Genomic DNA, 55,335 nt, shown 5'->3' on the forward strand with positions numbered 1-55,335 from the left:
GCGATCCGTTGCCCCGCCACGTGCTCGACGAAGCGCAGGGCGTGGATGCTCGCCTGCCCGATGATCCCGCCATCCACATCCTCGTCCTGCGGCCGGCCGTCGTGGTACGGATAGGACTTCTGGGCGAAGACCTGGACGACGGTGCCGATGGTCCCCGCGGCCACAAGTTGGCGCATGGCCAGATACGGCTGCTCAAAAGCCGTGCCGGCCATCTCGTGGAACCGTTGGCCCGTGGCCGATACGGCAGCGATGAGGGCGTCGAGGTCCTCCTCGGCCATCGCGCAGGGCTTCTCGGCGTAGACGTGCTTGCCCGCCTCCATGCAGCGGAGGGCATCCGCGGCCTGGTCGCGCCGCCGCGGCGAACAGAGCGAGATGAGTTCGACCTCCTCGTCCTCGATCAACTGGTCCAGGGACACATAGTGGCGGATCGCGAGGTCTTCTTTCTCTCCGAACGTGAGGACCTCGGGCGGAAATGCCGCCGTGGCGACGAGTCGCGCCCAGGGGTGGTTCGCCAACAGGCGGTGAATCTGGTGTCCGTTGGCGCCGTAGATGCCGACCCCGAGCTTCTCAGCCATCCCCGTGTCTCCGTGCTTGCCTGCTGGAAAAACGCGCCCGAGCGATTATACTGGCTGTCGTTGCCTTTCGCCATACGGAGCCGAGGAGAAGGCCCATGAAAGCGTTCGGTCGTCTGCCCGTGGCCGCTGCGATCGCGTTCGCCTCGATTCACGCCGCGCTCGGGGCCGCATGCACCGCAACGTTCCAGCCTGACATCAAGGCTGGCCTGTTGACAGTGGACATTTCGAGCGTACCCCGCGACGCGACCATCTTCCGCGCCGAGCTGGTGCTGAGGCTGGTCACCGGCTTCACACAACGCTCGCTGGCGCAAACCAATGTTCACATCGAAGGCGAGACGATTCGCGGGGCAGAAGCGCCCCGCCTACAGTTCGTCGCGCCCCGCTTCGCGGGGCTCGACGCGCTGGAAGCCGTCCAGGCCGCGCACAAGGCGGGCAAGCCGCTGACGCTCAAGATCGTCTCCACCGCGGCCGGCGTCTCGCACCTCGAAGTCTCCTACGTCGGTGGCAGGCCCAGGACTGAGGCGATCCCCGCCGCGACAGGCGTGCAGGCGGTCCACCGCAAGGGCCAGACGCTCATCACCTTCAGCGAGCCAAGGGTGGAGCCCATCCCCGAGTTCAAGACCGGCGCCGACGTGAAGGCGTTCACTGGCGACTTCGCCAAGAAGCACCCCGGCCTTGCGCTCCGCATCTGGCGGAGCGCCGAGAAGATCACGCCCGAGACCATTGCCAAGGCCAGACTGGTCGGCGAGTGCGGCTTCTTCTCGTGCTGGAACGCGACCTATCACCAGGATGAGACGGGGCGGAAGCCGCCAGTGCTCTACCGTGTGTCCGACCTCGGCGAGCCGCTGGCCTGGGGCACCGGCGTCTACGCGCATAACCCTGCCGAGGCGGGCAAAGCCTTCTACGCAGTGACAGTGGCCGTCAACGGCGAGGAGGACTTCTCGCAGCTTGCGGCCGCCGCCGAGCCGGTCGAGGAGGTCGTCGGCCAGGGCGAGCCAGTCCTCCAATGGATCGAAGAGCCCGACCCCAAGGACGGCTGGCAGTACCGCCGCGGCAAGATGGCCCGCCTCATCTACACCCGTTGGGAGGCCTGGCCGCACTCCTCGGTGCCGAACAACCCGATTGACTACCTGGTCGTCCTGCCCCTCCAGCCCAAGCCCGAGAGGCCTGGCGGCGAAGCCGAATATAACTCGTTCCGCGTTGACCCCGCGCCGGTCGGCCTCCACCTCCACTGCTGGGGCGGGAGCCTCAACGGCGGCTACGGCTGGTGGTACAACGCCCACAGAGGCGCAGTGCTCATCGCCTCCAACCAGATTCCCTACGACTGGTGGACCGGCTACCACGAATCGCGGGGGACCGCCAAGAGCTTCGGTGACGGCCACGTGCAGCCCTTCACGATGAACCGCATGTTCGCCTTCCTCGACTGGGCGGCCAAGCAACACGCCGAGGCGCCCGAGAAGGTGCGGGCTCTATGGCCGAGGCTCGACCTCACGCGCGTCTTCACCGCCGGCAACTCGATGGGCGCCTCGGGCGCGCCCATGTACGCCATCCGCCACGGCGACCGCATCGCCTGGGCCATCGGATGGGTGGGCATCCACGTGCCCGAGCTCAGCCCGGGCTTCAAGGGCTCTTATGAGAACAGCTATGGGAGGCGCGACCCCGCCATCACCATGCCCGACGGCAAGACCTCGCCGTGGGACTACTTCAGCGACGTGTGGTGGATGAAGCAGAATCCGAAGGCCGAAACCGGGCTGATCATCGCCTCGAACGGCAAGAACGACGGCGGCATCGGCTGGCCGCAAGCCGTCCAGTTCGCCCGCACCCTCCAGGAGACGCGGCGGCCACACATCTACAACTGGGGCCTCGGCGGACACGGCACCCGCACGATCATCGGCTCCAACTTCGACCAGGATGTCCGCACCGACCAGAGCCTCCCCGCCTTCACCAACTGCTCGCTCGACGACAACATCGGCACCGCCACGCCGAAACCCAAGGAACAGCTCGAGGCCGAGCAGAAGCAGCAGCAGGACGAGGTGGCCGCCAAGAAGCGTCGCGAGGTCATCGTTGACCCTTACGACGGCGACCCGCAGGGCGCCTACAACGCCTGGCTCCGCTGGCGGACGGACGACATCGTGGACACCGTCGACGCCTGGGAACTCACCGTCATCCTACTCGACAAAGCGCCCAAGGACGCCTGCACCGTTGACCTCACCCCCCGCCGCCTCCAGAAGTTCCGCACCCCCAGCAGCGCCAGGTTCGCCTACACCGTCACCGAAGTCAAGAGCGGCAAGGAGCTCGCCTCAGGCGCCGCCACTGCCGACGAGCACGACCTCCTCACCCTCAAACAAATCCCCCTTGCCAAAGGCGAGAACCGCGTCAAGGTCCTCCTTTCGCGCTAAGGACTCGCCACTACGGAGACTCGGCAAGCACCGAGACGAGACAGATGAACGACCTTGAGCGATTCCGGGCGTGCATGGAATACCAGGCGGTGGACAGGGCGCCGTTCTGGGACTGGGGGGCGTGGCCAGAGACGGTCGAGCGGTGGAAGACGGAGGGGTTCGATCCCAACCGCCATCCAGCGGCCATCTGCGACCAGAGGCACTGGGTCGGCCACTGGTTCTTCCCCAACCCGCCCTTCGAGCGAAAGGTGGTCTCCGAAGATGCCGGCCACGTGGTCTACGTGAACCACGAGGGCATTCTGATGATGGAGCGGCGCGACCAGCCCTACAGCTCAATGCCGCAGTTCCTCAAGTTCCCCGTCGAGACCCGCGACGATTTCCGCCGCTTCTGGCGCGACCGGATGCGGCCCGACCCCGTTGCACGCATCGGACCCGACTGGCGAGAGAAACTGGCCGCAATGCGCGCCCGCCCCGTGCCCCTCATCATCATCTCCGACCGCTGGGGCGGGTTCTTTGGGCCGCTGCGGAACCTCGTCGGCGTCGAGCGCCTCTGCACCCTCTTCTACGACGACCCGGCATTCGTCGAGGAGATGATGGATGCGAACGCCGACTTCGTCATCGCCCTGATGGGTCAGGTGCTCGACGTCGTCACGCCCGATGCCTTCGGCCTCTGGGAGGACATGGCCTACAACCACGCCCCGCTGGTCTCGCCCGCGATGGTGCGGCGGTTCATGCTGCCCCGCTACCGCCGCGTGTTCGACTTCGTGAGGTCGAAGGGCGTGAAGTATGTCGGACTGGACAGTGATGGACAGGTTGACGCCCTCATCCCTGTGTGGCTGGAGGCGGGGCTGAACTTCCTGTATCCGTTCGAGGTTCAGGCTGGTATGGACGTTGTGGCGGTGCGGCGGAAGTACGGCCGCGAGCTGCGGCTCTGGGGCGGGATTGACAAGCGGGCGCTGGCCAGCGGCCCTGCCGCGATTGACGCCGAGCTGCGCCGTGTGGCGCCCCCAATCGCCGACGGCGGCTATATTCCCCACACCGACCACTCCTGCCCGCCCGACATCGCCTTCGCCCACTATCGCTACTACCTGTGCAAGCTCCGCGAGGCGTGTGCGCGGGCGGCCGGCTCCCCGACTTGACGCAGCGCGGCGCGTGCGCTAGACTTCTGCGGGTGCGTTCTTCCCGAACACCTGTCCGCGCAAGCGTAGAAACATCTGATACATAGGGGGACAACGGTGAAGAGAGCCGCAGGCCTTGCACTGTGCGCCATCTGCTTGGGCATCGGCCTGTCCAACTGCGTCAAGCAGAGGCAATTCCCCGAGGCCCTCGACCCGGCCGTCGTAGAGGCCGAAATCGTGCGGGCCAAGGGCATCGATCTTGCCAAAGCCAACCCGCCAGCGGAGGCCGTAGCCCCCACGCCCGTGCCGCCCAAGGAACCCACCATCGCCATGGCCGAGCCGCCCAAGGAGCCCGTCGCGCCCAAGCCCGAGCCTCTGAAGGAACCCGTGGCGCCCAAGCCCGAACCGCCTAAAGAGCCGGTCGCGCCCAAGCCGGAGCCTCCGAAGGAACCCGTGGCGCCCACGCCCGAGCCACCCAAAGAGCCGGTCGCCCCCAAGCCCGAGCCTCCGAAGGAGCCCGTGGCGCCCACGCCCGAGCCACCCAAAGAGCCGGTCGCCCCCAAGCCCGAGCCTCCGAAGGAGCCCGTGGCGCCCACGCCCGAGCCTCCGAAGGAACCCGTGGCGCCCAAGCCCGAACCGCCCAAGGAGCCGGTCGCCCCCAAGCCCGAGCCTCCGAAGGAGCCCGTGGCGCCCAAGCCCGAGCCTCCGAAGGAGCCCGTGGCGCCCAAGCCCGAGCCGCCGAAGGAGCCCGTGGCGCCCAAGCCCGAGCCGCCGAAGGAGCCGGTCGCGCCCAAGCCCGAGCCTCCGAAGGAGCCCGTGGCGCCCACGCCCGAGCCGCCCAAGGGCGTGCTCAAGGGCGGACTGTTCCTGGTCTCGCCCTCACTACGCAAGACCTACGCCGCCGGCGAGCGGGCTGAGGTCACCCTCGTCGCCCTGGTCGAGGGCGATATTCCCATGGCGGCCGCGACTCTGACGATGATGGGCCCACAGGGCGAGTCCTGGACGGCGACCGATGCTCTCGGCCCGCTGTCGGCGGGCCGCCACTCGGTGACGTACGGCATTGACACCGCGTGTTTCGCGCCCGGCTCGTACAAAGTGCGCGCCAGCCTGGGCGAGGAGAAGTCGAACGCCCAGGACCTCGTCATCGCCCCGTCCGTTCCCGCCACTCACTTTACCCTGGCAGGCTGGTTGCCGAAGCCCCCGAACAGCGAGATGGATGCGTCGCGCTGGAGCAGGTTCCTCGGTCTCAACACCGTCTTGGTCGAGGACCGCTCCGGCTGGGGCTCGGACGGCACGCAGACGATGGACACCGCGTTCACGGCCACGAGTCGCGGCCTGCGCGCCTTGCCCGACGCCCGCCCGATGGAGCACGGCTGGGCCGCGCCGCCCTTCGTACGCACGGCCGATCTCCTCACCGCCGCCGGCCTGCGATGGGTGAACGCCTGCGCCGTGAGCGGCGGCCGCCAGGGCCACCTGATGCCCGAGCGCGAGTTGGCCGACCCCGAGGTGGTGAAGGGCGCCGTCCACCGCGTCCACCAGCGCCTCCTGGCCGAGCGCCGCTTCCGCAACTTCGCGGGCCTGCTCTTCACAGACGAGTCCCTGTTGCCCCGCGTCGGCGCCACCGAGGCGGCCACGCCGTTCGGCGTGCCGAGCCAGCTTGCCGCCTACAAGAAGTTCACCGGAGCCAAGGACGTCCCCTGGCAGCAAGGCTCGCAGAAGTGGGACGAGTGGTACCCCTTCCTGATGTTCCGCGCCGGCATCCTGGGCGAGGCGCTCGCCGCCTGGTCGTCCGCCGCGCGCGAGGCGGCCCCGCACGCCCTGGCCACCTCGTTCCTCCACTCGCCCACGGACCTCGCCGACGGCGCCTATCCGCCGCTCCAGGCCCGCGGCCTGCCCCTTATCACCACCACCGCTTCGCCCACGGGACCGGCCGGCATGATGATGCCGGCCATCGCGGTGGACCTCCAGCGGCTGGGCCACCCCGGCAAGCCCCTCTGGTACATGCCGCAACTCGCCGACGACGCGGACCTGGATGAACTGCGCACGGCTCTCTTCCTGGCCGTCGCCCGCAAGGTGGACGGTCTGGTGTATCCGAAGACCCTGGACTACCACCTCGACCGGCCCGCGCTCGGCGGCGCCGCGATGGACGTCCAGACCAACGTCAGCAGCGTAAACACGCTCCTGACCCGACTGGGCGACTTCCTGCTCGCCCTCGAGAAGCCGCGGGACGATGTGGCCATCCTCTACTCGGTCACCGAGCACATTGATCGCATCGGCCGCGACCCGGTGAAGAACCCCGTCGCGCCCGCGTATCCGTGGACTCTCATCTCCGCCTACGATGCGTGCCTGATGGCTCACTTCCCGGCCACGTTTCTCGCCGAGGAGGAGCTGCTGAGCGGCGGCAAGCTGGGCTGCAAGGTGATCCTGGTGGTCGGCCTCAACCGCCTGCGGCCCGAGGTCCAGGCGCGCCTCGAGCAGTTCATCGCCGCCGGCGGCTCCGTGCTCACCGACAGCACCACCACAGTGGCCATCCAGGGTGCGCGGCCCCTCGGCATCGAGTTCCCCGACCTCAACGCGTACGCCGCCGAGATCAGCACCACGGGCAGCGACGGCAAGACCGATCCCGCGCTGGCGCTCCGCGATCTCGCGGTCCACACCAAGCTGCTCTACCCTCTGCTCGGCCAGTTGCGCACCGAGCTCAAGCAGTGCATCGAGCGCGACTACACGTCGGCCGATCCCGACATCATCGTCTGCGATCAACGCTGCGGAGGGGGGCGCTACATCCTCCTCGTCAACAACACCCAGCGGCCCGACCTCTACCGCGGGCTGAAGTGGGAGCTGGCCGCGGCCCAAACAAAGGTCACCTTCCGCGAAGGCAACTACACGGTCTACGAGGCCACCGAGGGCCGCCGCCTCTTCCCCTTGCGCGAGAAGGGGCACCCCACCCTGGCTCTCATCCTGCCGCCGGGAGCCCTTCGCATCTACGCGCTCCTGCCCGAGGCCATCCAGGGGGTGCGGATCAGCCGCGCCAGCCTCGGCCGCGACGGTCTCAGCCTGGCGGCGGCCGTGCATGGCGAGGCGCGCTCGGTCTTCGGCGGAGCCAAGCCCCTCAATGCGGCCGTGCCGATCGAGATCACCATCGCCGACCCCGCTGGCATCGAGCGCCTGCGATTCTACCGCGCCCACACGCCGGCCGGATACCAGGAAACCCTGCCCTTCCCCCAGACCGGCGCGGCAGGCCGCTGGACGGTCACCGTGCGCGAACTCCTCAGCGGGCAGACCGCGAGCGCCACGTTCCGCACGGGCGCCGGCGCGCCGTCCTGGGCCACCCGACGCGGCCCCCTGGCCGTCTATGACGGGGAAGCGGTGAACGCCCTCCTGCGCTCGAGCGCGCCCCTGCTCCTCGTCGCCGGCACCGAAGAGGAACTTGCGAAGGCCGAGACCCTGGCCGCCGCGCTCCGCGCCCAGCAGCGGGTCGCCGAGGTGCAGCTCGCCGCCCCGCTGGCCAAGCCACGCGCCCTCACCAAGGAGCAGGCGGCAACTTATGTAAGCGCCGCGCCCGACAATGCCCCGACGCCAGACATCCGGCAGCCCGCCATTCTGCTCGGCGAGGCCGCCACCCATCCGCTCATCCAGTGGGTGCACAACTCGGGCGTCCTGCCCCGCACGGTGACCCCCGATTATCCCGGCCCCGGCGGCGCGCTCATCGCCAGCGCGCTCTCGGCCTTCGAGCCGGGGGTGCCCGTCGTCGTCGCCGCCGCCTCCGACGCCGCGGGCGTGGACCGCGCCATCGAGGCCCTGCTGGCGGCCTCGCGCGGCGGCGCACCGGCCACGGCATGGACGCCCCTCGCCCCCTCGCGCCCCGAGGCCGTTGCCGGGGCGGCTCCGCGTGCGCCCAGGGCCGAGCAGCTCGCCGTGAGCTGGCAGCACCGCGGCACCGACGTGCCCGTCTGCTCGGCCGTGCCCATCCAGGGCAACGACGCAACCGTCGGCTTCTACGACGGCATGGTCCTCTCCTTCAACTCGATGGGCAAGGAACTGTGGCGCCGGCGCTGCGTCACCCGCACCCGCGCCGTCGCGCGCAGCGTAGACGGCGTCTGGGCCGCCCTCGCCGGCTTCCCGGAGGTGCGTCTCGTGTCGGCCCAGGGCCGCCTCCAGTTCGAGGTGGGCATGGAGGAGACCTATTACAGGGCAGACTACACGGCCCTCGCCATCACGCCGGACGGCACCCTCACCGTGGCCGGCACCCGGCGCGGCGAGGTGCTCGGCTACGACCTCCAGGGCAACAAGGTCTTCGCAATCGGAGAGAAGGATGCCGACGAGCAGAAGGAGGGCTGGCAGTCGCGCCTCGGCTGCATCAATGCGCTGAACATCGCGCTCCGGACCGGCGTGATCGTGGCGGGCGGCGAACTGGGCACCGTGGCCCTTGACCCCAAGGGCCAGGAACTCTGGGCATCGGCCGATCTGAACCGCGTGACCTGCATCGCCAGCAGCCTGGGCGAGGAGCAAACCGTGGCCGTGGGCAGCCGGACCGGCGTCGTGGCCTGCGTGAGCGGCGGCACCGTGCTCTGGCGCAACCAGGCCGACAGCTATATCACAGCGGTCGCCTTCCGTGGCGACACCCAGGAGGTCTTGGCCGCCTGCCTCGACGGGACGGTGACCTGCTACGACAAGAACGGGAAGGCGCTGTGGACTCACCGCGCGTCGCAGGGCTTCCGCTTCGTGGCCTCGTCGGTGGACGGCTCGGTGGTCGCCGCCGCCGAGCTCACGGGCAAGGCGGTGCTCTTGAGCAAGGCGGGCGCCGTCATCGCCGAGACACCCAACCTGGGCTCGGCCATCACCGCCATGAGCCTGACGTCCGATGGCCAGTACCTCATCGTCGGAACGGCGGCCAACGACGTCCTGGCCTTCCGCCACCGCCGCGCCGTCGCGGAGCAGGACGAACTGTAACAGGAGCTTCCGAATGGAGATGATACGCGACGGCGGCAAGACCGTCGTCTGCCCCGAATGCTACGCCCACCTGCACCTGCCCGAGCCGGTCAAGGAGGGCCAGGAGATCGAGTGCCACCAGTGCCGCGTGCTCGTCGTGATCCAGAGGGTCAACGGCAAGCTCACCCCCGTGGCGCGCAAGCCCAAGGACGCCGACGAGGACAAGACCTGGTAGGCCCGGCCGGGGCCGCTCGCTCAGCCATCCGCTGCACGTACAGAGGGCCTGATTCCCGCCAGACGGTGGCCGCGCGTCCATGGCCGCCGACCACGCGCAACCGTACCAAGCCACCCCACGCAGCCATCTTCGGCGATTGACTTTGGAGCGCGCTTGCCTATAATGTGAGTTCCAAGCATTTCGTTTCGCGAGGGAAAGTCGGTGGAACGAGCCAAGGCCAAAGCGGCGGCGCTGATCGAGGCATTGCCCTATCTCCAGCAGTTCCGCGGCCGCACCATGGTCGTGAAGTTCGGCGGAGCCGCCATGAATCCCCAGGGCGACCTGGCCGATATCCTCTTCAGCCTGGTCTTCCTGAGCCACGTGGGCGTCCGCCCCGTGCTGGTGCATGGCGGCGGCCACTTCATCAGCCAGGCGATGAAGGAGCGCGGGCTTCAGCCCACCTTCGTGCGCGGCCGGCGGGTGACCGACGAGGCCGCCCTCGCCATCGTGGAGGAGGTGCTGATTAACAAGGTCAACGCCCAGCTCGTGGCGAAGATCGAGGAACTCGGCGGCAGCGCCGTGGGCCTCCACTCGCGCCACGGCCGGCCCCTCCTCGGCGAGAAGCTCCTCGAGACGGCCGAGGACGGCACGCCCGTGGACCTGGGCCTCGTGGGCCGCGTCTTCTCGGTGCGCACGGCCCTCATCAACGACGTGCTCGATGCCGGCTGCATCCCGGTCATCGCCCCGCTCGCCGTGTCGCTCGACGGCCAGGTGCTCAACTGCAACGCCGACACGGCGTCCTGGAAGGTCGCCGCCGACCTCAAGGCCGAGAAGCTCGTGCTGCTGAGCGACGTGGCCGGCATCCTGCGCGACCGCAAGGACGAGAGCACGCTGATCTCCACCCTCACCAAGGACCAGGCGGAGCGGCTCGAGCGCGAGGGCGTCATCGAGGGCGGCATGCTGCCCAAGGTGGATGCCTGCATCCGCGCCGTCGAGGCCGGAGTCCGCAAAGCCCACATGATCGACGGCCGCATCCCGCACGCCCTGCTGCTCGAGATCTTCACCGACAAGGGCGTGGGCACTGAGATCATCCGGTCGAGAGGCTGATGACCACACAACAAACCGTTGCACTCTTCGAGAAGCACGTTATCGCCAACTACGCCCGTTCGCCCATCGTCGCCGTGCGCGGCAAGGGGAGCTGGCTGTGGGACGCCGATGGCAAGCGTTACCTCGACCTCTTCCCCGGCTGGGGCGTGAACGGCATCGGGCACTGCCATCCGCGCGTGGTGGCCGCGGTCCGCGAGCAGGTTGGCAAGCTCATGCACGTTGCCAACGTGCCGTTCTATATCGAGGAGCAGGGCCGCCTGGCGGAACTCATCGGCACCTGCTCCTTCGGCGGCAAGACCTTCTTCTGCAACAGCGGCGCCGAGGCCAACGAGGCGGCCATCAAGCTGGCCCGCCGCTATGCCGCCGATCAGGCGGCCGCCGGCTCGCACCCCGTGCGCTACAAGGTCATCACCGCCTACAACTCCTTCCACGGCCGCACCCTCACCACGGTGGCCGCCACGGCGCAGCCCAAGTACCACGCCGGCTTCTACCCCCTGCCGCCGGGCTTCGTGCACGTGCCCTACAACGACGCCGACGTGGTGGCCAAGCTCATTGACGCAGAGACCTGCGCCGTCATGGTCGAGCCGATCCAGGGCGAAGGCGGCGTGAACGTGCCCTCGGACGGCTACCTGCCCGCCCTGCGCAGGCTGTGCGACGAGCGCGGCATCCTGCTGCTCTTCGACGAAGTGCAGACCGGCGTCGGCCGCACGGGCAAGTGGTTCGGCCACCAGAACTGGGGCGTCGAACCCGATATCATGAGTCTGGCCAAGGCCCTCGGCGGCGGGCTGGCCATCGGCGCCATGGTGGCCAAGCCGCACATTGCCAAGAGCCTCGTGCCCGGCACCCACGCCTCGACCTTCGGCGGCAACCCGATCGCCTGCGCCGCCGGCATCGCCACCTTCGAGGCCATCCGCGAGGAGGGGCTCCTCGAAAACGCTGTCCGCATCGGCGACCGCATCAAGAGCCGCATGAACGCCGCGGCGAAGAAGGTCGGTTTCATCCGCGACGTGCGTGGGCTCGGCTGCATGATCGGCGTCGAGCTGGCCAAGCCGGGCGCGGACATCGTCAAGCGCTGCATGGCCGACGGCCTGCTCCTGAACTGCACTCACGACACCGTGCTGCGGATGCTCCCCTCCATGGCCGCCACCGAGGCCGAGATTGACCTCGGGATGGACATCCTGGAGCGGGCGCTGCTGGCAACCGCTTGAGAGGCCACGTCTTGGCAACTAAGGGCACCGCGCGAGCCGACGGGCGCCGGCCTGACGAACTGAGGCCGGTGAGGATTCGCCGCCGTTACACCACCTCGCCCCACGGCTCGGTGCTCATCGAGATGGGGGCGACCCGGGTGCTCTGCACAGCCATGGTCGAACAGGGCGTGCCGAAGTTCCTCTTCAACAGCGACCAGGGCTGGCTCACGGCCGAGTACGGCATGCTGCCCGGCTCCACCCCCACGCGCAAACCGCGCGAGACGGGCACGAATGTGGACGGACGCAGTGTGGAGATCCGCCGCCTGATCGGCCGCGCCATGCGCGCCGCCGTCAACCTCAAGGCATTCGTCGGCCACACCATCTGGCTCGATTGCGACGTGCTCCAGGCCGACGGCGGCACCCGCACCGCGGCCATCACGGGCGCTTACGTCGCCCTCGCCGACGCCGTGGCCTGGATGCGGCGGCAGAACCTCACACGCGCCGAGCCCCTCACGGCCATGGTCGCAGCGATCAGCGTGGGCCTCGTCGGCGGACAGGCCGTGCTCGACCTGCCGTACGCAGAGGATGCCGCGGCCGACGTGGACATGAACATCGTGATGACCGACCGGGGCGACTTCATCGAGGTCCAGGGCACCGCCGAGCACGGGGCATTCGGCGAGGCGGCACTGGCCGGCATGCTGGACCTGGCGAAGGGTGGCATTCGACGGCTCTTTGAGTTGCAGACCCAGGCTCTCCGCTGGCGGAGCACGCCGTGGGCATGAGCAGCGCCCGACGCGTGATCGTGCTGGGCAGCAGCAATCCGGGCAAGCTGCGCGAAGCGCGCGCCGCGCTCGCCGGGCTGCCCATCGAGTTGCGCGGCCTGGCCGACTACCCCCAGGCTCGGCCGCCCGAGGAGACGGGCCGCACTTTCGCCGAGAACGCCCGCCTCAAGGCAACCGCGTTGGCGAGGCAGCTCGGCGCCTGGGTGCTGGCCGACGACTCGGGCCTGTGCGTGGACGCGCTGGGCGGGCGCCCCGGCGTTCGCTCTGCCCGGTACGCCGGCCCTGACGCCACCGATGCTGACAAGGTGGCCAAGCTCCTCGACGAGTTGAGGGGCGTCGAGGACGCACAGCGGACCGCCCGCTTCGTGTGCGCCCTGGCTCTGGCCTCACCCCATGGCCTGCTCCTCGAAGTCGAGGGCGCCTGCGAGGGCCGCATCCTCTCGGAGCCGCGCGGCTGCGACGGCTTTGGCTACGACCCTGTGTTCCTCTATCCCGAACTCGGGATGACGTTTGCGGAGATTCCGCTGGAGCGCAAGAACTCGGTGAGCCACCGCGGGCGCGCCATCGCCGCACTGGCTCGAAGACTCCCCGAGCTGCTGGAGAGGCAGGAGGCCGACATGAGCACGCATTTCGTGGGGATTGACCTGGGGGGGTTGAACATCAAGGGCGGCGTGGTGACCCGCGAGGGCAAGGTGCTGAGCTTCGACAGCATCCCCACCGAGGGCCAGAAGGGGCGCGACCACGTGCTGGACCGCATCGCCCTGCTCGTCGAGCGCGTGATCGAGCAGTCAGGCCTGCCGCGCACGCAGATTGCCGGCGTCGGCATCGGCTCGCCCGGGCCGCTGAGCATCGCCAGGGGCCTCATCTACGAGGCACCCAACCTGCCCGGCTGGGTGAACCTGCCCCTGGCCGCTGAGATCCAGAAGCGCACACACTTGCCCACCGTCATCGAGAACGACGCCAACGCCGCCGCGCTGGCCGAGGCCGTGGCCGGCGCGGGCAAGGGCCTCGACTGCATGATCATGCTCACGCTCGGCACCGGCATCGGCGGCGGCATCGTGCTCCATGGGCGCGTCTGGCACGGGGCCGACGACATCGCCGCCGAGCTGGGCCACGTGTCCATCTGCTATGCGGGGCGGCGCTGCAACTGCGGCACCCTCGGCTGCGTGGAGGCCTACGCCTCGGCGACCGCCGTCGTCAAGCGCACGCACGAGGCCCTCCGCCAGGGCGCCCGCAGCTCGCTCGCTAAGGGTGGCAAGCACGACCTGGCCGCCGTCGCCAAGGAGGATAAGTGCGGCCATATCTTCCAGGTGGCCAGGAAGGGCGACCGCCTCGCCAAGCAGATCGTCGCCGACACCATCGTCTACCTGGCCACGGCCATCGGTAGCTTGATCAACACGTTCAACCCCGACATGATCGTATTGTTCGGCGGCATGACCAAGGCTGGCAGCCAGCTCCTCGTGCCGCTGCGCAAGGAGGTGGCGAAGCGCTGTTTCAAGGTGGGCGCCCGCCGCTGCAAGATCGTCGTGAGCCGACTCGGGGGCCACGCCGGCACCATCGGTTCGGCACTCTCGGCTCTGCAACTGCTGGGGACCCAAGGGGCCTAAGGGACGCGAGCCCGCAACACCGCTATGGCTAAGCACGACGACAAGCCGAACGATCCACGCGCGTTGCGCCGCCAGGTGCGCGAGGTGGCCGACTCGCTCGCCATCGCCTTCATTCTGGCCATGGTCATCCGCCACTACGTGCTCGAGGTCTTCAAGATCCCTACCAAGTCCATGGAGCCCACCCTGCTCGGCGACCCGTGGAGCGGCGACAAGATTCTCGTCAACAAGTTCGCCTACGACTTCCGCGACCCACGCCGGTGGGAGATCGCTGTCTTCAAGTACCCCGTGGACACGACGAAAAACTACATCAAGCGCGTGGTCGGCCTGCCGGGCGAGAACGTGCGCGTGCGCTACGGCGACCTCTACATCAACGGCGCCATCGCGCGCAAGCCCTGGCGTGTGCAGAAGGACCTCTGGCGCCTATGCCCCCACTCCGGCGAGGCCAGGAGCTGGCGCGGCACAGACGGCTGGACGCTCGCCGACAACGACTTCACGGCGAACTGCGGGGGGAACTCCGCCGATGCCGAGCTGGTCTACGAGCGCGAGATCACCGCCTACGACGCCGAGAGCACCACCCTCCGCAGCGGCAGGTCGCTGCCCTACATCCCCACCAGCGACATCATGGTCGAGTTCCTCCTCGTCCCTCGCCGTGCCGCGGGGGCATTGAGCGTGGGTCTGGACATTCTGTCGCCCTCGACCTACAACGGCAGCCCGCGCAAGCTGATGGACCAGTGGGAAGTGACGTTCGCCCTCGACGCCGCGCCGTGCGTGCCGGAGGTGCGAAGGAGCGGCCGCCTCTTCGCCGTCGGCGCCCCGTGCCGCTTCACCTTGGAGCGACCAACCCTGGTGCAGGTGTGCAACGTGGACCGCTCGCTCCTCGTGCGCGTGGGCGACACCGAGGTGGTGCGCAAGGAGTACGAGCCAACGGCCGACGTCTTCGAGTGGGGCGCCTTCACCACCGAGGCCCGAATCCAACTCGCGTGCGCCGGGGCAGAGCTCACGCTCCGCAATCCCGCCGTCTACGTGGACGTCTACTACACCGACAACCCCCATTCCTTCGCCGTCCGCGCGCCGTACCAGTTGGGCGCCGACGAGTACTTCGTCCTGGGCGACAACAGCGTCAACTCGAACGACAGCCGCGCCTGGGAGAAGGTGCCGCGCAGCTATCTGGTGGGGGAAGCGTTCCTGGTGCTCTGGCCCCTGGGCCGCATGAAGCTCGTGCGCTGACCCACCCCAGTCGAGGATTCCCATGCCCCTCCTGCACTGCGAAGACCTGGTGAAGACTTACGGCGGACGCCGCGTGGTAGACAAGGCCAGCTTCGAGGTCGAGACCGGCGAGATCGTCGGCCTCCTCGGCCCCAACGGCGCCGGCAAGACCACCTCGTTCCGCATGACCATCGGCATGATCCACCCCAACGAGGGCAAAGTGGTCTTCCGCGGCCAGGAGATCACCCGCCTTCCCATGTACCGCCGCGCGCGCCTGGGCATGGGCTACCTCTCGCAGGAGCCCTCGCTCTTCCAACGCCTCACCGCCCGCAACAACCTGCTCGCCATCCTCGAGACACTGCCCCTCAGCCGCGCCGACCGCCTTCGCCGCCTCGACCAGCTTCTCCAGGATTTCGACCTCGTGAAGGTGGCGGGCAACATGGCCGGCAACCTCTCGGGCGGCGAGCGGCGCCGCCTCGAGATCGCCCGCGCCCTCATCACCAACCCCCAGGTGTTCCTTCTCGACGAGCCGTTCTCGGGCATTGACCCCAAGAAGATCACCGACATTCAGAACATCATCCGCCAGCTCCGATCCAAGGGGATGAGCATCCTGCTCACCGACCACAACGTGCGCGACACGCTCCGAGTGACCGACCGCGCCTACATCATTGACCAGGGCCGCATCCTCGCGCACGGCTCGCCCGAAGAGATCGTCGAACACCCCGACGTCAAGCAACGCTACCTGGGCCACGAGTTCACGTTGTGAGCTCCCGGGCTTGCCCTGGCGCCCGGCGCCGCCCCCTGGAGCCTGGAATGCAGGCGAAGCCTGCCATCGCCGTTACGATGGGCGACCCCGCGGGCATCGGCCCCGAAGTCGTTGTCAAGGCCCTCGCCGATGAACGCGTGCGCGCGGTCTGCCGCCCCATCGTCTTCGGCGACGAGGCCGCACTGCGCGAAGCCGCGCGCCGCCTCGGCCTCCGCGCGGACTGGCTGACAATTGAGAGCGACGTTCGTGGCGTGGCCCGCAGGCCGTATCTGGATGGGTTGCCCGCCAGTGCCTCGACAGCCGTCCTCGACCTCGGCGACTGCCCGCCTGGCCTGCTCTTCGCGGGCAAGCCCACGCGCGACGGCGGCTGCGCATCTCTTCGCTACGTCGAACAGGCCGCCGCAGCGGTTCGCGACGGCCATGCCGACGCCCTCGCCACGGCCCCCATCCACAAGCAGGCCATCGTCATGGCCGGCTCCCCCTTCGCCGGCCACACCGATCTGCTCGGCCACCTCCTGGGTGTCGAGCATCCCGTGATGATGCTGGTAGGCGGGCCGCTGCGCGTGGCCCTCGTCACTCACCACATCGCCCTGGCCGACGTGCCCGACGCCATTTCCACCGAAGCCATCGTCGCCACGGCCAGCGTCGTGGACGACTCGCTTCGCTCCCTCTTTGCCATCCCCGAGCCGCGCCTGGCCGTGTGTGGCCTCAACCCCCACGCGAGCGACGGCTCGCGCTTCGGCACCGAAGAGCTGCGGCTCATCGAGCCCGCCGTCGTCCGACTCAGGCGGGCAGGCATCCACGCCCGCGGCCCCGTGCCGCCCGACACCTGCTTCCACCGCGCCGTGAATGGCCGCGAGTTCGACGCCGTCATCTGCATGTACCATGACCAGGGCCTCATCCCCCTCAAGCTCCTGGCCTTCGACACCGGCGTCAACGTCACCCTCGGCCTCCCCATCCTCCGCACCAGCGCGGACCACGGCACGGCCTACGACATTGCCGGCCGCGGAACCGCCTCGCCCAACTCCATGATCGAGGCGATCCTGCTCGCGGCCTCGATGTGGCGGGCACGGGTCAGCGCACAAGCGCGTAATTGAGGCAGCGGCGGCCGGTGCTCATCTGGATGTACTCGGTGGACCGGATGCGGCGGATGATCTCCGCCGCGTCGGCGAAGTCTGGCCGCACGTAGAAGTGCTGCGTGTCATAGGGCGTCTCGCCGAAGACGGCGGCCAGCACGTAACCCCGCCTCTCCGCATACGCCTTCAGCTTCACCGTCATCGCGTCCCACTCGGTGTTGACGGCGGGCGGCACGAGCGGCGAGAAGTAGGCGTGGAAGGCGATCACCTCGGGGTTCTGCCGGGCCAGGTACTCGTCGGTGATGCCGCCGTGGTGGGCGATCCAGGGGTCGTTCAGGCCCCAGGTGTCAATGGCCCGCCACTCGCTGTAAAGGGGCAGCAGGCCCGCCTCGCTGACGGCGATGGTGTAGCCCCTCCCGCGGAAGTCGCGCAACGCTCGCCCCACCGCCGCGTTGCCGTCGGCGTAGAGCACAGGAAGCCGCGACATGCGGTGGTGGTAGGCCAGCACGCTCAGGAATACCGCGCCGCCCACCACGGCCGCCGTGAGACGGCTCCTCGGCGGCAGCGACCGCCACGGCGGCAGCCGCCATTCGGCGAACAGCCCCTCAGCCAGCGGCGGCCAGGCGATGAGGAAGATCGGCTGGATGGCGTACTGGAAGCGCCAGTGGTAATTCATCTCGCTCGATAGCAGCACCCACAGCCCGACGAAGCCCGCCATGGGGATGAGGGCGAAGACTGCTTGCCGAGCGGTCTCGCGCGACCGGAACCCGGCGAGAAACGCCAGCATGAAGGGCAGCGAGAAACGCGCGGCGCCACGCACCGCGATCACCAACCCGTCCCAGTGCAGCGCTCCCCCGCCCTTCTTGTAGAACGGGTTCGGCAGCGGATAGCCGAAGTACTGCCACCGCCAGGCGAAATAGGCGCCCCCCAGCACCGCGAACACGCCCACAAACCAGGCGATCGGTTCGACGGACCGCCGCAGGCCCCGCATGAACACCACCGCAGCGAGCATGAATGCGGCCAGGAACACCCCCTCGGGCCGGATCAACCCCATCACAAGTCCGCTGAGCGCGAACGAAACTGAGGCCCAGCGCGACGACGGACCCTGGGCGAGGCGCGTCGCCAGCATCCACGTGACGCACGCGAAGAGCGCGAAGAACGGCGTGCCGAAGCAGGCCGACGTATAGGCCAGCCCCGGCCCGACCGCCAGGTAGGCCGCCGACAGGGCGGCCATCCACTGGCGCGACCCGTGAAGCCGACGCACCGCCTGGTAGACCAGAGCCACCGTCAGCAAGTGCGAGGCGAGGCACAGCCCGCGCACGGCGTCCTGGAGCGGCACCCCCAACCGATGCAGGCCGGCCACGGCGAGCATGAAGAGGAAATCGGTCGCGCCATCCACGGGCGCCTCGCCGACATTCCACACCACGCCGTGGCCCTCCGCCACGTGCTTCGAGTAGCGCATCAGGATCGCCGCGTCCTCGAACGGCTGCGGCGCCCACACCACCAGCGCCGGCCCATAGGCCGCCGTCAGGCAGACAATCAGAATCGTGAGGAACCCGTCGTGCCGCATGCGCTTCTCCGCACTGGCCTCTAGGAGCCTGTCCAAGAATCCGCGTGGGACTGCGACGCCCGCGATTCTGGCCGCAGGCTAGGAGCACGGAGGAGGCGATGCAACGGAGAGCATCGCTGACGACGTGCGACAACGCCTGCGGCCAGAAGTCGCGGCGTCCCTTCGGGTTGCGGCGGCAGCGGAGCGTCTGCCGCGTTGCGTCTCCTCAGCGATGCGCTCCGTAGCATCGCCTGCGGAGCCGCGCCTTGCAGACGGCCCGCTGGCGCCGGCAACGCAGCCCACGGGGATTCCTGGACAGGCTCCTAGGCTAACGATTCGGGCGGAAGATGCAAGGGGGGAATGGTTCGACAAGGCGACGAAGGCGTGAGGTGCAAGACCGGAGGCTCCTCGTCCCCATCCATCCCATCCGTCCTCCCTGCCCGGCAAGCCCTCTGGTTTGACTCCATCTGCGCGCGCTCCTATAATGCGGGCCGCCTCTTGGAAAGGAAGCAGGGCCCATGCGAATCCCGTTTGTGAAAATGCACGGATGCGGGAACGACTACGTCTACATTGACTGCCGCGAGCGCGAGTTCCCCGACCCGGCGCGCCTCGCTGTGCGCTTGAGCGACCGGCACTTCGGCGTGGGCGGCGACGGCATCATCCTCATCCTCCCGTCGGCCCAGGCCGACTACCGGATGCGGATGTTCAACGCCGACGGCTCCGAGGCCGAGATGTGCGGCAACGGCATCCGCTGCTTCGCCAAATACCTCTATGACCGCGGCCTGGTGAAGGGCGACGAGGCCCGCATCGAGACCGGCGCCGGCATCCGCATCGTGCGCATCACTGCCGAAGGCGGCAAGGCACGGCGCGTGCGGGTGAACATGGGCGCCCCACGCCTCGAGCGGAGCCAGATTCCCATGCAAGGGCCGCCCGGCCAGGCCCTCAACGACGAACTCTCGATCGATGTCCCAGGCCAGGGCCCTCTCTCCTTTCGCTTCACCGCCGTGTCCATGGGCAACCCGCACTGCATCATCTACGTGGATGACACGGACCGCTACCCCGTAGCCCTCTACGGCCCGCTCATCGAGAACCACCGCCTCTTCCCCAGGCGCACGAACGTGGAGTTCGTGCAGGTGCTCTCGGCCGGCGAGGCGAAGATGCGTGTGTGGGAGCGCGGCTCGGGCGAAACCCTCGCCTGCGGCACTGGCGCATCGGCCACGTGTGTGGCCGGCGTGCTCAACCAGAAGACCGACCGTGTCCTGCTCCTCCATCTCCTCGGCGGCGACCTGGAGCTCGAGTGGGCTGCCGATGGCAACGTGTACCTCACCGGCCCCGCCGAGCAGGTCTTCGAGGGCGTGGCCGAGCTCTAGCGCCGGAACCGCCGATGGCCAGACGCGCTGTGCAGTACTATCGCGCTGAGCCGCCCCCCGAGAGCGAGTGGGAGCGAGACTTCGCCACGATGGCCCGCTCGGGTTTCGAGGGAGTCGTGCTCCCGGCCCCCTGGGAGGGTCTGCGAAACCAGGCGGCGTTGTCGCGCCAAGCCGCGCTGGCGGCACGGTGCGGACTGCGCGTTCTCGTGACCCCAACGTTCCGTGCCCGCGCCGCGCGGCCCGACGCCGCTGAGCTGCGCTCTTGGGCGAAGGATGTGGCTGAAGTATCGGACAGCCTGACCGTTCTGCTCGTCGCGCGGGTCGGCGAAGCGCCGCCCTGCGACGCCGGCAACATGGAATGGGGCTTCGAAGCAAACGGCTTCCTGCCCCACCGCGTGGCCGACCAAGCGGTCGCCTTCGCGCGGCACAGGCCCTTCTGGGTCGTCGGCCTCCCAGCCCACACGGCCGAGCAGGTGCGGCTCCAGGCATGGAGCAGCCTGGCCGTGCCTGGCGCCTCGCTGGTCTACGAGGCCTGGCGTCCGGACCTCCAGGCGGGCCTGGGCATCCGGCCCGGCCTGGCGCGGCCCGATGGCGCCCCCAGCCCGCGGCTCGAGGAGCTTCTGAGCTTCGGCCGCTTGCTCGCCCGCCACCCCGATCTGGCGACTGCAAAGCCCTTCCCCGCGGAGGCCGCCGTAGTCGTCGTGCGCGAATCCGAGCGATTCTGGGCCGCGAGCGATGAGGGCGCAGGCTCCTACTGGGAGGCCATGAGTGGCGCTTACGAGGCGCTGGGCTCGCGTGGAGCACAGGTGGAGTTCGCGCCGCCCGACGGCTTGGCGCCCTATCCCGTGGCATACCTGCCGATGTCTCTGTCGGTGAGCCCGACCACGGCGGACGCGCTCCGTGCCTACGTGGAGGCCGGCGGCTGCCTTGTGGCCGAGGCGGGCGTGGCGCGCTTCGACGAGCGGGGCGCCACCACGCGCGAGACGCCTCGCCACGGCCTCGTCGCGCTGTTCGGGGCGCGCGCCCTGGATGCCGCTGAGACAGTCTCGGGCGATTCGATCCCCACATTCTCCGGACGGAGGGGGCCCTACCCGTGCTTCGGATGCCGCGAGCCGCTCGAAGCCACAGGCGGACGGGCGAAGTCGGCGTTCGCCGACGGCACAGCGGCCATCGTGGACCACGCGCTCGGGTCCGGCACCACCCGCCTGATCGGCACTTGGCCGGCTCTGGGCTTCGCGCGCACGGGCGATAGGAGCTACGCGCAGGTGATCCTCGACTCACTGGCCCTCGCCAGACTCAAACAGCGGGTCATCACCACAGCGCCCGGGCCACTCGTGCGCCTGATTGCTGGCGCGAGCGGCCTCGGCTTCCTTTGCGCCCTCAACCCGAAGGCCGCGGCGTCGGAAGCCCGGCTGCGCGTGAGCCGGGCGCTCGGGCGGTTCCGCCACGCGCGCGATCTCCAGACCGGCCGGCGCCTGCGCCTCCTCAACAACAGGCTGCGGATGAGGGTCGCCCCTTACGATGGCGTGCTGCTGCGACTCGAGGCGGCCACACCCCGCCGTTGGCAGGCCGTCGCCGGCGCTTGAGCGTTCATCTGCCGACGGGAACTGGGGGCCTGGCCCGGGGCGGGCGCTCGCTGGCTGCGCGGATACGGTGCGCCGCGCGCAGCGCCGCATCGGCCACGCTGGGGTCGCCTTCACCGACGGCGCGGTCGAGGAACGGCAGCGCCTGGGGGTCGCCGATGGCGCCCAGGGCATCGGCCGCGGCGCAGCGCACGCTCGGCTCCGGGTCGCGCAGGAGCCGCACGATCCCGGGCACGGCCAGCCGCGACCGTTGCGCGCCGAGAAACAGGGCGGCTCCCGCCCGTACCGCGGCGTCCCGATGGCCCAGCAACTGGAACCCCACCGCAAGGCCCTCTCCACCCGCGGCTGCGATGGCGTCGCGGACGGCTTCCGCCGTCGGCGGCTCAAGGCCGGTGCCGCGGCGGAGCCTGGCATGGACTTCGATCGAACCAGAGCCCGAGGCCCAGCCGTCGGTGCGCCGGTCGTCGCGCACCAGAGCGGCCGCGAGGCAGCCAACGGCCAGCAGGGTGCAGAATCTCGCAGGCTTCATGGCGGTCGCCGTCGGGCGCCGCGCCGACGCGCCGCGCCGCGTTTCACTCCCGCGGGGCATCGGCGGGCACGAAGTCGAACCTCAGGATCGAGGCCTCGCTGCGCAGCCGCTCGATGAGCTGTTCGCGCCGCCGCTGGCGCTCGTCGGCCTGGAGCTGGCGCTCGATGGCCGGCCGAGCCTCCGCCAGCGACTGGCGGCTCGCGGGCTGCACACCTGCCACCTTCACAATGAGGAAGCTGTCGCCCGACTCGATCGGCTCGCTGAACTCGCCCGGCTTGAGGCGGAAGACTGCCTCGTCCAGCGCCGGGATCAGCGAGCCCTTTCTCATCCAACCCTGGTCGCCGCCCTTGTCGGCGGCGGGCCCTTTCGAGTAGCGACGCGCCAGCAGGGCGAAGTCCTCGCCCTTCTTCAGCTCGGCCACGATCTCCTGCGCCTTTCGCCTCACCGCAGTCTTGTCGCCGCCGAAGTCGGCGGCGCGCAGCATGATGAGCGACACCTGGCGTTGCTCGCGCAGCAGGAAGTCGTCGCGGTGCTTCTCGTAGTAGTCGGCCACCTCGTCGGGGCTGATGGCGCGGGCCGAGTAGAGCGTGGAGAGCATTCGCCCGACCATCAGGTTCTCGCGGATCATGTCGCGGCGGTCTTCGGCCTTGATGCCCGCCTTGGCCAACCGCTCCACCTCGGCGTTGACGGCCTCGGGGGGCACCTCGATGCGCCGGCGACGGGCCTCCAACACCAGCAGCCGGCTCTCGATCAGGGTCTCGCGGGCCTTGTTCCAGGTGGCGCGGTACTCGTCGGGCGAGAGGTCGGGCGCCTCGCGGTACATTTCGGCCACGAGGCCGTCCACCTCGAGCTTTGTGATCGGCTCGTTGTTCACGATGGCGACGATGGAGTTCACCAGGCCGGGCGGTCCTTCGCCCGGACGCTCCAGCGCCACCGCCGGCAGCGCCGCCAACAGCAGGCCGGCTGCCAGGCTTGCTATCCTCAGCATGATCCCTTCCGTCGCACGAGCGGCCGCGGGGCTCCCATGCGGATACTAGCAGATGCGCCGCGGGGTTGTCAAGGCGGTGAAAACGGCTTTGACACACATCCCGCCCCTGCCCTATAATCAGCGAAACGCAGGAGAACGCGCGAGTGAAGAAAGAAGAGGCCGAGAGGCTGGCACGAGCGAGGATCGCGGGACCGGTCCATGGCATCGGTCTGGACAACGACGATGGCCACGTCCGGATCACCAAGATGGATAATTTCCGGCTTCTGGGGGGCTCGCAAGAGACGCACGAGCACATGCAGGAGAAGGCCATCAAGTTCAACGAGCGCCTCAAGAAGCACGAGAAGCGGGTGACCGATCTCTCGGTTCGGCAGTTCGTCGAGCTCGCCGGCGAGGTGGGCATGCTGCCCCACCCCCCCGACAGCGAGAAGGCCGGGTCCGACTAACCCGGAGCCCCGCGCTTGCAGCGGCGGCAGGCGTGCGATAGACTGGAGCGCGTCGCCGACGGGTTCTATCGTTTCATTCTCTCCAGGAGGCAGGCACGTGAGCGAGAAGAAAGGCGTATCGAGGCGGGACTTCATGCAGGGGGCGCTGGCCGCTGGGGCGGCCTTCGGCGCGTTCACGATCGTGGGCGCGACGGCGCGCGGGCAGGCGGGCAAGCCCCTTACCGCGGGCCTCGTGGGCTGCGGCAGCCGCGGGCGCGGCGCGGCCATCAATTTCCTCGAAGCGGGCAAGTTCCTCAACACCGAGGTGAAGATCGCCGCCCTCGCCGACGTCTACAAAGACCCGCTCGAGAAGACCCGCGAGCGCCTGAAGCAGGACGGCCTGGAGATCCCCGACTCCCGATGCTTCGAAGGTTACGACGGCTACAAGAAGCTGCTCGACAGCGGCGTGGACGTGGTGCTGCTGGCCACGCCCCCCGTCTTCCGCCCGTTGCACTTCGAGGCCGCGGTGAAGGCGGGCAAGCACATCTTCATGGAGAAGCCGGTCTGCGTGGACCCCGTGGGCGGCCAGCGCATCATCGCGACGGGTGAGGAGGCCACGAAGAAGAACCTCTCGGTGGTGGCCGGCACCCAGCGTCGCCACCAGCAGGTCTACCTGGCCGGCCGCAAGCTCGTCGAGGACGGGGCCGTGGGCACCATCTGGGGCGGCGCCGTCTACTGGTGCGGCGGCTCGGCCTGGCGCAACGAGCGGCAGCCCGGCTGGAGCGATATCGAGTACATCACGAGGAACTGGATCAATTTCGTGCAGATGTCGGGCGACCACATCATCGAACAGCACGTACACAATATTGATGTGATGATCTGGTTCCTCGGCGCTCTGCCCACCCATGCCGTGGCCATGGGCGGGCGCGCGCGGCGCAAGACGGGCAACCAGTACGACTTCTTCAGCGTGGACTACAATTTCAAGGGCGGCATCCACGTCCACAGCCTCTCGCGGCAGGTCCAGGGCACCTGGAGCCGCGAGGGCGAGGAGTTGATCGGCGAGAAGGGCATCGTGCGCAGCGGCCGCGTCGTTCTCCACTCCAAGGAGAAGCCCAAGGTCCCCGAGTTCCCGGGCCACGACAACCCTTACGTGCAGGAGCACGTGGACCTGATCAACAGCATTGTGAAGGGCAAGCCGATCAACGAGTCGCAAGAGGTGGCCGACAGCACGCTCGTGGGCATCATGGGCCGCATCTCGGCCTACACGGGCCAGGCGGTCCGCTACAGCGACGTGGCCAAACCCGATGGCCAGTACGGCAAGCTGGCGTTCACACCGGCGCCGGAGGACTTCGAGAAGGGGGCGATCCAGCTCCCCGCCGAGGAGATTCCCGTGCCCGGCACCGCGGACGCCTGAGTTTGCGCGATGGCGCAAGCGAGAAGGGGGAGCCTTCCGTAGCAAGCGGGAAGGCTCCCCCGTTCCATGCCCGGCGCGGGCCAGGCGTCACGGCTCGCGGATCTCGACCACGGAGTCGGCCTTCACCGCGCTCTGCGCGACCCGCCGCCGCGAGGGGTAGAACTCGACGGCCACGTCGGCTGCCTCCCGCGCGCCAAGGCCAAAATGCCGCTCGGTAGCCGAGGCGGCGTAGTAGCTGTGGAAGCTCTGCCTGCCCCAGATCGCCACCTGCTCGTGCCCCAGGCGGTTCCGTGTGCCGGCCTCGAAGACCTCGATCCTCGCTCCCGTGGCGGCGCGGTTGCCTTTCGCTCCGAGGAGACGCACGCGGAGCCAGCGCTGCCTCGGCAGGTCGTTGCGGAAGACCTCGACGCCTTTCTCCCTGCCCTCAGGGCCTTTGCCGCAGGTGAGGAGGTCGAGGTCGCCATCGCCCTCAATATCGCCGAAGCACAGGCCCTCGTCCACCGCCGACCACGCGCCCGTGGGCAGGCCCCATGCCTCGTTCATCACCTCGAAGCGTCCCCCGCCCAGCCCGCGGAGAATGTAGACGAAGTGGCGACCGTTGATCAGGATGTCAGGCACGCCGTCGTTGTCGAGGTCCGTGGCCACGGCCCCGCCCCAGTTCGTGTGGGCGAAGCGCAGCCTGTCGCCGCCGGCGATGGCGTCGGGCTTTGCGGCGAATCGTCCCTGCCCGTCGTTCAGGTAGAGGGCGAGACGCAGGGGCGGCTTGGCGCCCTCGACGCAGATCAGGTCGAAGTCACCGTCCAGGTCGAGGTCGCCCACGCCGTGAATGCTCCCGCCTTCCGGGTTCAGCCCCGCCTCGACCGTCACGTCGGTGAAGCGCAGCCCGCCGTCGTTGCGCAGGATGCGCCGGCCGGGCGGGTTGTAGCCACGGCGGGTCACCAGGAAATCGAGGTCGCCATCGCCATCCAGGTCCGCGGGGATCGGGCACGTTTCCTGCGTGCCGACTTCGATGGGCGCGCCGGCGCCGAACGAGCCACCGCCCTTGCCTCGGAAGAGTAGGATCTTGCGGCTGTCGCGCCCCCCCTCGTCGGCCAGATAGTCAGCAATGCCGTCGCCGTCGAGGTCCGCGATGGCGCACGCGCGGTTGAAGTGGTCGAGTGTGCGCGGCCGCGTGAAGTTCCAGGCACCGGGCTGGCAGGCATTGCGGTAGAGCACGCCCCCGCCGTCGTGCCATGAGGCCAGGATGTCGAGCTTGCCGTCCTCATCGAAGTCGTGGGCGAGGCGGATCTCGCCGCCGGGATACGGAATATCGTCGCCTGCGCGCACGCCGCGTGGCACGGCCAGCTTCGGGTCCACATACGTGAAATGCCCCTTGCCGTCGTTGCTGGCGGCAGCGGCCGGCGAGCCGTGGCCGCCGAGGTGCAGGTCGAGGTCGCCATCGCCATCGAGGTCCACCAGATCGATCCCGCTGAGCCACCATATCGGCACAGCGTCGTAGTGCGCTCGGACCGCGGCAGCGACGCCCGACTCCTCAGTCACGTTGGCAAACGGCTTGGGGGGCACCGACGCGGCGCGCAGGGACGCCGCGAGGATCACGCACAGGAGGGCCAAGGGCTTCACGCTTCCGCTCCTCTGCCCGGGCCGTCACGCCGCGGGCGCGCTGCCCTCGGGACGGTGCGCGACGAGGCTCAGTCTTCGCGAACTTCCAGGCCTCGAATGCGGCCATCCGCGGTCAGCCGCACATCGGCGCGAAGAGACTTGCCATCCGCCGTCTTGAGCTTCAATTCGAAGGCGACACGGACTTTATCGTTACGGGCCTCGGTCTGCTTTTCGACCTCAGCGATAGTGGCCCCGGGGCTGACGACATTGAGCAGCTCGGCGATCACCTTGGGCACATCCGCCGCGCCCGTGGGCGCCGTCAGGCGAGTGGACCGCAGGGCGCCTTCGGCGTCCAGGCCGACCTTGAGTTCGGCCTTCTGGTTGCCTGTGACTGTGAGTGGGATCTCGTACTCGCACTCGACCTTGCCGTTGTTGAACCGCGCTCGGCGCTCGCCTTCGCCTATCTTGCCCTCGGGGCAGAGCTTCTTCGCCGTCTCGATAACGACGGCCGGGAGATCGGCTTCGGCCACCGGCCCGTGCGCCTCGCTCTCTTCGAGCTTCGGGGCGCCCTCGGGCGTCGCGTCAATCTCAACCTTGTGGACCTTGCCGCTCTTCATGGCGACCTCGAGGTCGAAGTCAATCTCCTTCAGCTGCCCCTTGTCATCGCGGTCCGCCTCTTTCTTCGCCGCGGTGATCTTGCCTTCGGGGCAGAGCTTCGTCACCGCGTCGGCCACCGCAGCCGGCAGTTCCGTCACAGCAACCGGCTGCGCCCCCTTGTCCTCCGCTGCCTTAGCGCCGTCGCTCAGCGAGACCACCAGACCCAAGGCCAATGCGCCCATCACCCGGCACCTGCTCATGATGCCTGACCTCCTGCAACAAGTGTTTGCCTGCCTGCCCGTGGCGGCAGGCCCCGGAAACTCGCCGCGCCTGCTCGCGGCTCACGGCGTCGGCTTCGTCTCGACTTTGAGCTCGTGGATTGACCAGAAGAGCCCCTCGCTCTTGCCGGTCTGCATGATCTTGATGAAGCGGCCGAAGCCCGCCTTGAGGGGGATCTCGGTCACTGCGCCCTTGCCTTCGCCCTTGGCCACCGGCTGGCCCCAGGCCTTGCCGTCGCGCGAGAGGTAGACCTCGTAGCCGCGCGGGTAGTCGCCGCCCGAGCCTCTGGTGTCGAGCGTGACCTTCGTGACCACCTGCTCGACGGGCAGCTCGATGAGGAACCACTCGCCGCCGGCCATGGCCGCGCCGGTGTCCCAGCGGGTGTCGGCCTTGCCGTCGGTGGCGTTGCCGGCCTTGTCGGAGTTGTGCGAGGCCGAGACTCTCGCGGGGGCCTTCATCGCCTCGGTCACTTTCTTGATGGCGGCCTCGGCCTCGGCCTTGAGGGCCGCGTCGGCCGCGTAGGGCTCCAGGGCTTTGAGCACGGCCGGATGCCGCAGCTCGGCCATCATGGCGAGCACCTGCTTCTTCTCCTCGGCGCGCGTGGTGAGCTTCATCGCCTCATCATAGCGCTTCAGCACGTCCTCGATCGGCCGGTCGCTGGGCAAGGCAAGCATGCGCACGTAGCCGCGCAGGGCCAGCACGCGGTGGGTTTCGTTCTTGGTCTCCCGCACGGTCTTGAGCAGGTCGTCGGCAGGCGCGGCATCGGGCCAGTCGGCCAGGGTGCGCAGCGCGGCATCCTGCACAGAGGCGTCGGCATCGCCCACGGCGGCGCGGACGGCGGCCAGAGCCTTGTCGCCCCCGAAGCGGCCGAGGACGCGCAGGACGGCGGCCTTGCCGGCCGGCGTGGCCTTGGCGAGTGCGGCCACGAGGGCGTCGGCGCGTCCCGCCTCATCCTTGAGGTCGCGGGCCACCGTGAGCACGGCCCGTTCGGCGGCCTTGAGTGCCTCGTCGCCCTTGGCCCTCACGAGCAGCGCGACGAGGGCGGGGAAGGTCTTGTCGTTGGCCAGTTTGCCGATGGCGGTGAACGCCTCGCGGCGAACCCCCTCGTCTTCATCTTCGGCGCACCTGAGCAGTTCGGGCACCGTGTCCTCGGCGCGGCGCGCGGCGAGCGTCTTGATCAGCTCGGCGCGGCCCTTGGCGTCGGCCCTCTTCAGTTCGGCCAGGATGGCGGCGTTCACGCCGTCGCCCTTGAGGACGTTGAGCGAGGCGCGCGCGGCGTCGGCCTCGGGCGCCTTGTCGCCGGCGGCGGCCTTCACGAGCAGCGGCACCACGGCGGCATCGCCCAGCCCTGCAAGGGCCTGGAGAGCGGCTATCCGCACCCGCTCGTCCTGGTGCGAAGTCGCGGCGACCACGGCAGGAGTGGCCGCCCTGTCGCCTCGCGTGGCCAGGGCTTCGAGCACGAGCGCCTGGGCAGCGGGCGCGAGCTTGGGCAGTTCCGCGGCGAACGCCTTGGTGGCCTCGGCGCCCGGCACGTCGCGGATGAACGACACGGCCACGCCCTGCATCGCGGGATCGCCGCTCTGGAGCGGTTTGAGGATGAGGGCGATAGCGTCGGCCCCGCCCACGGCCACCAGGCCGCGCAGAGCGGCGGCTCGGACGCTCTTCGGCTCCTTGTCGCTATAGAGCGGCTCGTAGATCGCCTTTGCCTTGTCCTTCTGGCCCGCGGCAAGATAGGCGTCGGCGCAGCGCAGCCAGCCGTCGGTCACCGTCTGGAGCATCGCACCGCTGGCGCCCGCCCGGGCCGCGGCCAGGGCCTTCGCTGCGTCGTCCCCTGCGATCTTGCCGAGGGCGCGGGCAGCGGCCAGAGCGACGGCGGCATCCGCGTCCTTGAGCAGCTTGACGAGCGCGGAGACTGCCTCGGCATCGCGGCGTTCGCCCACGGAGTTGACAATGCCCACCAGCGTGGCGCCCTTCGTCGTCGCGAGCGCATCACGCAGTGCCTTGCCTGCCTCGGGGCAGGGCATCGGCTGAAGCGCATAGCGGGCCATGTGCGAGAGCTGCTCGTCGGGGAGCAGCGTGGCCAGGGCAGGCACGCTGGCCGCGGTGCCCATCATCATGAGTTGGCGGCACGCGAAGCTGCGCGCGTCGGGGCTGGCTTGCTTGTCTGCCACGAGCGCCGCGAGGTGCTTCTCCAGCTCCCTGCGCAGCGCGGGGTCGCCCAGCGACTCGACCGCCTTGTTGGCGATGGCCTGGAACTCGCCGGTCGCCTCGCCCACCTTGGCCGTACGGATCTTCTGGAAAAGCGCAGGATCCGCCCCGACGGCCTCGCCGCCCACGGCGAGCCACGCTCCGCCAGTCACCCAGCCCATAGCTAACAGGCACGCAAACAATGACGGCATCCGGCGACGCATGAGAGCCTCCTAGCGGCACGGAGTGGAGTTGGGGCACGACAGACAGAATAGCCAAAGCGGGGCAGGAGTCAAGCGGCGTTCGGCCGGGAATCACCCACCTCGCCGACCTCGGCGACGCAGGAGGGCCAGGCCGCCGAGCGCAAGCAGCGTGAGCGTGGCCGGTTCGGGCGAGACGGCGAGGCGCAAGGCCTGCGAGCCGTCGGGCAACTCCACGATGCTCGGCCACCAGATCGGCCCGCCCTGGGCGTCGGCGAAGTCGAAGGTCACCGCCCCGAAGCCCGAGATGCCCCCGGTGGCCGTCAGCACGTCGAAGTAGTCGCCCGGCTGCGGCACAAAGCCGCTCACGAGGTCCACGTTAATCACCCCGCCCAGGACGGCGGTGCCGGGCATGCCGACGACCTCGATCCAGTCGTAGGTGGTGCCCTGGCCCGTGCCGCCCAGTTCGGCGAGCATCGTGCCGCTCTGGACGTAGCTGCCATCCACCAGGAGATGGCCTGGGGTGTTGCCTGCCGAGATGAGCGACCCGAGCGCCACGTCGAGGTTGCCGATCACCGCGCCGTTCCCCGTGAGCGTCTGGCCGGCGGCCAGGGCGTAGACGCCGCCGGCGACCGCCGAGACATCGAAGAAGGCGTCCACGTGGATGATCGAGCTGCCGGCCAGCGAGCCATTGCCAGTGATGGCCAGCGTGCCGCCCGAGATGATTGTGGCGCCGGCATAGGTGCTGGCCGCGCTCAGAACCAGGGTGCCGGCTCCTGTCTTGGTGAGTCCGCCGTTGCGGATCACGGGCGTGATGCTGGTGGTGCCGCTGAGAATATCGAAGACGCGGGTCGCCCCCATGAGGTCGAGGAAGCGCGGGCCGCTGGTGTTGGGGTTCAGGATACTGTTGCTTCCCGTGCCGGTGAAGTCGCCCGCCAGGTTGACCAGAGCGGTGGGCGCGCCGCCGAGCTGGCCGAGTTGCAGGGTGGCGCCGTTCATCGTGAGGCCGCCGGCGCCGATGTGCAGAGTCGTGTCGCCGCTATTGGCGCCCAGCCGCAGATTGCTGGCGCCGCTCAGGCTCATTGCGTTAGCCGTGAGGGAGGCGCCGCTGTTCACGTCGTGCAGGATGCCTGCGGTGATGGTCAGCACCCCATTGACTGTGAGGTTGCTGAGAACGGAGGCGCCTGTCGAGTTGATGGTGACGTCGTCCACCGTCTCGGCGTTGCCTTGGGTGGTGAAGATGGCCGAGCCGTTGACCATGATGTCGGCGGTGTTCGGGATCTGGTGGGCGGCAGCGAGGCTGAGGGTGCCGGCGTTGACCAGGATGTTGCCGCCCACGGCATTGACGCCGGCCGACTTCTGGAGCGTCAGCACGCCGCCGGCCACGGTGGTCAGGCCACCGTAGGTGTTGGCCGCCGAGCCTCCGAGGGTCAGGGAGCCGCTTCCCTGTTTGGTGAGCGCGAGGCCCGCGCCGCTGAGCACGCCGCCATATGAGTAGTTGGCCGAGTTGTTGACCGTGAGCGTGGCCGCCGTGGCGCTGGTGATCGCCTTCGTGCCGCCGGTGCTGTTGAAGGCCAGGCCCGATACGGTCTGGCTGTTGCCATTGAGGTCGAGCGTGGCGCTGTTCGTGTCGCCCTGCCCCATCGTGAGCAGTGTGGTGCTGGGCAGCACATTGGCGGCGCCCATGCGCAGGGTGCCGACCGAGACCTGGGTGTTGCCCCAAACGTAGGACTCGCCCGCCGCGCCCACGACCCAGGTGCTGTTGTCCGTCTTGTTCAGGACGGCGTTCGGCGCGTTGATGCTGCCGGCGATCGTCCCTGTTCCTCCGCCCCCCCGCACGAAGATCGTGCCGGTGAAGCCGCCGAGGCCGGCGCTCAGATCGCCGTTGATCCTGAAGGTTCCGCTCTCCACGTAGAGCTGGTCCAGGCCATTGCCATTCAGGATGACGTCGCCGTTCCACACGTTGTTGCCGCTGCTGCTGCGGAGCGCCGTGCGGTAGTTGCTGGCGTTGTTCGAATTGAGCGTCACCGCGACGCCGTTCACCGTGATGTTGTTCTGAAGCTCGAGTTGCGTGCCGGTGCCGCCGGCCACGGTCGTGTTGAGCACCGTGACGCCCGACGAGCCACTCAGCGCGTTCGAGTTGGTCAACCGGAGCGCGCCGGCGTTCACCGTCGTCGCGCCCGAGTAGGTGTTCGCGCCCGAGAGGATGAGGGTGCCGGAGCCCGCCTTGGTGAGGCCGCCCGTGCCGGAGAGGGTGCCGGCGAAGGTCGTGCTCGAGTTGTCGCCGCCGGCCGTGAGGGTGCCTCCGCCCAGGTACACGTTCGTGCCGGCCACGCCGGCCAGCGAGCCAATCGTCTGGCTGATCCCGTTGAGATCCAGCGCAGCGCCCGCCGCGGACAGCGTCACGGCCGTGCCCGTGGGCAGATACGTCACGTCGGGGTCGTAGAACTGGAAACTCGCCCCGCCGTAGCGGTAGGCAGGGCCGCCGTCCACATTCGTCGGGTAGGTGTTCCCCGGGGGATTCCCATAGCGGCTGGTGCCGATGAAGGTGAGATTGGCGGCTGGCCCTCCATCCACCGGCCCCGCGCTCATAGCGACGCTCATCGTATTGTAGTTCGGGTCCACGTTGTAGCTGTCGCCCCAGACGGTGTAGTTGCCCGGGGCGAGAACGACGGGCGTTGCCAGGGGCACGAAGCGGTAGCCGTAGCTGAGCGCCGCGCCGGTGCCGGCGGGCACGACCGCCGCGGCATAGGTGGTGCCGCCGCCCACCGAGGTGATGTACACGTTGTGGGCAGCCGTGAGCCCATTCACTCCGGCATCGTAGAAGCCCAGGTGCGTGACAGTGATCGGCTGGCCGGCGGCCACCGTGAAGTCGTAGCCCAGCGAGCCGCCCCAGGCCTGGTTCGACGTGGTGTTGTTCGTGATGAGATAGGCCTGGTTCCCAATCCGCAACGTGCCGGCCGACACGATGGTCGCGCCCGTGTACGTGTTGTTGCCCGCGAGGGTGAGCGTGCCGGCGCCGCTCTTCGTGAAGCCGGTGCCCGCCAACGGCGCGGCGAGCGTGGCGTTGACGTTGGCCGCGATGGTGGGCGAGCCCGAGAGCGTGAGCGTGTTGCCGACGCCCGCGATCACATAGTTGCCGGCGCCGGGCGCGTTGAACGTGATGTTGCCCGCGGTGATGGCAGAGCCGAGCGTGACAGTGCCGGCCACGCCCGACGCCGCGCCGAAGATCGCCTGGTCGGGCGTGGCGTTGTTCCAGGTCGCGTTGGCCGCACCCGTCCACCAGTTCGCGTTCGCGGTGTCCCAGATACCGCCCCCGTCCTGCGCGCCAACGGAGCCGGTGTCGGCGTCCCAAGTCAGGAGCGTGGCGTGTGCAGGGAGGACGATGGCGGCGAGCACGAGAGCCAGACGGGCTGCGCCGAGTCTCCTGTGGCTTCGCACCATGGTCGTTCGGTCCTCAATTGACCGGGGCAAGGAGGCGGCAACAGCGTCTGTCACAGTACATGCGGGCTGCGTTCCTGTCAAGCGGCATTCGCACGAGGCATGGGGCAGCCCGGGGCTGCGCCGCGGCGGCGCCGTACCGCTGAGCGCCCCATGACGCAGGAACCCCTCGGACCGCCTGTAGGAAGCACCCTTAGAGCGTCCAGCCTTTCCGGTACTCGCGGGCGATGTACTGGTTGGCCTCGGGGACGTTGGTGACCTTCATCTGCTCGGCATCCCAGACCACCTTCTTGCCTGTGCGGATGGCCAGATTGCCCAGGAGCACCATCTCGGTGAGGGGGCCCGCGTAGTCGGCGAAGTTGGCGCCCGCCGGCTCACCGCCCTTGCAGGCGCGGAGCCACTCCTGGTAGTGGCCGGGCGACCGCGGGATGCTCTTCGCGGGGAGGCTGCTCTTGAGCTCCTGGAACTTGGCCTCCGGCACGATCCGGGCGCCATCGGCGTAGACGCCCGCCAGAATCGTCGCCTTGTCCCCAATGATGAGCTGGCCGCCGATCCCGCCCGGCAGCTTGCGGTCCGGCTCCATGTCCTTGGGTCGAGGCACCTCCAGCTCCTTCGGCCGGCTCTTGTCCTCGTAACCGTCGTTCCACACGACCTTTACGGGCGCCATGTTGCCACGCGCGGGATAGTGGAAGGTGATCTGCGACCACTTGGGCGCCGTCTCGTTGTTGACCGGCGAGCTCACGGCCTCCATCTCCAGGGTCTTGGCCTCGCCGAGCTTGAGCGCCCAGAAGGCCGCATCCATCGCGTGGCACGCGATGTCGCCGAGCGCGCCCGACCCGAAGTCCCACCACCCGCGCCAGGCGAAGGGGTGATAGGCGGGGTGGTAGGGCCGCTCGGGGGCGGGGCCGAGCCACAGATTCCAGTCGAGATGGGCGGGCACCTGGGGTGTATCCTTCGGCCTGTCAATGCCTTGCGGCCAGATGGGGCGGTTGGTCCAATAGTGCACCTCGCGCACCTGCCCCAGCACGCCGCCCCACACCCACTCGCAGATGAGGCGGATCTGCTCGGAGGAGTGCCCCTGGATCCCCATGAGGGTGGCGACCTTGGAGGCCTTGGCCTGCCTGGTGAGCTCGCGGGCCTCGAAGATCGAGTGGGTGAGCGGCTTCTGGCAGAAGACGTGCTTGCCCATCTTCATCGCCATCATCGAGGCCGGGGCGTGAACGTGGTCGGCCGTGGAAACCGTCACCGCGTCAATCTGCTTGTCCAGCTCCTGGAGCATGACGCGGAAGTCCTTGAACTTCTTCGCGTTCGGGTGCGCCTTGAACGAGCCCTCGCCCTTCTTCTCGTCCACGTCGCACAAGGCCACGATGTTCTCGCTCGACACGCCGGCCACATCGCCGCCGCCCTTGCCGCCCACGCCGATGCAGGCGATGTTCAGCTTGTCGCTGGCCGCCTGCTTGCCCTCGCCGCCCAGCACGTCGCGGGACACGAACGTGAAGGCGAAGGCCGATGTGGCCGCTCCGCCCAGAAAGACCCGACGCGAGACGCAACTGCTCTTCAAGTCCAGGGCTCCTTCGCTCCAGAGGAAACGGTGCACGTGATCCTAGATTCTACAGAACTTCGCCCGGCGCCGCAAGCAGGTCTGCCTGTTGCGGGCAGGACCGCTGTCGGCGAACGCCCCGCCTCCATGCTCATCCGCGACGCGCTCTACCACACCCATCACACGTGATACAGCATGGCGCTTTGGCGATCCGGGGGCTTCCGGGGCCGCTATTGCCATGCTGTATCACTTTCCCCCCCCACAGGGATGATACAGCATGGTGAACAGGTTGCAGGAATCCCCCACATGGGCGCCCGCGTGCCCCGCCTCCCGAGACGACACACGTCCTGGCTCCCGAGGGCACCCGGGAAGGCGCCACGCCCGCGCCACACTCCAGCGGCGCCTGTGTGCTTCCCCACGCTCGCTCACAACCCAGGCCGCAGCCCATCCTGTATTGCCACAGGTGGCGATGAGCGACTCGCCTGTCGAAGCCGACCGCAACTGCGCCGCTTGCCGTGTCTTGCGTAGCCGCGAGCGTCCCGCGTGCGATGGTTCTCGACACGCGAGACTCTCGTCGCTGCACGGGAAAATGCAGGCTGATTCGCGGCCGGAGTAGTCCTTGCACGCAGAGGCACAACCGGTACAATGGGGGTCAGAAAGGAGAACCCGCTGCCGTGATGCAAGCTCTCGCCGCACTCACCCTGGCGCTGGCCACCGTGTCCTACTCGGCAGCGCTGGCCGGCGCGCCTCCGGCCGACACGCCCCGGAAACTCAAGGCCGACCCCGGCCAGGAATACTTCCTCTACCTGCCCAAGAACCACGACCCCAAGGCACCCGCCTGGCTGCTCGTGGCGGTGCATGCCGCCAACGGCGACGGCGCCGGCGCGCTTGGGCTCAGCAAGATCGCCGACGAGGGGGGCGGCATCGTGCTGGCCCCGACCTTCAAGGGGGACTTCCAGGACCCTGCCAAAGGGGCCGGCAGCAAGCTCAAGGCCATCCTCAAAGAGGTCCAGGCCGACTTCCGCCTCCAGCCCAAGATCGTCCTCGTCGGCTTTGCCGAGGGTGCCGCCTTCGCCCACCGCTACGCGCTCGACAACGCCGCCTCCGTCCTCGGCTGTGCCGCGCACTCGCCCGACAAGTGGGACGACCCCAGCCCTCGAGCCCGCTCCGTCGCCTTCCTCGTGACGTGCGGGCTGGACGACAAGACGCCCAACCGCATCGCCGAAGCCCAGAAGTTCGCCAAAGCCGCCCAGGACAGGAAGTTCGAGGTCCAGACCCTCTGGCTCAAGGGCGTGGCCCACACCTTCGACGCCCGGGCGCGCGACAAGACCAAGGACTTCTTCTACAAGCTCACCACCGGGATGAACGCCTGGGAACGCACCAAGGCCCGCTCGTGCGTGGCCAAGGCCGACGCCGCCCTCAAGGCCGGCAAGTTCGGCGAGGCCTACGCCGCGGCCAAGGAACTCCTCGACCTCAAGCCCAGCGACGACTACGTCGCCAGGGCCAACGCCGTGCTTCAGCAGGTCGCCGATGCCGGCAAAGAGCGCCTCGCCAAGCTCGACGAGCAGGCCAAGGCGCAGCCCGACGCCGCGGCCGCCGCCTACGAGAAGCTCCGCGAGCAGTTCCTCGGCACCCCCATCGCCGCGGCCGTCGCCGAGCGCCTCGACGCCCTCGCCAACAGGCCGCAGGACCAGCCGAAGCCTAAGGTGACCGAGAAGGCCGAGGCCCCTCCCGAGCCCAACCCCGCCAAGATGCGCAACGACTGCCGCGCCTGGCTCGCCCTGGCCAACAACTTCATCGCCAACAACAAGACACCCGAGGCGCGCGCCCTCCTCCAGAAGATCATCAGCACCTATCCCGACAGCGTCTTCGCCGAACAGGCCAAGGCCAAGCTTGAGCAACTCGGTCCATGAGCACCTGACGACCTATGAGCCGCGCGAGGCGTCGGGCTTCCGCCCCGAGCGCATCGTGCTCACGCGCGGCGCGCTCGGCACCGCGCCGCGCCGGGCCTGGGTCGAGCGACTCCTCACAGTCTACCCCGACGCCGAGCGCCTCGATGTCCTCGACCGCACCCACATGCAAGTCGGGGGCCTCCTGCCCCGGGGCGACGCCGCCCGCCGCGCGGCCGGCCGCCGCATCCTCGTCGTCGGCACCATCGCCTCGCCGCTGCGCCAGTCGCGCGAGCGCGGCATCGTCTGCCCCAACTACCTGCACGTTTCGCCCACGGCCTATTGCTCCTACGCCTGTGCCTACTGTTACCTCGCCGGCTCGTGCTCCACGGTGGTGGCGCCCGTGGCCAAGGTCTTCGTGAACCTGGAGGACGCCCTGGCCGCCGTCGCCCGCCGCGCGCGACACCTCGCCGAGCCGACCAGCTTCTACATCGGCAAGCTCCAGGACGCCCTCGCCCTCGACCCGCTGACGGGCTTCAGCCGCGTGCTCGTGCCCTTCTTCGCCGAGCAGCCCCTCGCACGGCTCGTGATGCTCACGAAGAGCGACTGCGTGGAGAACCTGCTCGCCGTGGCCCACCGCGGCCATTCGGTCGTGTCGTGGAGCGTGAACCCCGAGGCCGTGTGCGATGAGTTCGAGGCGGGCGCACCCTCGCTCGACCGCCGGCTCGATGCGGCCCGCCGGTGTCAGCAGGCGGGCTATCTCGTTCGCTTCCTTGTCATGCCCATCCTGCCCGTGGAGGGCTGGCGGCAACACTACTCTCAGCTTGTCGAGGCGATCTTCGCGGCGACGCGGCCTGACCGCATCACCCTGGGCGGCATATGCAGCTACGGCACGGCCCTGCGCCTCACGGCCGGAGCGCTGGGCAGCGACAACCTGATCGCCCGCCACCTCGCCCCGACGCCCTCGCCCGACGGACGCCGCCGCTTTCCCCGCGAGCTGCGGGCGGAACTCTACCGCCACATCCTCGGCGAGATTCGCTGCCACGCGCCCGAGATGCCCGTCGCTCTGTGCCTTGAAGAGCGAGAGGCGTGGGAGGCGTGCGGACTGAACCCCGAACGGCCGGCGTGCAACTGTGTGTGGTGATGCAACCGTGATACGTGATACGTGATGCGTGATACGCGATGCGTAATGCGTGATGCCTGATGCCTGATGCGTGATGCGTGATGCGTGATGCGTACTGCGTGAGAAGAGAAGGCGGGCATATCCTGGCCTTCTTCCGGCCTCTCACGCATCACGTATCACGCATCCTTCGGATCCGTCCCGCGCCCCCCAAAGCCCGGCATGCCGAGCGAAGTCGAAGCACCTCTCTCGGGATTGCGGAGCAGCGGGATTCCTCGGCTACGCTCCTCTCGGAATGACCGAGTTGGGCGCCCTCTCCTGGCTCGGCGGACGCGCCGCGCGTCGTCTCTCACGTATCACGTTCGACGCATCACGTCCCTATCGAGTTCATCAGCAGCCCATAGAGAGGATCGCGTCCGCGGGTGATGCAGACTGCTTGCGGGGCATGGCCACCCCGGGCGGCGAGCCCGGCAAGCCCAAAGCGGCGCTCCGCGCATGCGGGACGCCTTCTCTTCATCACGCGTCACGGGTCGCGCGTCAGGGACTCACTTCTTCTCGGGCGCAGGCTCGGGGGCCGGCGGGTCCTTCGGCTCGCGGCCGACGGCCCAGTAGAGGCCCCGAATGACGAGGCGCTGGAAGGAGGGGTTCACCCAAGCCTCGCGGCCGTGGCCGAGGCTCGTGTAGAACACGCGGCCCTTGCCGTACTCGTGGCACCAGCCCATGCTCTGCTGCTCGTTGCCGCGGTCAATCTTCACCAGCGAGTGCGGCTCGAAGCCTTTGGCGTAGTTGTGGCTGTACGTCTCGTCCTGGATTTCGAAGTCCTCGAGCCCCTTGGTGATCACGTGCTCCTTGTCCACGATGCGGGTCCAGAACTTGCCTCCGCCGTGCCCCTTGAAGCGGCCGCCGATCATCTGCCAGTAGGCCTCGGAGTTCTTGAAGGAGTCGGTCGCCGAGTGGATGCCGGCGAAGGCGCCGCCGCCCTTGACGAACTCGATCAGGCCCTTCTCCTGCTCGGGGTCCTTGAAGTTGAGGCCCGAGCCGTAGAAGAGGATCAGGTTGTACTTCTTGATGTTGTCGGCCTTCAACTCGTCCATGTCGTTCGAGGCGGTGATCTCGAAGTCGCCCAGCTTCTCCAGGATCGGCTGGAGGATGGCGAAGTTGCCCTTCCAGTCGTGACCGCCGCCCTGGAGGAAGAAGAGCTTGATCTTCTCGCCGCCCTGTGCGTTGAGGCCGAAGGCCGCCAGGGCCAGCACGCCCAGCATCCATCGCCGCGTCATTCCGTGTCTCCTTCTCTGTGCCCACATCCACGTCCACGAACACGCTGGTGAGTCTACGACCGCGGGCCGGGGGTGTCAAGTCATCGGGCCGGTCACCACTGGTTCCTCACGGCCACGGGCTTGCCCGTGGCGGCGGATTGGACGGCGGCGAGGCAGGTGGCCACGGTGCGGGCGCCCTCGCGCTCGTCGAGTTCCACCTCGGTGTCGTCGAGGATGGCGCGGGCCAGGGCGTCCATCTCGGCGCGCTTGTTGTGGCTCGCAATGTCCACGGGCACCGATGCGAAACGCTGGTGGCCGAACGCCTTCTCGCTGGCGACCTGAATCTCGGGCGAGGTGTTGTCGGCGATGATTGTGCCCTTCGTGCCGTAGAAGACGCTGCGCATGGTGTAGGGGCGCTTGACGCCGATGCCGCAGAAGACCTTGCCCAGCACGCCGCCGCGGGCGAACTTCATCGCGGCGATGGTGCAGTCGTCCACAGGCCAATCGGTGAGCACCTTGCGATTGGCGTAGGCGAACACCTCCGCCACGTCGCCGCCGATCCAGCGGAGCAGGTCCACCGCGTGGCAGGCGCCGCCGAGGAACGGGTGCCGCAGGCGCACGGGGTCCACGCGCCAGCCGCCCACACCTTTGATGTGCGTGTAATCGTGGGCGTATTCGGATTCGAGGAAGAACAGGTCGCCGATCAGCCCCTCGGCGATAAGGCGTTTCGCCATGGCGAAGCCGGGCGCGAAGCGGCACACCTGGCCGACGAGGAACTTGCCGCCCGTCTCGTCGGCCGTGCGCACGAGAAGGTCGCACTCTTCGAGTGTCATCACCATCGGCTTCTCGCACAGGACGTGCTTGCCGGCTCGGAGGGCGGCGCAGGCCTGCTCGCAGTGCCACTGGTCGGGCGACGCAACGAAGATGATGTCTATCTCGGGGCAATTCACCAGGTCGCGGTAGTCGGTGGAAGCCACCTTTGCTCCGCACTCGCGAGCGACGGTGCGCAGGAGCGCCTCGTCGGTGTCGCACACGCCATGGGTCTCGACGAGCGAGCTGCCCTCCCACTGGCGCGGGTGGCCGGCGCGGAGGCCGATGGTGCCGACTTTGAGCCGTCTCATGGACATGGGCGTCTCCTGTCAGCGGCCGTAGCCGAGCGACCGGTGGCGGTTGCGGCGGCGGTTGGGGGCCTCGGTGCGGGGCAGGCGGCGCTCGCCCGGGCCGCCGTGGGGGTGCTCGACCTCCTCGTCCTCGGTGTGGCGGGCCTTGCGCAGGGCCTCGTAGAGCCGCTTGTCCACGTCAACCAGCACTACGTGGCGGAGCGTGGCCGTCCTCGTTGCCGCGATGGCGTCGAGCATCGCGCGGGCGGCGTCGGCGGGCGATACCTTGCCCATGCGCACGCCGAGGTCGGGAATGGCCAGGCTCTCGCAGCCGAGGCGGTCGGCGCACTCGATGGCCGCCTTCGTCGCTTCGGCGATGTTCTCGGGCGGAATGCGCTGGCGGGGCCGCCGCATCGAAACCGCGTGAATCACGTGGCGGAAGGGCAACGAGCCGGCCGTCGTCGCCACCGCCATCCCCACGGGGATGGGCGCCTCGGCGATGGCCGCGTCCTCGATGGCCTGGCCGCCCGCGCGGCGGATGGCCAGCGACACTCCCTCCGCCATCGCGCCCGTGGTATTGGCGGGGTTCACGATGGCCGCGGCCTTGACCCGCGTAATGTCGCCCTTGCGGATGTCCACGGAGATCCGACTCATGCGCGGCTCCTTGCGCCTGCTCTATGCTGCCAACATTCCGGGCGGCTGTCAAGGAAAGGCGAGCCGGCGGTTGACTCGCACCGTGCGCGCGATGTAAGCTCTGGGGGGTTACCGAATGCCGCTCCCGGCAATCAAGAGATGGCTGTCGGCATGGCAACAACTGTGGCGACCTGTGGCGAGTTGGCGGCGGCGACTCGCGAACTGCGGGAAGAGGTGCGGCGAGACGCGGCCTCGTTCTCGGAGCGATTGCTGCTCGTGGCCGAGGCGTTCCGCGAGAGCGAGGGCGAGGTCTATCGCGGGATGCGGACGGCGAAGGCGACCCGCCGCATCTTCGAGAAGATGCCGATCAAGATCCGCCGCGGCGAAATCCTGGTGGGCTGGCACCCCAACAGCCGCCCCGATGAGGTGACGAAGAAGGCGATCCAGGATGCCGCCGCCTATCTCCGCACGCAGACGTACTGGGTCTGGGCGTCTGAGGGCCACATGGCGCCCGACTACCCGACGCTGCTCCGCGACGGCATCGGGGGCACGCTCCGCCGCATCGAGGAGCTTCGTCTCCGTCTCGAACACCTCGACCTGGCGACGCCCCAGAGACAGGCATTCTACGATTCCGCCCGCCTGTCGCTCGAAGCCCTCCAGCACCTCATCCGCCGCTACGCCGACCTCGCCCGCCACCTGGCGGAGGGAGCGGGCGATGGGGGGACTGTCGCGCTTTCGCGCGAAAGCGCGACAGTTCGACAGCTCGGCCCGCGGGACGGGGACGTCCCGCCCGCAACTCCTCCCACCACCGAGCGGTGGTGGGCGGAGGAACTGCGGACAATTGCCGCGGTCTGCGACCACATCGCCTACGAGCCGCCCCGCACGTTCCGCGAGGCGCTCCAACTGGTGTGGTTCCTCTACCTCGCCGTGTGCCTGGAGGCCAGCGAGAGCCACCACTGCTTCGGCCCCGGCCGCCCCGACCAGTATCTCCTCCCCTACTACCTCCGCGACCGCGAGGCGGGCATCCTGGACGACGCCACGCTCGAGGCCCTCCTCGACCAGCTCTTCATCAAGTGCAACGAGTTCGAGGGGCGGGGAATGTCCGCCGTCATCCTCGTCCTCGGCGGCCGCAAGCCCGACGGCTCGGACGCCACGAACGAGCTCTCCTACAGGTTCCTCGAGGCCTGCGGCCGCGTGCGAATGTATTTCCCCGGCTGCGACATCTCGTGGCATCGCGGCATGGACGCCGAGTTCCTGCGCTGCTGCGTCGCCCTCCTGCGCAACGGCAACGGCCAGCCGGCCTTCTTCAACGACGAGGTGATCGTCCGCGGCCTCGTCCGCAAGGGCATCCCCTTCGAGCACGCAGTGGACCATCTGCCGAGCACGTGCACGGAGACCTCCATCGCCGGCCGCACCAACCCCTGGGTCGCACACCCCTACGTCAACATCGCCCAATCGCTCCTCCACGCCCTCTTCGACGGCCAGGCGCCCGGCACGAACGAGCCCAGCCGTCCCCGCACAGGCCTGCCGCAGACGTTCGCCGAACTGCGGGACGCCTTCGTCCGCCAGCTCGAGTACGACGCCCACCAGGCCGTGGCCCGCGTGCTCCGCGACCAGTGGCACGCCTCGATGTACCGCCTCTTCCCCCTGCTGTCGTGCTTCATCCAGGGCTGCCTGGAGCGCGGGCGCGACATCGCCCAGGGCGGCTGCCTCTACACCTTCCTCCAACCCGAGGCGGTCGGCACATCGAACGTCGTGGACGGCCTGGCGGCGGTGAAGGTGCTGGTGCAGGACGAGAAGCGCTTCACCCTCGACGACTTCCGAGCGGCCATCTGCGCGAACTTCGCGGGCCACGAGGGCCTTCGCCGCGCCATCGTCCGCGAATGCCCGAAGCACGGCAACGACGTGCCGTGGGTCAACCAGCTCTTCGCCGACGTGGCCGGCGCCTGGTGCACCTATCTCGAGGGCCACACCAGCCTCTTCGGCGGCCCGGTGCTCCCCGGCTTCCTCGGCTGGACCGTGTGGATACACTTCGGCGAGCAGACGGCAGCCACGCCCGACGGGCGCCTCGCCGGCCAGCCGCTCGCGCACTCGCTCGCCCATCGCAGCGGCGTGAGGGTCAAGGGCTTCCCCTCGCTCGTCCTGTCGGCCTCGGGCTTCGACCAGTCGCGTGGACTCGGCGGCATCACGTTCAACGTCCGCTTCGGCGCCAACTCGCTCGCTGCCGAGGGCGGCGTCGAGCGGCTCAAGGCGATGATCGAGGCGGCGATGGACCTCGGCACCTATCAGGTGCAGGTGGACCTGGCGAGCAGCGAGGTCCTGCGCGACGCCCAGGCGCACCCCGAGAACCACGCGGACCTGCTCGTCCGCATCGGCGGCTACCTGGTGCCCTTCACCCTCCTGCCCCCCAAAGCCCAGGAGGACATCCTCGCCCGCACCGAGCTGGAACTGTGACCGACACCGCTGCCCTTCGCTCCCAACGCGGCCTGATCTTCGCACTGGACCAGACGGCCACGCACGACGGCCCGGGGCTGCGGATGACGGTGTACTTCAAGGGCTGCCCGCTGCGGTGCGTGTGGTGCCACAGCCCCGAATCCATCGCCCCCAAGCCCGAGATCGCCTGGTATGAGGCCCGCTGCCGAAGGTGCGGAGCTTGCGCCAGCCTGTGCGCCGCGAGGCTGCCACCCTGGTTCGAACAGATGCCCGAGCATCGGGCCCGCTGCCGCCAATGCGGCGAGTGCATCGCGACGTGTCCCGCCGAGGCGCTGGAACTGAAGGGGGATGAGACCACGGCGGGCGAGGTGGCCGACGCAGCGGAACGGCTCAAGCCCTTCTTCGACCGCAGCGGCGGCGGGATCACGCTCACCGGCGGCGAGCCGACGCTTCAGGCCGATTTCGCCGTCGCCGTTGCCACGCTCTGCCGCGGGCGCGGCGTCCACGTGGCCGTCGAGACCTGCGGCGGCACGGCCTGGGAACGCCTTGCCCGCCTGGCCGATGTGACCGACCTCTTTCTCTACGACCTCAAGGACGCCGACCCCGCCCGCCACAGGTGCAACGTCGGCGTCGAGCTGGCCCCCCTCGCCGACAATCTCCGCCGCCTCCTCGCCCGTGGCGCAGACGTGATCGTTCGCGTGCCGCTCATCCCCGGCTGCAATGACTCGCCCGCCGACGTGGCGGCCATCGCCCGGCTTGCGCGCGGCTGCGGTGCGCGGCGCCTGACGCTCCTGCCGTTCAACCCCGCGGCCTCGGGCAAGTACTCGTGGCTCCGCCGCCCCTATCCTCTGCCCCAGGCCAAGCCGCAAAGCACCGACGAAGTGCGCCGCCTGGAGGCCGTCGTGGCCCGCGAGGGGCTTGCGGTGGTTGCGCCATAGATCCTCGGGCACAGGGCCCGACGGCTCGGACAGGTCAGACCGGTCCGACAGGTCGGACGGCCGCCTCACGCGCCGGCTCGCCCCTTGCGCCCTCCCGCACACACGGTTATATTGGGCGTGCCATCAGGCCCATGCCCCCACGGGAGACCACCATGATGAGACTCCTGACCATCGCCCTGCTCGCCGCGTCCTCCGCGGCCCTGGCCGCCACGCCGCCCCCCGCCCTGCCGCTGATTGACCCCGAGCCCTTCAAGAAGGCGCTCGAGGAGCACGTGGACGCCAAGTTGCGAGGCATCCTGGTCCACGAGGAGATTGAGGGGCACCTCGAGACGCCGATGAGGGTCGAAGTCCTGGGCTTCGAGGAACTCCGCCCCCGCGGCCCCGTCGCCGAAGCCAGCGTCAAGGTCGTTGTGCGGTCCGACGCCCACGAGGGCGCGGGCACGTGGAAGGTGGACTTCGAGCTGAGGGACGGGGCGTGGCAGGTGGCGCGAATCGAGATACCCAAGCGAAGCTTCGGCGTGGCCAACTACGCGATGGTGCTCCTCTACCTGGGCGGCATGCTCGCCATCGGCTGGTGGACCAGCCGCCGCATCTCGGGCACGCGCGGCTTCTTCATCGCCGAGGGGAAGCTCAACCACATCGTCGTCGGCATCTCGCTCATGACCACGTACCTCTCGGCGTTTACGATGATGGGCCTTTCCGCCTCGGCCTTCAGCAACAAGGACTGGACGTGGGCCATCCAACTCCCCTTCCTGGTCATCACCGCGTTCGTCATCACGCGCTTCGTGCTGCCGCGCTACCGCGAGGCGGGGGTGATCAGCGTGTACCAGTATCTCGAACAGCGCGTCCACGTGTCGGCGCGCCTCCTCGCCTCACTCTCATTCGTCATTTTCTCAATCGCCCGGATGGGCCTGGTGCTCTACCTGCCGGCGCTCGCGTTCAGCATCATCACGGGCTTCCCGCTGGTGTGGACGATCGTGGTGATGGGCGCCGTGGTGACCGCCTACACGGCCATCGGCGGCATCGAGGCCGTGATCTGGACCGACCTCGCGCAGGCGTTCTTCATCGTCCTGGGCGCCGCGCTCAGCGTGGTCTTCGTGCTGGCCGACACGGGCCTGGCCGAGTTCGCCCGCGTCACGGCCGCCTTCCACAAGTTCCGCCTCGTCGAGCCCGGCTTTCCCAGGGCCGACCTCACCCAGGTGGTGGCCGTCTGGCTGGTGCTCGAGACAATCTTCCAGACGATCCGCATCTACGGCACCCAGCAGGACATGACCCAGCGCTACCTGACCACGGCCTCGACGCGCAAGGCCAATGCCAGCGTGTGGATCGCGATCCTGGCCTACATCCCGCTCGCCTTCGCCTTCTACTTCATTGGCTCCGCGCTGTTCGCCTACTACACCACGGTGCCCGATGCCACGCTGCCTGCCCTGGTGGCGAACGGGCGCGCCGACGCCATCTATCCCTACTTCGTCGCCAGCCGCCTGCCGGCCGGCCTCGCGGGCCTCGTCATCGCCGCGATATTCGCCGCCGCCATGTCCAGCATTGACGCCTGCATGAACTCCAGTTCCACCGTGTGCATCGAGGACTTCTACCGGCGCTTCAGCCGCATCGAGCGCGACGATGCGCATTACCTCCACGTCGCCAAGGGCCTCACCTGGGCCTGGGGCCTCCTCGCCACGCTCATGGCCCTGTCGTTCATGCAGATCACCCAGGCGCAGGACGTGTGGGCCAAGATCATGGGGATCTCGACCAACGGCGTCCTGGGCCTGATGGCCCTGGCGTTCCTCCCGTGGCGGGTGCACTGGGTTGCCGCGATAGCGGGCTTCGTGCTCAGCTACGTCTGCCTCTTCTTCATGATGAGGTCATCGCTCACCTTCCTCCTCTGGCCCGTCGTCGGCAACACCGCCTGTTTCCTCATCGCCCTTGCCGTCGAGGCGGTGATCCGCCTCGGCGCGGGGCGGCGTGGGCCACAAGACCGTTGACTGCGTACAGCCTCCGCGCTAGCATGAACGCATCGGCCAGAGTCCACGCGGCCTGCCCGTGGACTCGTCGGCGCGTAGCCGCCCGCGCGTCGCGGCAGGGTACAAGGAGCATTCGATGGCGAGGAGAGCGTTCGCTTGTGCAATGGCGTTGGCGCTCGCCGGCGGGGCCTCGGCGGCGCCCATCGAAATCTTCGGTCTCAAGAGCGACAGCGGAGGCCTTGGCGGCCCGTTTCACATCTTGCGCTACGACGTCACGGCCAACTCCTTCTACGACTGCGGCACCATCATTGGGGCTTCCACCAACCTGGCCATGGACGCCAACCGCCGCCTCTACTACATGTACCCCTTCGACTTCTCGCACGTCCTCTATCGGGCCGACCTGGACGGGAGCAACAACCTGATCAACCAGCAGGTCGAGACCACACTGACCCCCGGCCTCAGCATCATTGACGGCTTCACGATCGGCCCCGACCAGAACCTGTACATGACCGGCTACGGTCACAGCGAAATCTACCGCTACATCGTCGGCTCCGGCAACACCTTCGTGACGACCGAAGTCACCCTCCAGGGCGGCGGCCAGAACGGCGACGGCAGCGAGTATCGTTCGGACCTCGCCTTCGACCCGATCACAGGCTATCTGGTCGGCATCGGCATCGCCCCCGGCGGCGTGCGACGCACGCTCTTCCAGATCCCCGGCAACCTCGTGATGAATGGCGTCAACGACAGCTACCCCTGGGAGTACTTCGGCGGAAACTCCTCGCCCTGGGCCTCCCCCACCTTCGACCTCGGCAACCCGGCCAACCCCGGCGGCCCGCTCGGGCCCAACCCCGATGGGGTGGCCTTCGACTTCGCGACCGGCGCCCTCTACCTTTCAGGGGACGGCGAGAAGTTCTCCCTCTGGGACCGCAACACCGCAACGTTGATCAACTACCTCACCGACCCGGGCAGCGGGGCAGACACGGGGATGGGCTTCGACCTCGCGTTCCAGCAGGCCAGCAACATCCCGGAGCCCGCCACAACCATCCTCGTTGCTCTCGGCGCCTCGATGCTGCTGTGCCGGCGCAGGCGTTCGGCGTGACCGAGGGGCGCCCGATGCTCACACGGGCCGCCGCCCATCTGGCCTGGCTGGGCATGCTGGCGAGCCCGGGGGCCGGCAATGAGCGCCTCCCCTACGCTATCGTAGACACGGCGCAAGACCGCTGCTACGATGCGCGCACAGAGATCCCCTATCCCGACAAGGGCGCCCCCTACTACGGCCAGGATGCCCAGTACCAAGGCTCTCGCCCCGCCTACAGGAACAATGGCGACGGCACGGTGACGGATCTCGTGACGGGCCTCACGTGGCAGCGCGACCCAGGCGAGAAGAAGACCTTTCGCCAGGCCGTGGCCGGCGCGGCCCAGTGCCGGCTGGGCGGCCATGACGACTGGCGCCTCCCCACCATCAAGGAGCTCTACTCGCTCATCCACTTCACCGGCACCGACCCCGACCCTCGCCGCACCGATCCCGGCCGCCTCAGGCCGTTCCTGGATGCCGGCGCCTTCGTATTCCGGTATGGCGACCCTGCCAAGGGCGAGCGCCTCATTGATGCGCAATACGCCACGTGCACGAAGTATGTCGCCACCACAATGGGCGGCAACGACACTATGTTCGGCGTCAACTTCGCCGACGGCCGCATCAAGGGCTATCCCGCCGGCCCCCACCCTGCGCGGGGCGAGAAGACCTACTGCGTGCTCTACGTGCGCGGCAACCCCGACTATGGCAGGAACGACTTCCGCGACAACGGCGATGGCACGGTCACCGACCGGGCCACCGGCCTGATGTGGCAGCAGGCCGACAGCGGCAAGGGCATGAACTGGCAGGAAGCCCTCGCGTACGCCGGGGGCCTCGCTCTCGCCGGGCACTGCGACTGGCGCCTGCCTGACGCCAAGGAGCTTCAGAGCATCGTGGATTACACCCGCTCGCCCGATGCCACGCAGTCGGCCGCCATCGCCCCGGTCTTCCAGGCCACCCGCATCCTGAACGAAGGCGGCAAGCCCGACTACCCGTGCTACTGGACAAGCACCACCCACGCCAGCGCCCGCGGCGGCGAATCCGCCGTGTACATCGCCTTCGGTCGGGCGCTCGGCTGGATGGAGGACCCGCGGACCCGCCAGATTGCCCTCCTCGACGTGCACGGAGCAGGCGCTCAGCGCAGCGACCCCAAGGACGGCGATCCTTCACAGTTCCCCCGCGGTCGCGGGCCGCAGGGCGACGTCGTGCGCATCGCAAACTTCGCCCGCTGCGTACGGGGCGGGGGGGTGACCTTGCGCGCCCAAGGCCCGCCTGTCGAGGCCCGCCAACCGCCCGGGGCGCAACCGGTCAGCCCCTGGATGCAACGCGAGGACAGGGATGGGGACGGGAAGGTTTCGCGCGAGGAGTTTGGCGGTCCGCCGGAACACTTCGACCATCTCGACCGCAACGGGGACGGCTTCCTCACCGAGGACGAGGCCCCCAAGGGCCCGCCCCCGCGTCCTGGCCTGCCGCGGTGAAGCGGCTACTCATGCTCACCACGGCATCGAGGCAGCAACGCCTTTCGCCAGACCTTCCACCCCGCGGGAACGGGTGCTGCCTTGGCGCCGGCGCCCCGCGGTGTCTAGGAGCCTGTCCAGGAATCCGCGTGAGGCTGCGACGCCTGCGATTCTGGCCGCAGGCTAGAAGCACGGAGGAGGCGATGCAACGGAGCGCATCGCCGACGAGGTGCGACAACGCGTGCGGCCAGAAGCCGCAGCGTCCCTTCGGGTTGCGGCGCCAGCGGGGATTCTTGGACAGGCTCCTAGCGCCTGATGTCGCGGACCCGCCAGCCCTTGTCGGTCCTCTCGAACGTGACTGTCCAAGTCGGCTTCATGCCGTAGAGGTCGTCCTTCGTGGCCATGCGGACCTTGGCGGTGGCCTCGTCGCCACGCACCTGGATGGTCTCGAAGGCATCGGGCTTCATGTCCATGGAGCCCGTGCGCAGATGCTCCTCCAGCGCCGCCTTGAACGGGGCGGGGTCCAGAGCAGGCTTCTTCTCGCCTCCGCAGCCAACGGCCAGCGCGGCGGCGGTCAGCAGCAGAGCATGCCGGACGTGCGTCATGGCGGGGTTCTCCTGTTGCACGAGGTCGGTCGCATGCCGACACCGCGAGCGTCGGCCGTATTGTACCCCCGGGCTCAGCACCTCACAAGACCACGCGCCTGGCGGGGCGGATGCGGGAGTTTCGGTTCTTCTGGGTTTGGCGATCTCGACTCGCCTGGTCTGGCGCGGGGCGTGGGCATGCCTGCTCGCTGCGGACCTGGCGGACCCTCGGGCGGGCACGGCCGAGCGCCTGGTGAGCGCACCCCGCTCATACTTGCTCAACCCTGAGAGGGGGAAGTGAGCAAGTATGGGTAGATTGGCGACGATTGGCGATTCTCGCGGCTCCGGCCATACTCGCTCATCTGCGGGATGAGCAAGTATGGGGGCGGGAATGGCCGGAGGGCGTAAGGCGGTGCGGCATATAGGGTTATGGGGAGGTCTCGCCGGAGCCGCAGCCCCCGTCCCGCGCTTCCTAGCGGCGGGCATGACGGGATCGCTGAACCCTGACGAGCCAGAATTTTCCTTGACCGCGCGCGGTGCGATGCTATAATTCGGGTCTCTGCGCAACGTGCGCCTGGCTCGGTTCTTCCTCGAAAGGAGGCCCTCGTGGCCGTGAGCAGGCTGCCATACTCGGCCAAGGACCTTTTCCGGCGTGGCCCGCAGCTCACGTATCGCGGGCGCAACCTCGACCAGATCGCCTTTCCCCTCGGCGGCATCGGCACGGGCACGATCAGCCTGGGCGGCTGGGGGCAGCTCCGCGACTGGGAGATCCTGAACCGCCCGGCCAAGGGCTTCAGCCCGCCCGATTGCTTCTTCGCCCTCAAGGTGCGCGAGGAGGGGAAGGAGGCGGTGACGCGAGTCCTTCAGGGCCCCGCCGGCGGCGACTACGTGGGCGGCGGCCACTCGATGCCGCGCAACGCGGGCGAGGGCCTGCCTCACTTCGACCAGGTGTCGTTCAAGGGCGAATACCCCTTCGCCTACGTGCAGTTGCGCGACCCCGCGCTGCCCGTTCGCGTGACCCTCGAGGCCTTCAACCCGCTGATCCCGCTGAACGATCGGGACTCGGGCATTCCGGCCGCGATTCTGCTCTACCACGTGCGCAACACCTCGCGGCGCGACATCACGGTGACGCTCTACGGCAACCTCACGAACATCGTGGGGCACCCGGACGCGGAGGGGCGGGTGAATGAGGCGCGCGAGGGGCCGGGCTTCACCGGCCTTTACCTCACCACGAGCAAGCACGACCCGGCCTCGCCCCAGTTCGGCTCGATGGCCCTGGTGACGATGCGGGAGGAGGCCCTGGTGTGCCCGCGCCACAAGGGCGGCCTGGCCAAGCTCTGGGAGGCGCTGGCCTGGAGCGACGAGTTCCCGCCGCGGCCCGGCCCGGAAGCCACGTCGCACACGGGCACGGTGGCCGTACACGCGGCCATCCGGCCCGCCTCGGAGATCGTGATCCCCTTCTTCATCGCCTGGCACTTCCCCATCGTCGAGCACTGGCAGAAGCGGCGAGCGGAGAACGGCGCGGAGCGCGCAGCCACCTGGCGCAACTACTACGCCGCGCAATGGAGCAACGCGTGGGACGTGGCCGAGCACGTGGTGTCGAACTACGACCGCCTCTACGAGGAGACCCGCCGCTTCCACGACACGCTCTTCTCGTCCACCCTGCCGAGCTACGTGCTCGATGCCGTGAGCTCGCAGCTCTCCGTGCTCCGCAGCACCACGTGCCTGCGGCTCGAGGACGGCACGTTCTACGGCTTCGAGGGTTGCAACAACGCCTCGGGCTGCTGCGAGGGCTCGTGCACGCACGTGTGGAACTACGCGCAGGCCCTCCCCTACCTGTTCCCCAGCCTCCAACGGTCCATGCTCGACGCCCACCTCACCTGGTCCATGAGCGACGACGGCTTCATCCAGTTCCGCATGCCGCTGCCGCTCGGCACCCGGGCGCAGGCGGGCTTCGTGCCGGCGGCCGACGGCCAGAACGGCCTCGTGATGCAGGTCTACCGCGAGTGGCTGATCGGCGGCGACGAGGCCTGGCTCCGCCGCCTCTGGCCCCTGGTGCGCAAGGCCCTCGAGTTCGCCTGGAAGTACTGGGACGCCGATCGCGACGGCGTGATGGAGGGCGTGCAGCACAACACCTACGACATGGAGTGGTGGGGCCCCAACACGATGACGGGCAGCCTCTACCTGGGCGCCCTGCGCGCCGCCGAAGAGCTGGCCCAGGTGGTCGGCGACACCGAAGCGGCCGCCACCTATCGCGCACTCTTCGACAAGGGAGCCGCCTGGACCGACAAGCACCTCTTCAACGGCGAATACTACGAACAGAAGGTCAACCCCCGAGCCAATGATCTCTGGCCCGAGCCGTACAAGAGCGTGAACGACCGCGGCAAGGACGACCGCTTCCCCGACTGGCCCAGGTGGCAGTTCGGCAAAGGCTGCCTCGCAGATCAGCTCATCGGCCAGTGGGTGGCGGCGATGCTCGGCCTCGGCTACCTGTACGACAAGGCGAATGTTCGCGCCGCCCTCCAGGCGATCTTCCGTCACAACTGGCGCCGCACGCTCCACGACCACCCTTGCACCCTCCGCATCTACGCCGTGAACGACGAGGCGGGCCTCCTCATCGCCACCTGGCCGCGCGGCGAGCGCCCCGGCTACGCCTTCTGGTTCTGCGACGAGGTCTGGTGTGGCATCGAGTACCAGGTGGCCAGCCACCTGCTCTATGAAGGCATGGTCGAGCAGGGCCTCGCCATCGTCAAGGGCGTGCGGGACCGCCACCGCGGCGACCGGCGCAACCCCTGGGACGAGTTCGAGTGCGGCCACCACTACGCCCGCTCGATGGCCAGCTACGCGCTGCTCACGGCCTTGAGTGGCTTCACCTACTCGGCCGCCGCGCAGACCATCGGCTTCGCTCCCCGGCTGTTCGAGAGCGACTTCCGCGCCTTCTTCAGCGTCGCGGAGGGCTGGGGCCTCTACGCGCAGAAGATCCGCGGGCGGGAGAAAGACCTGTCGATCCGCGTGGATTACGGCAGCCTGTCGCTGCGCCGCATCCTCACGCCGCTCATCACCCGCAAGGCCACCCAGGTCGCTGTCAGCTTCGTGGGGCACGCGCGCGGCGCCAGCGTGGAGCGGACCCAGGACGGCTATGCCATCGTGCTCGACCGCCCGATCGTCATCGGCAGGGGCGAGTCGATCAAAATCACGTTGTCCTGACGGCTGCTTTCGAGTATAATGCGGGCATCGCCGAGCCGGAGGCCCGGCGGCTTTTCGGACAGTCGGGCTCCCCTTCATCGCCTGTAAGGCAGCTTTGCCGGCCAAGTTGACCTCGCTGTGCCAATCCCTAGGAGCCTGTCCAAGAATCCCCGTGGGCTGCGTTGCCGGCGTCAGCGGGGCGGATGCAAGGCGCGGCTCCGCAGGCGATGCTACGGAGCGCATCGCTGAGGAGACGCAACGCGGCAGACGCCCCGCTGCCGCCGCAACCCGAAGGGACGCCGCGACTTCTGGCCGCAGGCGTTGTCGCACGTCGTCAGCGATGCTCTCCGTTGCATCGCCTCCTCCGTGCTCCTAGCCTGCGGCCAGAATCGCCGGCGTCGCAGTCCCACGCGGATTCTTGGACAGGCTCCCAGACCGTTCGGGAACCCCGCCAGCACAACCACAAGGAGCTACGCCCATGCTGGGATGCCACATCGGACGCAACTTCCAGGTCACCGTCGCCGGCGGCTCGTACCAGGACGGCCTCACGACGATCATCCAGGGCGCGCCCCCGGGCATGCTCCTCGCCGAACAGGCGGTCTACGCGGACCTGCTCCTTCGCAAGCCCGGCGCCGACGAGTTGTCGTCGCCCCGCAAGGAGCCCGACCTGCCGGTCATCTACACCGGCCTCAATGCCGCCGACACCATCGAGGGCGCCGGCAACCGCAACCACACCAACGGGACCCCCATCACGATCCTCATCCCCAACCTCGACCGCCACTTCATCCACGTGAAGCAGTACCAGGACACCAACCGCACCCCCCGGCCCGGCCACGCCTCCTACGCCTCGTTCGTCAAGTACGGCCCCGACGACGACGCCGTGGGCGCCGGGTTCTTCAGCGGCCGCTACACCGCCACCATCGTCGCGGCGGGCCACGTGGCCAAGAAGGCCCTCGCCCTGTTCGGCATCGAGGTCTTCTCCTACATCCGCGAGATGGCCGGCGTGCGCGCCGGCGAGGTCGCCCACGAGGCCGCCCTCGCCTACACCCAGGCCTACAAGCGCATGCGCTGCGACCTCGACCCCTTCTACCAGGAGGTCTACGTCCGAAACCGCATCACGATGGATATGCGCTTCCTCGAGAAAGCCGCCGTCCTCGCCCAGATCGAGGGCGAGATTGACGCCATCCGCGCCAAGGCGCCCCGCCTTTCCCCCCAGGCTGTCCGCGAGAGATACGGCGTCCACCACGTCGTCAACTGCCCCGACCTCGATGCGGCCCAAGCCATGCTCGACGCCTGCAACCGCATCACCGCCACCGGCGACTCCTCGGGCGGCGTCGTCGAAGTCGTCGCCACGGGAGTGCCCATCGGCCTCGGCGAACCGGTCTTCTACAAGCTCGACGCCGAACTCGGCCGCATGCTCGGCATTGGCGCCGTCAAGGGCGTCGAGGTCGGCGCAGGCTTCGCCGTCAAGGACATGACCGGCATCCAGTCCAACGACCCGATGCACAGCGAGGGCGGCAAGGTCGTCTTCGACTCGAACAATGCGGGCGGCATCACCGGCGGTCTCACGACGGGTCAAGCTGTCGTCGCCCGGCTGGCCGTCAAGCCCACGCCCACGATTGACAAGCCGCAGCACACCATTGACAAGTACACGCTCGAGAACCGCGGCCTCGCGGCCATCACGCGCCGCGACCCGACCATCGTGGGCCGCATCTGGCCCGTCGCCGAGGCCTTCACCGCCATCATCCTGCTCGACCACCTGATCGCGCACCTCGGCTACCAGGCCGTCCGCGACCGCGCCTATGCCGCCACGGGACGCACCGCGTGACCGACGCTCCACCCGACGCCGCCACGCCACTGGCCCAGGCCGTGTTCCTCGACCGCGACGGCACGCTGAACGAGGACCGTGGGCATCTGGCCAATCCCGACGACGTCGTCTTCTTCCCCCAGGCGGCCCCCGCCCTCGCGCGGCTCGGGGGCCGCTACCGTCTGTTCATCGTCACCAACCAGCGCGGAGTCGCCGAGGGCATCCTCACCCCCGAGCAGGTGGAGGCGGTGAATCGCCATGTCGTCGCCGTCCTCGCCCGGGCCGGAGTCGCCATCTCCCGCGTCTACACGTGCCCGCACCTGCGCTCGGACGGTTGCGCCTGCATCAAGCCCAACCCCCACTTCCTCCACCGCGCCGCGCAGGAGTTTGGTCTCGACCTCGCCCGTTCGTGGGTCGTCGGCGACCACCCGCATGACGTCGAGCTGGCCCGCCGCGCCGGCGCCCTCGGTCTCTACGTGCTTACCGGGCACGGAGCCAAGCACCGCGCGGAACTATCCCCCGGCACGGTCGTGGTGCCCGGCATCGCCGAAGCTGTTGACTGGATTCTCGCCCATTCCTGAAGAGGACTGCCTCATGGCCGCCGAGCCGAATGCCCGTGGCGACTGCCCGCGAGTGGCCTCTTCCGCCTGTATTCATCCCACGGCGACCGTCATCGGCAACGTCGTCATCGGCGAGAGAGTGCTCATCGCCCCGGGTGCCGTGCTCCGCGCCGACGAGCCCGGCCCCGACGGCGCCGTGAGCCCGCTCATCATCGGCGACGAGGCGAATATCCAGGATGGCGTCGTGATTCACGCCCTCGGGGGCACAACGGTCACCGTTGAGGCCGGCAGTTCGATCTCGCACAGGGCCATCATCCACGGCCCCTGCCGCATCGGCCCGCGGTGCTTCGTGGGCTTCAACAGCGTCGTCTTCAATGCCACCCTGGGCGAGGGGGTCGTTGTGCTACACCTCGCCCTCGTCGAGGGCGTGAGCGTGCCCGACGGCCTGTGCGTGCCAGCGGGAGGCATTGTCCGCGCCGCAGCCGACGTCGCCCGCCTCTCCCCCGCCCCGCCCGATCTCATCGCGTTCGCCGAGCGCGTGCGCCGGATGAACCTGCGCCTCGTGGCGGCCGCCACGCCGCGCCCTACGCAATAGCGCCCAGGGTGTGGGCCGGAATTGTAGGCAGGGTGATTGCCTCTGGAGCCTGAAGGGCTCGCATGGGATAGCCCAGGGCA

39 protein-coding genes (1 of these 39 cut by a window edge) are annotated in these 55,335 nt (G+C 68.8%); 26 read left to right on the forward strand and 13 right to left on the reverse strand.

All coding sequences use genetic code 11. The features are described 5' to 3' along the window. On the reverse strand, positions 1-575 hold the 5' portion of the coding sequence (locus PLE19_07355) for a Gfo/Idh/MocA family oxidoreductase (protein HPD14748.1). 409 nt of this gene lie to the left of the window's left edge; 575 of the gene's 984 nt are visible here — the first part of the coding sequence; it begins with the start codon at positions 573-575; its stop codon lies beyond the left edge, outside the window. Between the two features lie 95 nt (positions 576-670). Here PLE19_07355 and PLE19_07360 point away from each other — a divergent pair, with 95 nt between their 5' ends. The 11 genes from PLE19_07360 (at position 671) to pdxA (ending at position 16,987) form a co-directional block, all read left to right on the forward strand. Further along, positions 671-2,974: a hypothetical protein gene (locus PLE19_07360; GenBank protein HPD14749.1), complete on the forward strand. Its 2,304-nt coding sequence runs from the start codon at positions 671-673 to the stop codon at positions 2,972-2,974. A gap of 44 nt (positions 2,975-3,018) precedes the next feature. Then, complete coding sequence (locus tag PLE19_07365; GenBank protein HPD14750.1) at positions 3,019-4,113, forward strand: uroporphyrinogen decarboxylase family protein; 1,095 nt, start codon at positions 3,019-3,021, stop codon at positions 4,111-4,113. Between the two features lie 96 nt (positions 4,114-4,209). After that, on the forward strand, positions 4,210-9,042 hold the full coding sequence (locus tag PLE19_07370; protein ID HPD14751.1) for a hypothetical protein: 4,833 nt from the start codon (positions 4,210-4,212) through the stop codon (positions 9,040-9,042). 13 nt (positions 9,043-9,055) lie between these two features. Beyond that, positions 9,056-9,256 carry a hypothetical protein gene (locus PLE19_07375; protein HPD14752.1) on the forward strand — a complete coding sequence of 67 codons (201 nt, stop codon included), beginning with the start codon at positions 9,056-9,058 and terminating at the stop codon, positions 9,254-9,256. Positions 9,257-9,457: 201 nt separating this feature from the next. After that, positions 9,458-10,342, forward strand: coding sequence for an acetylglutamate kinase (argB, locus tag PLE19_07380; GenBank protein ID HPD14753.1), 885 nt, complete (start codon positions 9,458-9,460; stop codon positions 10,340-10,342). Then, positions 10,342-11,550 (forward strand): aspartate aminotransferase family protein, encoded by a 1,209-nt coding sequence (locus tag PLE19_07385; protein ID HPD14754.1) that lies wholly within the window; start codon positions 10,342-10,344, stop codon positions 11,548-11,550. Before argB ends, PLE19_07385 begins: the two co-directional genes overlap by 1 nt. A gap of 11 nt (positions 11,551-11,561) precedes the next feature. Next, the gene (gene rph, locus PLE19_07390) at positions 11,562-12,311 is read left to right on the forward strand and encodes a ribonuclease PH (protein HPD14755.1); all 750 of its coding nucleotides are present in this window, start codon (positions 11,562-11,564) and stop codon (positions 12,309-12,311) included. Further along, positions 12,308-13,918 carry an XTP/dITP diphosphatase gene (locus PLE19_07395; GenBank protein ID HPD14756.1) on the forward strand — a complete coding sequence of 537 codons (1,611 nt, stop codon included), beginning with the start codon at positions 12,308-12,310 and terminating at the stop codon, positions 13,916-13,918. The genes rph and PLE19_07395 overlap by 4 nt, the downstream gene beginning before the upstream one ends. 24 nt (positions 13,919-13,942) lie before the next feature. After that, positions 13,943-15,145 (forward strand): signal peptidase I, encoded by a 1,203-nt coding sequence (lepB, locus tag PLE19_07400; GenBank protein HPD14757.1) that lies wholly within the window; start codon positions 13,943-13,945, stop codon positions 15,143-15,145. Positions 15,146-15,167: 22 nt separating this feature from the next. Continuing rightward, complete coding sequence (gene lptB, locus PLE19_07405) at positions 15,168-15,890, forward strand: LPS export ABC transporter ATP-binding protein (protein ID HPD14758.1); 723 nt, start codon at positions 15,168-15,170, stop codon at positions 15,888-15,890. A gap of 47 nt (positions 15,891-15,937) precedes the next feature. Next, the gene (pdxA, locus tag PLE19_07410; protein ID HPD14759.1) at positions 15,938-16,987 is read left to right on the forward strand and encodes a 4-hydroxythreonine-4-phosphate dehydrogenase PdxA; all 1,050 of its coding nucleotides are present in this window, start codon (positions 15,938-15,940) and stop codon (positions 16,985-16,987) included. Here the strand turns inward: pdxA and PLE19_07415 are convergent. Next, positions 16,965-18,536, reverse strand: coding sequence for a hypothetical protein (locus tag PLE19_07415; protein HPD14760.1), 1,572 nt, complete (start codon positions 18,534-18,536; stop codon positions 16,965-16,967). The two genes, pdxA and PLE19_07415, sit on opposite strands and share 23 nt — an antisense overlap. Positions 18,537-19,039: 503 nt before the next feature. Between PLE19_07415 and dapF the strand changes: the two genes are divergently transcribed. Then, entirely contained in the window at positions 19,040-19,885 is an 846-nt protein-coding gene (dapF, locus tag PLE19_07420; GenBank protein HPD14761.1) for a diaminopimelate epimerase, read from the forward strand. 14 nt (positions 19,886-19,899) lie between these two features. Further along, a complete protein-coding gene (locus PLE19_07425) occupies positions 19,900-21,471 on the forward strand; it encodes a beta-galactosidase trimerization domain-containing protein (protein HPD14762.1) in 1,572 nt (523 codons plus the stop codon). Positions 21,472-21,475: 4 nt separating this feature from the next. Here the strand turns inward: PLE19_07425 and PLE19_07430 are convergent, their stop codons facing one another. After that, complete coding sequence (locus PLE19_07430; GenBank protein ID HPD14763.1) at positions 21,476-21,997, reverse strand: HEAT repeat domain-containing protein; 522 nt, start codon at positions 21,995-21,997, stop codon at positions 21,476-21,478. A 43-nt stretch (positions 21,998-22,040) separates the two neighbouring features. Next, positions 22,041-22,985 (reverse strand): peptidyl-prolyl cis-trans isomerase, encoded by a 945-nt coding sequence (locus PLE19_07435; GenBank protein ID HPD14764.1) that lies wholly within the window; start codon positions 22,983-22,985, stop codon positions 22,041-22,043. Positions 22,986-23,128: 143 nt separating this feature from the next. Here PLE19_07435 and PLE19_07440 point away from each other — a divergent pair, with 143 nt between their 5' ends. Together PLE19_07440 and PLE19_07445 are read left to right on the forward strand one after the other, a co-directional pair. Continuing rightward, positions 23,129-23,428: a hypothetical protein gene (locus tag PLE19_07440; GenBank protein HPD14765.1), complete on the forward strand. Its 300-nt coding sequence runs from the start codon at positions 23,129-23,131 to the stop codon at positions 23,426-23,428. Positions 23,429-23,525: 97 nt separating this feature from the next. Further along, a complete protein-coding gene (locus PLE19_07445) occupies positions 23,526-24,821 on the forward strand; it encodes a Gfo/Idh/MocA family oxidoreductase (GenBank protein ID HPD14766.1) in 1,296 nt (431 codons plus the stop codon). Between the two features lie 87 nt (positions 24,822-24,908). On the opposite strand, the gene PLE19_07450 is transcribed toward PLE19_07445, so the two are convergent. From PLE19_07450 to PLE19_07470, 5 genes are all read right to left on the reverse strand, one after another. Continuing rightward, a complete protein-coding gene (locus PLE19_07450) occupies positions 24,909-26,441 on the reverse strand; it encodes a VCBS repeat-containing protein (GenBank protein HPD14767.1) in 1,533 nt (510 codons plus the stop codon). Positions 26,442-26,509: 68 nt separating this feature from the next. Next, positions 26,510-27,277 (reverse strand): hypothetical protein, encoded by a 768-nt coding sequence (locus PLE19_07455; GenBank protein ID HPD14768.1) that lies wholly within the window; start codon positions 27,275-27,277, stop codon positions 26,510-26,512. A gap of 81 nt (positions 27,278-27,358) precedes the next feature. Continuing rightward, positions 27,359-29,707, reverse strand: coding sequence for a HEAT repeat domain-containing protein (locus tag PLE19_07460; GenBank protein HPD14769.1), 2,349 nt, complete (start codon positions 29,705-29,707; stop codon positions 27,359-27,361). A 90-nt stretch (positions 29,708-29,797) separates the two neighbouring features. Then, the gene (locus PLE19_07465) at positions 29,798-33,127 is read right to left on the reverse strand and encodes an autotransporter-associated beta strand repeat-containing protein (GenBank protein ID HPD14770.1); all 3,330 of its coding nucleotides are present in this window, start codon (positions 33,125-33,127) and stop codon (positions 29,798-29,800) included. 190 nt (positions 33,128-33,317) lie between these two features. Further along, complete coding sequence (locus PLE19_07470; protein ID HPD14771.1) at positions 33,318-34,685, reverse strand: Gfo/Idh/MocA family oxidoreductase; 1,368 nt, start codon at positions 34,683-34,685, stop codon at positions 33,318-33,320. A gap of 656 nt (positions 34,686-35,341) precedes the next feature. On the opposite strand from PLE19_07470, the gene PLE19_07475 reads away from it, so the two are divergent. Both PLE19_07475 and PLE19_07480 read left to right on the forward strand, forming a co-directional pair. Further along, positions 35,342-36,577 (forward strand): dienelactone hydrolase family protein, encoded by a 1,236-nt coding sequence (locus PLE19_07475; GenBank protein ID HPD14772.1) that lies wholly within the window; start codon positions 35,342-35,344, stop codon positions 36,575-36,577. Further along, a complete protein-coding gene (locus tag PLE19_07480; GenBank protein ID HPD14773.1) occupies positions 36,558-37,697 on the forward strand; it encodes a hypothetical protein in 1,140 nt (379 codons plus the stop codon). The genes PLE19_07475 and PLE19_07480 overlap by 20 nt, the downstream gene beginning before the upstream one ends. Before the next feature lie 521 nt (positions 37,698-38,218). Here the strand turns inward: PLE19_07480 and PLE19_07485 are convergent. From PLE19_07485 to PLE19_07495, 3 genes are all read right to left on the reverse strand, one after another. Beyond that, positions 38,219-38,950, reverse strand: a complete 732-nt coding sequence (locus tag PLE19_07485; protein HPD14774.1) for a ThuA domain-containing protein — start codon at positions 38,948-38,950, stop codon at positions 38,219-38,221. Positions 38,951-39,042: 92 nt separating this feature from the next. Beyond that, a complete protein-coding gene (locus PLE19_07490) occupies positions 39,043-40,056 on the reverse strand; it encodes a Gfo/Idh/MocA family oxidoreductase (protein HPD14775.1) in 1,014 nt (337 codons plus the stop codon). 12 nt (positions 40,057-40,068) lie between these two features. Then, positions 40,069-40,683: a macro domain-containing protein gene (locus PLE19_07495; protein HPD14776.1), complete on the reverse strand. Its 615-nt coding sequence runs from the start codon at positions 40,681-40,683 to the stop codon at positions 40,069-40,071. A 150-nt stretch (positions 40,684-40,833) separates the two neighbouring features. Between PLE19_07495 and PLE19_07500 the strand changes: the two genes are divergently transcribed. The 5 genes from PLE19_07500 (at position 40,834) to PLE19_07520 (ending at position 48,544) form a co-directional block, all read left to right on the forward strand. Beyond that, a complete protein-coding gene (locus PLE19_07500; protein ID HPD14777.1) occupies positions 40,834-43,116 on the forward strand; it encodes a pyruvate formate lyase family protein in 2,283 nt (760 codons plus the stop codon). After that, a complete protein-coding gene (locus PLE19_07505; protein ID HPD14778.1) occupies positions 43,113-44,033 on the forward strand; it encodes a glycyl-radical enzyme activating protein in 921 nt (306 codons plus the stop codon). The genes PLE19_07500 and PLE19_07505 overlap by 4 nt, the downstream gene beginning before the upstream one ends. Before the next feature lie 152 nt (positions 44,034-44,185). Further along, the gene (locus tag PLE19_07510; protein ID HPD14779.1) at positions 44,186-46,015 is read left to right on the forward strand and encodes a sodium/solute symporter; all 1,830 of its coding nucleotides are present in this window, start codon (positions 44,186-44,188) and stop codon (positions 46,013-46,015) included. A gap of 115 nt (positions 46,016-46,130) precedes the next feature. Beyond that, the gene (locus tag PLE19_07515; GenBank protein ID HPD14780.1) at positions 46,131-47,093 is read left to right on the forward strand and encodes a PEP-CTERM sorting domain-containing protein; all 963 of its coding nucleotides are present in this window, start codon (positions 46,131-46,133) and stop codon (positions 47,091-47,093) included. 14 nt (positions 47,094-47,107) lie between these two features. Continuing rightward, positions 47,108-48,544 (forward strand): DUF1566 domain-containing protein, encoded by a 1,437-nt coding sequence (locus PLE19_07520; protein ID HPD14781.1) that lies wholly within the window; start codon positions 47,108-47,110, stop codon positions 48,542-48,544. A 284-nt stretch (positions 48,545-48,828) separates the two neighbouring features. Here the strand turns inward: PLE19_07520 and PLE19_07525 are convergent, their stop codons facing one another. Beyond that, positions 48,829-49,128, reverse strand: coding sequence for a hypothetical protein (locus tag PLE19_07525; GenBank protein ID HPD14782.1), 300 nt, complete (start codon positions 49,126-49,128; stop codon positions 48,829-48,831). A 591-nt stretch (positions 49,129-49,719) separates the two neighbouring features. Between PLE19_07525 and PLE19_07530 the strand changes: the two genes are divergently transcribed. From PLE19_07530 to PLE19_07545, 4 genes are all read left to right on the forward strand, one after another. After that, positions 49,720-52,314 (forward strand): GH116 family glycosyl hydrolase, encoded by a 2,595-nt coding sequence (locus tag PLE19_07530; protein HPD14783.1) that lies wholly within the window; start codon positions 49,720-49,722, stop codon positions 52,312-52,314. Between the two features lie 457 nt (positions 52,315-52,771). Beyond that, complete coding sequence (locus PLE19_07535) at positions 52,772-54,121, forward strand: chorismate synthase (protein HPD14784.1); 1,350 nt, start codon at positions 52,772-52,774, stop codon at positions 54,119-54,121. Continuing rightward, a complete protein-coding gene (locus tag PLE19_07540; GenBank protein HPD14785.1) occupies positions 54,118-54,681 on the forward strand; it encodes an HAD family hydrolase in 564 nt (187 codons plus the stop codon). The genes PLE19_07535 and PLE19_07540 overlap by 4 nt, the downstream gene beginning before the upstream one ends. Before the next feature lie 13 nt (positions 54,682-54,694). Continuing rightward, entirely contained in the window at positions 54,695-55,255 is a 561-nt protein-coding gene (locus PLE19_07545; GenBank protein HPD14786.1) for a carbonate dehydratase, read from the forward strand. The last annotated feature ends 80 nt before the right edge of the window (positions 55,256-55,335 follow it).

Source organism: Planctomycetota bacterium (assembly GCA_035384565.1).
Classification (GTDB): domain Bacteria; phylum Planctomycetota; class PUPC01; order DSUN01; family DSUN01; genus DAOOIT01.

Bases quoted from the DNA above. Each gene is read 5' to 3' on its own strand.
- PLE19_07545 (HPD14786.1), top strand. From the start codon at position 54,695: ATGGCCGCCGAGCCGAATGCCCGTGGCGACTGCCCGCGAGTGGCCTCT.
- PLE19_07490 (HPD14775.1), bottom strand. From the start codon at position 40,056: ATGTCCATGAGACGGCTCAAAGTCGGCACCATCGGCCTCCGCGCCGGC.
- PLE19_07425 (HPD14762.1), top strand. From the start codon at position 19,900: ATGGCCAGACGCGCTGTGCAGTACTATCGCGCTGAGCCGCCCCCCGAG.
- PLE19_07515 (HPD14780.1), top strand. From the start codon at position 46,131: ATGGCGAGGAGAGCGTTCGCTTGTGCAATGGCGTTGGCGCTCGCCGGC.
- PLE19_07525 (HPD14782.1), bottom strand. From the start codon at position 49,128: ATGACGCACGTCCGGCATGCTCTGCTGCTGACCGCCGCCGCGCTGGCC.
- PLE19_07500 (HPD14777.1), top strand. From the start codon at position 40,834: ATGGCAACAACTGTGGCGACCTGTGGCGAGTTGGCGGCGGCGACTCGC.
- PLE19_07460 (HPD14769.1), bottom strand. From the start codon at position 29,707: ATGCGTCGCCGGATGCCGTCATTGTTTGCGTGCCTGTTAGCTATGGGC.
- PLE19_07465 (HPD14770.1), bottom strand. From the start codon at position 33,127: ATGGTGCGAAGCCACAGGAGACTCGGCGCAGCCCGTCTGGCTCTCGTG.
- PLE19_07435 (HPD14764.1), bottom strand. From the start codon at position 22,985: ATGCTGAGGATAGCAAGCCTGGCAGCCGGCCTGCTGTTGGCGGCGCTG.
- PLE19_07430 (HPD14763.1), bottom strand. From the start codon at position 21,997: ATGAAGCCTGCGAGATTCTGCACCCTGCTGGCCGTTGGCTGCCTCGCG.
- PLE19_07385 (HPD14754.1), top strand. From the start codon at position 10,342: ATGACCACACAACAAACCGTTGCACTCTTCGAGAAGCACGTTATCGCC.
- PLE19_07535 (HPD14784.1), top strand. From the start codon at position 52,772: ATGCTGGGATGCCACATCGGACGCAACTTCCAGGTCACCGTCGCCGGC.
- PLE19_07415 (HPD14760.1), bottom strand. From the start codon at position 18,536: ATGCGGCACGACGGGTTCCTCACGATTCTGATTGTCTGCCTGACGGCG.
- PLE19_07510 (HPD14779.1), top strand. From the start codon at position 44,186: ATGATGAGACTCCTGACCATCGCCCTGCTCGCCGCGTCCTCCGCGGCC.
- PLE19_07475 (HPD14772.1), top strand. From the start codon at position 35,342: ATGCAAGCTCTCGCCGCACTCACCCTGGCGCTGGCCACCGTGTCCTAC.
- PLE19_07520 (HPD14781.1), top strand. From the start codon at position 47,108: ATGCTCACACGGGCCGCCGCCCATCTGGCCTGGCTGGGCATGCTGGCG.
- PLE19_07495 (HPD14776.1), bottom strand. From the start codon at position 40,683: ATGAGTCGGATCTCCGTGGACATCCGCAAGGGCGACATTACGCGGGTC.
- PLE19_07375 (HPD14752.1), top strand. From the start codon at position 9,056: ATGGAGATGATACGCGACGGCGGCAAGACCGTCGTCTGCCCCGAATGC.
- PLE19_07365 (HPD14750.1), top strand. From the start codon at position 3,019: ATGAACGACCTTGAGCGATTCCGGGCGTGCATGGAATACCAGGCGGTG.
- PLE19_07395 (HPD14756.1), top strand. From the start codon at position 12,308: ATGAGCAGCGCCCGACGCGTGATCGTGCTGGGCAGCAGCAATCCGGGC.
- lepB (HPD14757.1), top strand. From the start codon at position 13,943: ATGGCTAAGCACGACGACAAGCCGAACGATCCACGCGCGTTGCGCCGC.
- PLE19_07485 (HPD14774.1), bottom strand. From the start codon at position 38,950: ATGACGCGGCGATGGATGCTGGGCGTGCTGGCCCTGGCGGCCTTCGGC.
- PLE19_07360 (HPD14749.1), top strand. From the start codon at position 671: ATGAAAGCGTTCGGTCGTCTGCCCGTGGCCGCTGCGATCGCGTTCGCC.
- lptB (HPD14758.1), top strand. From the start codon at position 15,168: ATGCCCCTCCTGCACTGCGAAGACCTGGTGAAGACTTACGGCGGACGC.
- pdxA (HPD14759.1), top strand. From the start codon at position 15,938: ATGCAGGCGAAGCCTGCCATCGCCGTTACGATGGGCGACCCCGCGGGC.
- PLE19_07455 (HPD14768.1), bottom strand. From the start codon at position 27,277: ATGAGCAGGTGCCGGGTGATGGGCGCATTGGCCTTGGGTCTGGTGGTC.